48 protein-coding genes and 1 tRNA gene (1 of these 49 running past the window's edge) are annotated in these 57,671 nt (G+C 37.0%); 20 read left to right on the top strand and 29 right to left on the bottom strand.

Annotation, left to right across the window (positions count from 1 at the left end):
• The 3 genes from HMPREF9455_RS08655 to HMPREF9455_RS21025 form a co-directional block, all read right to left on the bottom strand.
• Positions 1 to 830 carry the 5' portion of an NAD(P)/FAD-dependent oxidoreductase gene (locus tag HMPREF9455_RS08655; RefSeq protein WP_006799272.1) on the bottom strand. The gene continues 385 nt to the left of window position 1, outside the view, so 830 of the gene's 1,215 nt are visible here — the first part of the coding sequence; it begins with the start codon at positions 828 to 830; the stop codon falls past the left edge of the window.
• A gap of 21 nt (positions 831 to 851) precedes the next feature.
• A complete protein-coding gene (locus HMPREF9455_RS08650; protein WP_006799271.1) occupies positions 852 to 1,109 on the bottom strand; it encodes a GlsB/YeaQ/YmgE family stress response membrane protein in 258 nt (85 codons plus the stop codon).
• Between the two features lie 148 nt (positions 1,110 to 1,257).
• On the bottom strand, positions 1,258 to 1,431 hold the full coding sequence (locus tag HMPREF9455_RS21025; RefSeq protein WP_006799270.1) for a DUF3008 family protein: 174 nt from the start codon (positions 1,429 to 1,431) through the stop codon (positions 1,258 to 1,260).
• Between the two features lie 1,546 nt (positions 1,432 to 2,977).
• Here HMPREF9455_RS21025 and HMPREF9455_RS08645 point away from each other — a divergent pair.
• Both HMPREF9455_RS08645 and rsgA read left to right on the top strand, forming a co-directional pair.
• Positions 2,978 to 3,787, top strand: coding sequence for a class I SAM-dependent methyltransferase (locus HMPREF9455_RS08645; protein ID WP_006799269.1), 810 nt, complete (start codon positions 2,978 to 2,980; stop codon positions 3,785 to 3,787).
• Between the two features lie 2 nt (positions 3,788 to 3,789).
• Positions 3,790 to 4,857: a ribosome small subunit-dependent GTPase A gene (rsgA, locus tag HMPREF9455_RS08640; protein WP_006799268.1), complete on the top strand. Its 1,068-nt coding sequence runs from the start codon at positions 3,790 to 3,792 to the stop codon at positions 4,855 to 4,857.
• A 126-nt stretch (positions 4,858 to 4,983) separates the two neighbouring features.
• Here the strand turns inward: rsgA and HMPREF9455_RS08635 are convergent, their stop codons facing one another.
• On the bottom strand, positions 4,984 to 6,093 hold the full coding sequence (locus HMPREF9455_RS08635) for a universal stress protein (protein ID WP_006799267.1): 1,110 nt from the start codon (positions 6,091 to 6,093) through the stop codon (positions 4,984 to 4,986).
• 455 nt (positions 6,094 to 6,548) lie between these two features.
• Here HMPREF9455_RS08635 and HMPREF9455_RS08630 point away from each other — a divergent pair, with 455 nt between their 5' ends.
• Entirely contained in the window at positions 6,549 to 7,661 is a 1,113-nt protein-coding gene (locus HMPREF9455_RS08630; RefSeq protein ID WP_006799266.1) for an NADH:flavin oxidoreductase/NADH oxidase, read from the top strand.
• Between the two features lie 45 nt (positions 7,662 to 7,706).
• Complete coding sequence (locus HMPREF9455_RS08625; protein ID WP_006799265.1) at positions 7,707 to 8,708, top strand: LLM class flavin-dependent oxidoreductase; 1,002 nt, start codon at positions 7,707 to 7,709, stop codon at positions 8,706 to 8,708.
• A gap of 339 nt (positions 8,709 to 9,047) precedes the next feature.
• Here the strand turns inward: HMPREF9455_RS08625 and HMPREF9455_RS08620 are convergent, their stop codons facing one another.
• From HMPREF9455_RS08620 to HMPREF9455_RS08610, 3 genes are all read right to left on the bottom strand, one after another.
• Positions 9,048 to 9,455 carry a hypothetical protein gene (locus tag HMPREF9455_RS08620; protein ID WP_006799264.1) on the bottom strand — a complete coding sequence of 136 codons (408 nt, stop codon included), beginning with the start codon at positions 9,453 to 9,455 and terminating at the stop codon, positions 9,048 to 9,050.
• Positions 9,456 to 9,682: 227 nt separating this feature from the next.
• Entirely contained in the window at positions 9,683 to 9,967 is a 285-nt protein-coding gene (locus HMPREF9455_RS08615; RefSeq protein ID WP_006799263.1) for a YtxH domain-containing protein, read from the bottom strand.
• A 24-nt stretch (positions 9,968 to 9,991) separates the two neighbouring features.
• Positions 9,992 to 10,519, bottom strand: coding sequence for an outer membrane protein (locus HMPREF9455_RS08610; RefSeq protein ID WP_006799262.1), 528 nt, complete (start codon positions 10,517 to 10,519; stop codon positions 9,992 to 9,994).
• A gap of 1,653 nt (positions 10,520 to 12,172) precedes the next feature.
• On the opposite strand from HMPREF9455_RS08610, the gene HMPREF9455_RS08605 reads away from it, so the two are divergent.
• The 4 genes from HMPREF9455_RS08605 (at position 12,173) to HMPREF9455_RS08590 (ending at position 15,873) form a co-directional block, all read left to right on the top strand.
• Complete coding sequence (locus HMPREF9455_RS08605) at positions 12,173 to 12,970, top strand: hypothetical protein (RefSeq protein WP_044215850.1); 798 nt, start codon at positions 12,173 to 12,175, stop codon at positions 12,968 to 12,970.
• An 8-nt stretch (positions 12,971 to 12,978) separates the two neighbouring features.
• Positions 12,979 to 13,782 (top strand): hypothetical protein, encoded by an 804-nt coding sequence (locus tag HMPREF9455_RS08600; RefSeq protein WP_006799260.1) that lies wholly within the window; start codon positions 12,979 to 12,981, stop codon positions 13,780 to 13,782.
• A gap of 8 nt (positions 13,783 to 13,790) precedes the next feature.
• Positions 13,791 to 14,696 (top strand): hypothetical protein, encoded by a 906-nt coding sequence (locus HMPREF9455_RS08595; protein WP_006799259.1) that lies wholly within the window; start codon positions 13,791 to 13,793, stop codon positions 14,694 to 14,696.
• Between the two features lie 181 nt (positions 14,697 to 14,877).
• Positions 14,878 to 15,873 (top strand): helix-turn-helix domain-containing protein, encoded by a 996-nt coding sequence (locus tag HMPREF9455_RS08590; RefSeq protein ID WP_006799258.1) that lies wholly within the window; start codon positions 14,878 to 14,880, stop codon positions 15,871 to 15,873.
• A 102-nt stretch (positions 15,874 to 15,975) separates the two neighbouring features.
• Here the strand turns inward: HMPREF9455_RS08590 and HMPREF9455_RS08585 are convergent, their stop codons facing one another.
• The 7 genes from HMPREF9455_RS08585 to HMPREF9455_RS08555 all read right to left on the bottom strand — a co-directional run bounded on the left by HMPREF9455_RS08585 (position 15,976) and on the right by HMPREF9455_RS08555 (position 25,973).
• A complete protein-coding gene (locus tag HMPREF9455_RS08585; RefSeq protein WP_006799257.1) occupies positions 15,976 to 17,130 on the bottom strand; it encodes a DUF1735 and LamG domain-containing protein in 1,155 nt (384 codons plus the stop codon).
• 16 nt (positions 17,131 to 17,146) lie between these two features.
• Positions 17,147 to 18,154 (bottom strand): BT_3987 domain-containing protein, encoded by a 1,008-nt coding sequence (locus HMPREF9455_RS08580; RefSeq protein ID WP_006799256.1) that lies wholly within the window; start codon positions 18,152 to 18,154, stop codon positions 17,147 to 17,149.
• A 34-nt stretch (positions 18,155 to 18,188) separates the two neighbouring features.
• Positions 18,189 to 19,190, bottom strand: coding sequence for a glycoside hydrolase family 18 (locus HMPREF9455_RS08575; protein WP_006799255.1), 1,002 nt, complete (start codon positions 19,188 to 19,190; stop codon positions 18,189 to 18,191).
• A gap of 25 nt (positions 19,191 to 19,215) precedes the next feature.
• Positions 19,216 to 20,832 carry a RagB/SusD family nutrient uptake outer membrane protein gene (locus tag HMPREF9455_RS08570; protein WP_006799254.1) on the bottom strand — a complete coding sequence of 539 codons (1,617 nt, stop codon included), beginning with the start codon at positions 20,830 to 20,832 and terminating at the stop codon, positions 19,216 to 19,218.
• A gap of 19 nt (positions 20,833 to 20,851) precedes the next feature.
• On the bottom strand, positions 20,852 to 24,040 hold the full coding sequence (locus HMPREF9455_RS08565) for a SusC/RagA family TonB-linked outer membrane protein (protein ID WP_245532178.1): 3,189 nt from the start codon (positions 24,038 to 24,040) through the stop codon (positions 20,852 to 20,854).
• Positions 24,041 to 24,386: 346 nt separating this feature from the next.
• Positions 24,387 to 25,355: a FecR family protein gene (locus HMPREF9455_RS08560; protein ID WP_006799252.1), complete on the bottom strand. Its 969-nt coding sequence runs from the start codon at positions 25,353 to 25,355 to the stop codon at positions 24,387 to 24,389.
• Between the two features lie 69 nt (positions 25,356 to 25,424).
• Complete coding sequence (locus HMPREF9455_RS08555; RefSeq protein WP_148401866.1) at positions 25,425 to 25,973, bottom strand: RNA polymerase sigma-70 factor; 549 nt, start codon at positions 25,971 to 25,973, stop codon at positions 25,425 to 25,427.
• Positions 25,974 to 26,356: 383 nt separating this feature from the next.
• On the opposite strand from HMPREF9455_RS08555, the gene HMPREF9455_RS08550 reads away from it, so the two are divergent.
• From HMPREF9455_RS08550 to HMPREF9455_RS08510, 9 genes are all read left to right on the top strand, one after another.
• Positions 26,357 to 26,779: a Fur family transcriptional regulator gene (locus tag HMPREF9455_RS08550; RefSeq protein WP_006799250.1), complete on the top strand. Its 423-nt coding sequence runs from the start codon at positions 26,357 to 26,359 to the stop codon at positions 26,777 to 26,779.
• 186 nt (positions 26,780 to 26,965) lie between these two features.
• Entirely contained in the window at positions 26,966 to 28,900 is a 1,935-nt protein-coding gene (locus HMPREF9455_RS08545) for a heavy metal translocating P-type ATPase (RefSeq protein ID WP_006799249.1), read from the top strand.
• A gap of 946 nt (positions 28,901 to 29,846) precedes the next feature.
• Positions 29,847 to 31,535 (top strand): potassium-transporting ATPase subunit KdpA, encoded by a 1,689-nt coding sequence (gene kdpA / locus HMPREF9455_RS08540; protein ID WP_006799248.1) that lies wholly within the window; start codon positions 29,847 to 29,849, stop codon positions 31,533 to 31,535.
• 20 nt (positions 31,536 to 31,555) lie between these two features.
• Positions 31,556 to 33,571, top strand: coding sequence for a potassium-transporting ATPase subunit KdpB (kdpB, locus tag HMPREF9455_RS08535; RefSeq protein WP_006799247.1), 2,016 nt, complete (start codon positions 31,556 to 31,558; stop codon positions 33,569 to 33,571).
• A gap of 14 nt (positions 33,572 to 33,585) precedes the next feature.
• The gene (locus HMPREF9455_RS08530) at positions 33,586 to 34,146 is read left to right on the top strand and encodes a K(+)-transporting ATPase subunit C (RefSeq protein ID WP_006799246.1); all 561 of its coding nucleotides are present in this window, start codon (positions 33,586 to 33,588) and stop codon (positions 34,144 to 34,146) included.
• Positions 34,147 to 34,172: 26 nt separating this feature from the next.
• Entirely contained in the window at positions 34,173 to 35,252 is a 1,080-nt protein-coding gene (locus tag HMPREF9455_RS08525; protein ID WP_006799245.1) for a porin, read from the top strand.
• A 140-nt stretch (positions 35,253 to 35,392) separates the two neighbouring features.
• Positions 35,393 to 36,517 (top strand): sensor protein KdpD, encoded by a 1,125-nt coding sequence (locus HMPREF9455_RS08520; RefSeq protein ID WP_006799244.1) that lies wholly within the window; start codon positions 35,393 to 35,395, stop codon positions 36,515 to 36,517.
• Positions 36,514 to 38,244 (top strand): ATP-binding protein, encoded by a 1,731-nt coding sequence (locus tag HMPREF9455_RS08515; RefSeq protein WP_006799243.1) that lies wholly within the window; start codon positions 36,514 to 36,516, stop codon positions 38,242 to 38,244. Before HMPREF9455_RS08520 ends, HMPREF9455_RS08515 begins: the two co-directional genes overlap by 4 nt.
• Positions 38,245 to 38,272: 28 nt before the next feature.
• Positions 38,273 to 39,610, top strand: a complete 1,338-nt coding sequence (locus HMPREF9455_RS08510; protein ID WP_006799242.1) for a sigma-54-dependent transcriptional regulator — start codon at positions 38,273 to 38,275, stop codon at positions 39,608 to 39,610.
• A gap of 586 nt (positions 39,611 to 40,196) precedes the next feature.
• On the opposite strand, the gene HMPREF9455_RS08500 is transcribed toward HMPREF9455_RS08510, so the two are convergent.
• From HMPREF9455_RS08500 to mgtA, 9 genes are all read right to left on the bottom strand, one after another.
• Entirely contained in the window at positions 40,197 to 40,616 is a 420-nt protein-coding gene (locus HMPREF9455_RS08500) for a virulence RhuM family protein (protein ID WP_044215844.1), read from the bottom strand.
• Positions 40,617 to 40,629: 13 nt separating this feature from the next.
• Positions 40,630 to 40,866 (bottom strand): tyrosine-type recombinase/integrase, encoded by a 237-nt coding sequence (locus HMPREF9455_RS21020; protein ID WP_395858102.1) that lies wholly within the window; start codon positions 40,864 to 40,866, stop codon positions 40,630 to 40,632.
• 219 nt (positions 40,867 to 41,085) lie between these two features.
• Positions 41,086 to 42,459 (bottom strand): sensor histidine kinase, encoded by a 1,374-nt coding sequence (locus tag HMPREF9455_RS08490; protein WP_006799237.1) that lies wholly within the window; start codon positions 42,457 to 42,459, stop codon positions 41,086 to 41,088.
• Positions 42,456 to 43,145 carry a response regulator transcription factor gene (locus HMPREF9455_RS08485; protein ID WP_006799236.1) on the bottom strand — a complete coding sequence of 230 codons (690 nt, stop codon included), beginning with the start codon at positions 43,143 to 43,145 and terminating at the stop codon, positions 42,456 to 42,458. The genes HMPREF9455_RS08490 and HMPREF9455_RS08485 overlap by 4 nt, the downstream gene beginning before the upstream one ends.
• Before the next feature lie 37 nt (positions 43,146 to 43,182).
• Positions 43,183 to 44,433, bottom strand: a complete 1,251-nt coding sequence (locus HMPREF9455_RS08480; protein ID WP_006799235.1) for a TolC family protein — start codon at positions 44,431 to 44,433, stop codon at positions 43,183 to 43,185.
• Positions 44,420 to 47,533, bottom strand: coding sequence for an efflux RND transporter permease subunit (locus HMPREF9455_RS08475; RefSeq protein ID WP_006799234.1), 3,114 nt, complete (start codon positions 47,531 to 47,533; stop codon positions 44,420 to 44,422). Before HMPREF9455_RS08475 ends, HMPREF9455_RS08480 begins: the two co-directional genes overlap by 14 nt.
• 6 nt (positions 47,534 to 47,539) lie before the next feature.
• Entirely contained in the window at positions 47,540 to 48,649 is a 1,110-nt protein-coding gene (locus HMPREF9455_RS08470; RefSeq protein ID WP_006799233.1) for an efflux RND transporter periplasmic adaptor subunit, read from the bottom strand.
• Positions 48,650 to 48,808: 159 nt separating this feature from the next.
• Entirely contained in the window at positions 48,809 to 49,510 is a 702-nt protein-coding gene (locus HMPREF9455_RS08465) for an MgtC/SapB family protein (protein ID WP_006799232.1), read from the bottom strand.
• 12 nt (positions 49,511 to 49,522) lie between these two features.
• A complete protein-coding gene (mgtA, locus tag HMPREF9455_RS08460; RefSeq protein WP_006799231.1) occupies positions 49,523 to 52,180 on the bottom strand; it encodes a magnesium-translocating P-type ATPase in 2,658 nt (885 codons plus the stop codon).
• Positions 52,181 to 52,965: 785 nt separating this feature from the next.
• Between mgtA and HMPREF9455_RS08455 the strand changes: the two genes are divergently transcribed.
• Together HMPREF9455_RS08455 and HMPREF9455_RS08450 are read left to right on the top strand one after the other, a co-directional pair.
• Positions 52,966 to 53,042, top strand: a tRNA-Asp gene (locus HMPREF9455_RS08455).
• A 239-nt stretch (positions 53,043 to 53,281) separates the two neighbouring features.
• Complete coding sequence (locus HMPREF9455_RS08450) at positions 53,282 to 54,502, top strand: site-specific integrase (RefSeq protein WP_006799230.1); 1,221 nt, start codon at positions 53,282 to 53,284, stop codon at positions 54,500 to 54,502.
• A gap of 62 nt (positions 54,503 to 54,564) precedes the next feature.
• Here HMPREF9455_RS08450 and HMPREF9455_RS08445 read toward each other — a convergent pair whose 3' ends face one another.
• The 6 genes from HMPREF9455_RS08445 to HMPREF9455_RS08420 all read right to left on the bottom strand — a co-directional run bounded on the left by HMPREF9455_RS08445 (position 54,565) and on the right by HMPREF9455_RS08420 (position 57,201).
• A complete protein-coding gene (locus tag HMPREF9455_RS08445) occupies positions 54,565 to 54,861 on the bottom strand; it encodes a helix-turn-helix domain-containing protein (RefSeq protein WP_006799229.1) in 297 nt (98 codons plus the stop codon).
• Positions 54,862 to 54,874: 13 nt separating this feature from the next.
• Positions 54,875 to 55,156, bottom strand: a complete 282-nt coding sequence (locus HMPREF9455_RS08440) for a DUF3876 domain-containing protein (protein ID WP_006799228.1) — start codon at positions 55,154 to 55,156, stop codon at positions 54,875 to 54,877.
• On the bottom strand, positions 55,153 to 55,440 hold the full coding sequence (locus HMPREF9455_RS08435; protein ID WP_006799227.1) for a helix-turn-helix domain-containing protein: 288 nt from the start codon (positions 55,438 to 55,440) through the stop codon (positions 55,153 to 55,155). The genes HMPREF9455_RS08440 and HMPREF9455_RS08435 overlap by 4 nt, the downstream gene beginning before the upstream one ends.
• Positions 55,441 to 55,575: 135 nt before the next feature.
• Positions 55,576 to 56,415 (bottom strand): DUF6602 domain-containing protein, encoded by an 840-nt coding sequence (locus HMPREF9455_RS08430; protein WP_006799226.1) that lies wholly within the window; start codon positions 56,413 to 56,415, stop codon positions 55,576 to 55,578.
• Positions 56,408 to 56,872, bottom strand: a complete 465-nt coding sequence (locus HMPREF9455_RS08425; protein WP_006799225.1) for a Mov34/MPN/PAD-1 family protein — start codon at positions 56,870 to 56,872, stop codon at positions 56,408 to 56,410. Before HMPREF9455_RS08425 ends, HMPREF9455_RS08430 begins: the two co-directional genes overlap by 8 nt.
• Positions 56,869 to 57,201: a hypothetical protein gene (locus HMPREF9455_RS08420; protein WP_006799224.1), complete on the bottom strand. Its 333-nt coding sequence runs from the start codon at positions 57,199 to 57,201 to the stop codon at positions 56,869 to 56,871. The genes HMPREF9455_RS08425 and HMPREF9455_RS08420 overlap by 4 nt, the downstream gene beginning before the upstream one ends.
• Before the next feature lie 170 nt (positions 57,202 to 57,371).
• On the opposite strand from HMPREF9455_RS08420, the gene HMPREF9455_RS08415 reads away from it, so the two are divergent.
• On the top strand, positions 57,372 to 57,599 hold the full coding sequence (locus tag HMPREF9455_RS08415; protein ID WP_006799223.1) for a helix-turn-helix domain-containing protein: 228 nt from the start codon (positions 57,372 to 57,374) through the stop codon (positions 57,597 to 57,599).
• Positions 57,600 to 57,671: the final 72 nt, after the last annotated feature.

Below are 57,671 nucleotides of genomic sequence, written 5' to 3'. Positions count from 1 at the left end.
TCCCATATAAGGCTCTTTTCATGCCATATATATTTTTCATCTACAGGTTCTGATACCAATGCATAAGTAGAAGTCAGTTTCATGACCTGTTTTGGCAGGAACCTACCTGCTTCAAATCCGGCTGCAATTATTACATACTTGGAGTTTATCTTATATCCGCTGGTTGTTTGTAATACATAACCGGCAGATTTTTTCTTAAATTTGGCAACTTCGGTATTTGTAAAAACCTTTAAGCCGCTTTTATGAATATGGAAATCGATTAAATGAGTAGCTGCCTTATAGGCATCTATCTGTGCAGACTCATTATTTTCAAGTGCACACGGTGCCTGAAAACCATATTTATCATACAATGCTTTTTTATCCAGAAGGGTTACCGGCAATTTATATTTTTTCCTTATTTCATATTCTCTTTCTATAAGTTTCACCCCCTTCCTGTCACTCGCATAAAAAACACTGGGTACCCTTTCAAAATCAGGATTAAAGCCAATACTTTTAAAAACGTTTTCTATGTCTGTTATCGATTGAAGGCAGGATCGGTAAGCCTGTACGGCAAGATACTCATCAATCATTTTCACCATGTCGCACAAAGGTGTATCTATTTCATACTGTAGCAGGGCGGTGCTGGCGGTGGAACTGCCCGTGGTTATGCTTCGTTTATCTACTATTGCGCATTTTATTCCGGCATTGCATAATTCATGAGCAACTAAGGCGCCGGTAATCCCGGCGCCTATAATTATAACATCAGTATTGAAATCCGATTCTAGAGGGTTATAATAGTTGTATAGTGGATTTTTAGCAATCCAATACGGTAAACCCGAATATAAGTCCATAAATATTTAAATTATAATGAGCTAATCTGCTGATCTTTTGAATAATGATATTATCCAGAGTAAAACAACAGCTCCTATGACAGACATTAATAGCACGCCTAATATTCCCCCGGTGGTTATACCTAACAACCCATAAATCCATCCGCCCAAGAAACTCCCGACTAATCCGACTATAAGGTTTATTATCAGGCCAAAGCCCCTGCCTTTCATTATCCATCCGGCTATTGCTCCGGCTGCGATACCAATAATAATGGTCCAAAGAATTCCTAATCCTTCCATAATATTTCAAATTTTAATTATACATCAACTGTTACTATTTTATTAGATCAGTATAAAATTATACCGTATAGTAAAGGTGTTTTTTACTTTTTGGATTCTATTCCGTTATGAAGCAAACAGATTCTCAGAAAATAAACTTATACTATCTCTACTTTTTTCCTTTCTTGTTCGATATTGGTTTAGAGGCAAAGTCTTCCAGTTCCTTTTCAGTCATACTATCTGCTATTTTCTTTATTTCATTACTCACATTTTTGGTTTCTCCCCTTTTATAGGCAAGGGCAGCACCCATCAATCGTCTTTGTTTTTCACTTTTTGCAGGCATAAAATATTTTTTTAATTAGATATTCTATGTATTATAAACAGTGAGTGAAAACTAATTGTTCGTGAGATAGTGTTGTGTATCTTTTCAATACCTTCTTTCGACTCCTTTTACATATTTTGAAAAAGTTTATCTATATAACTAAAGCTGATAGCCTTTAGCTGTTAGCTTATAGCTCTTTGAAATATTGGAATAAGTGAAAAACGAAAAGTGAAGAACGAAAAATTATACGAGATACAAGTTGTTAACTGATATATGTGTAACCTTTGTTACTTTTTGGAAAAACTGTAGGGGCGGTATATCTTGTAACAAAGTTGTCAGATGTGTCAGGTTTTAACTAAACATGGTTAATAAACGTAAACAATATAATAAATTACGAGTTTTGTCGCTTCGCACCGCTAACGACTAGAAGCTATCAGCTAATAGTTGAAATATCTGTTACTTTTGTTACCTTTTAACAAGTAATGCGAATCAGTAGTTGAGATTTAATGTTCAATTCTTTTCAGCTCCACTTCGTTGCGCTTAAACGTTCATTTTGGCATTGCCCAAAACGAACCAAAAGGCTAGCGCTTCGTTCCTCGGCGACCCAAAACCGTTTTGCCGTCTGAATCAAACACACGGGCTATCGCCCCGTTTGATTCTACGCCGCCTGCAACGGATTGGGTACCCCGCCTGCGTCACTAATGCGCAAGGGCTGACGCACGTGGAGCTAAAGCATGAAAAGACTCTGTTCTGTCGCCGCATCGCGATTCCGGCCTCATTCCGCAGGCGGGGCACCCAATCCGTAAAGCGGAGGTGTAGGGCAAAATAGGGTAGCTGCTATACACGGCTGATAATCCGGTAAAAGATGACTCCGTATTATTTTGCCCCACCGCAGCTGCGGTTTTGGGTCGCCAAAGGGATGCAGCCTTGATTTTTTGTTTCGTTTTGCATCAAGGCAAAATGAAAAACAAGACGATAGGCATGTTAAAAAAATTGAACAATTTTATCCTACAATAATTGCTTTAACTACTGATTGGCATAAGTAGTAAGTTTTAAGTAATAAGTCATTGGTATCTGTTTTTGGTAAAAGCTAATTTTTAATTATTCATTCTTAATTATCAATTGTTTTCCGTTACTTTTGTTACCTTTTAATTAGATATTGTTAATTAATGTAAATATTACAGGTGAAAAAGTAATGGAAAAGTGTCAGAAGTGTCAGGTTTTAACACTATATAGTTAATAGATATAAATATGGTTGTAAATTATAAGTAATGACCTGAATTTTGCGCCTTAGCATTTTTGTAAGAGGATACTGTTAACTGAACTGTTGCCGATTTTTAGTAGTTTACCTTAAAAAATTTCATAAATTCTCTCTGTAAATTATTTTTTCATACCTTTGCACAATGACATGTAATTTATTTAAAGCGGATTTGGTTTAGTAAACAATTTGTATTTCTTATACAAATTGTCCTTTCGTTTACTCTCGGATAACTTCTTTTGAGAGTAATTTTTCTATTAATTTATAATTATAGTTTTTAATCTTGCGTACAATGGCAAAAGCATTGTTATGCTTTTCGTGTATGCTATATACATTACGATAATGAGTAACGAAAATATTACTACTATTCACGAATTCGATTTTAATTTTATCTGTGAATTCTTTTTAAATATGAAACGTCAAGGGCCCGGTAGCCCTGAAATAACCCTGAAAGCATTGAACTTTATAGATAATCTTACTGACAAATCCCTAATCGCTGACATTGGTTGCGGAACAGGTGGTCAGACTATGGTGCTGGCTCAGCATATACCGGGACAGATTACAGGTTTCGATCTTTTTCCGCAATTCATAGAGCGTTTCAACAGTAATGCCGGAGATTTGAACCTTCAGAGCCGAGTGAAAGGTATTGTACGTTCAATGGATAATCTTCCTTTCCGGAATGAGGAGTTAGACCTGATCTGGTGTGAAGGAGCCATTTATAATATCGGCTTTGAACGGGGACTGAACGAGTGGCGTAAGTTTCTGAAACAGGGGGGATATATCGCTGTAACAGAAAGCTCCTGGTTTACAGAAAAGCGTCCGGCAGAAATTGAACATTATTGTATGCCGCATTTCCCTGAAATGAGTACGATTTCCAATAAAGTAGGCCAAATACAGACTGCCGGATATATGCCTGTTGCTACCTTTATTTTGCCCGAAACTTGCTGGACAGATCATTATTTTACGCCAATGATCAGAGCACAGAAGATGTTTCTTGATAAATATGCCGGAAATAAGACAGCAGAGGAATTCGTTGAACTTCAACGTTATGATGCCGAGATGTACCGCAAGTATAAGGAATTCTACGGCTATGTATTTTTTATCGCCAAAAAGATATAACAATGATTAATTTAAATACTTATGGTTGGAATGATAGATTATATCAACTAAAACAAGAATCCATACATAAAACCTTGCCTCACGGACGAGTGGCTATTGTACATCGTACCTGTTATGAAGTTATTTCCGAAAACGGACTGTTACAGTGTGAACTGACAGGAAACATGATGTACGGAAAATCTGATTTTGAATTGCCATGTGTAGGTGATTGGGTTATTTTTCAGCCATTTGATGAAAGCAAAGGAATTATTACTGATATGTTCCCCCGTGAACGAATCTTGTATCGCAAGAAAAGTGGGACGGTCGCCGACAAACAAGCTATTGCTTCTTATGTCGATAAGGCATTTATTGTACAAAGCCTCGATGATAATTTCAATGTTCGCAGAGCTGAACGTTTTGTGGCTCAGATATTGGAAGAAAATATCGAACCGGTCTTAGTCCTCAATAAAGCTGATTTAGGTTTCGACGAACAGGAAATAGAGAAATATGTTAAACATATTGCCCGGCAGATATCTGTATTTTTCACAAGTATCCATCACCCGGAAACGATTCTCAGGTTACGGGAATCTATAATAGAAGGTGAGACTGTGGTGTTTGTCGGTTCATCAGGTGTCGGAAAAAGTTCGCTGGTGAATGCACTCTGTGAAAAATCGGTATTGCTCACGTCCGATATAAGCCTGTCTACAGGAAAAGGACGGCATACATCGACTCGCCGGGAAATGCTATTGATGAACGGTTCGGGAGTTTTAATCGATACTCCGGGCGTCCGGGAATTTGGGTTAGCGATCGATGATACTGATTCTTTGGCCGAAATGTTGGATATTTCCGACTATGCAAAATCTTGTCGTTTCAAGGATTGCGAGCATACAGGTGAACCTGGTTGCGCTGTTTTAGAAGCAGTGGATAGCGGTGTGTTAGATCATAAAGTGTATGAGAGCTATCTGAAACTTCGACGGGAAGCATGGCATTTCTCTGCTTCGGAACATGAGAAAAGAAAAAGAAACAGATCTTTTCAAAAACTGATTCATGGTGTAAAGGAAGTGAAAAGACAGCAAGAAGAAAGTGAATGACTTTTTATCTCAACCTGAGATATTAGCTGGATAAAGGAATATCCCGAGCCTATAATCTCTATTTAAACAGTGCGGGTATTCTATTTAAGGAATACCCGCACTTTATGATTTTATATGAAAATCAAACTATCCCCTAAATATAAGAAGAGTAACTTCAAAATTAGTGAGAACTTTACGTGATATACTTGGCAAAAAGATACGCCCGAATAAATTTCTTCGTTTAGTATTAAGCACCACCATATTTACCTTTTCTCCTTTGACAAACTGATCCATAGCCTCTGTCATATCAGGATCATCAATCAATTTATAGCCTACATTCAATTCCGGATATTTCCTTACAAAGTAGTCTTTCATTCCTGCCAGTTCGTTCTCGGTCCATTTATCACCTTTTCTGTTCTTGGCATTTACATGGGTCAGGGTAATTTTTACAGTAGGATATGGTTTCAACATGTTAACAAAGTGATCAAAAGAATCCAGATCTCTTTTCTGTAAATTGGTCAGGAATGCGATATGTTTAACATCTTCAATATTCTTAAATTGAGAATTTTCCGGGATTGCCATTACCGGTACGTTTGTCATTTCGATAATATCGGCAGTGACATTTCCTAATATATTTTGTTTATTATTGCTTTTACCCTTTGTGCCCAAAACCAGTAGGATAGGTTTATATTCATCTATGAAATTATCTATTTCTTCCTCCACTATGCCTTCACGTAGCGAATAAGAATAATTTACAGATGGAAATTCCTTTTCTGAAATCTTTTTATCTATATCGTAGCAGAAATCAAGCATTTGTTTACGGGCGTTGTCTAACATATCATCCGCTTCCTCTGCATTTGCGGCATCAGCAAATGGGAATGTTATCGGATAACGTATTTTATATACGTGCAATATTTTTACCTTGGCATTTATTTTGTGGGCAATTGCGAATGCAGCCCTACATGCTTTTAGGGAATAGGTGGAAAAGTCGATAGCAACTAATATACGCTTTCTCCCGTCATCTATTTTGTATATTTTTTTATCGTCGTAGCGGAAAAGCTGTGTACTTTCTATTATTGTAAGCGCTTTGGTGAGGTCGGTTTCACTTATTCGCACAGCAATGGCGTTAGAACCATTTCCTCCCTTATCACTTAGGTCTACAAGTATAGAGTCTACTCCCATATCCTCAAGTGTATATTTTAATATACGGGCTTTTTCGGGTGTATGAATAGCTAATGTAATCAGTTTATCGTCCATATCTGTTTATTTTTAGTTCGACATCCAATAAAAAAGTTATACAGATGAGTGTTACTGAATTCCGTCCTGATCTGTCATTCCTTTCTAACAAATTTACTAAAAACAATTATGAATATGACTAAAGAAATAATATCTTTTTAACAAAAAGAAAGAAGGTTTTACTAACTTTTGCCATTGTAATGGAAAAGTAATGAGTTAGTATATCCAATAAATCCTCCAATATTATCTAATAGCTACAGCAAAGGGTTGTGTATCTTAGTAGTGAACAATTACAATATGTATACTTGAAAATACCTATTTTCCTCATATATTTGTTTTAAAACTGTTTTGCATTAAAAACTGTTATATACAAACAAAAAGGCTTTCGTATATGTCGCAAAAAGTAAAAACAGATAGAGGAAAAGCTAAAAAAATTGCAGGCTTTTATCAAAGCCTAACTAAATAATAGAAGAAGCATGAGTAAATTGTTTTCACAAATTAATATCGGACAACTAACATTGGATAATAGAATAGTCGTTCCACCAATGTGTCAATATTCAGCAGTAAACGGACAGGCAACCGAATGGCATCTGATGCATTATGGGAGTTTAGCCCTTTCAGGAGCAGGTCTTTTAATTGTAGAAGCTACAGGAGTTGTACCCGAAGGCCGGATTTCGTATGGAGATCTGGGACTTTGGGATGACAAAACAGCTTTTGCTTTGAAAAAAGTTGTTGATTTTATCCGTCTTCATTCTCAGATACCATTAGCTATACAGTTATCGCATGCCGGACGTAAAGCTTCAACAGACTTAGGATGGAAACCTAACCGGTATATTGCGCCCGATAATCCTAATGGTTGGCAAACCTATGCCCCATCGGCAGAGCCTTTGAAGGCAGGAGGTACAATACCCAAGGAATTGTCGAAAAATGAAATAAAAGCGATCATCCATCAATTTGCAGAAGCAGCCAGACGTGCTGTTGAAATCGGGTTCAATGCTATTGAGTTGCATGGGGCTCATGGTTATCTTATACATCAGTTTCTATCTCCCATAACCAATAAACGAGAAGATGAATATGGCGGAAGTTTGGAAAACAGGATACGTTTTGTTTTAGAAGTGTTTGATGCTGTAACGCTTGCCACACCAAAAGGTTTTCCTGTCTGCATCCGCATATCAGCAACCGATTGGATCGAGAATGGATGGGATTTGGCTCAAAGTATTGAGTTAGCAAGACAATTAGATGAGAGAGGTTGCGGATATATTCATGTTTCGACAGGAGGACTTGATGGGGAATTACAAAAATTATCGGCTTTATATCCGGGATATCAATTGCCATTTGCCGAGGCTATAAAGAAAGAAGTAAAGATGCCGGTGATAGGAGTGGGTTTGATTACACAATCACAGCAAGCCGAGAACGCAATAAAAGAAAGTAAAGCTGATTTAATAGCAGTGGGGCGCGGAATGTTATATGATACCAGATGGGCATGGCATGCTGCTGCCGAATTAGGAGCTAAAGTTGTTGGGGTAAAACAGTACATACGCTGTAAACCACATGAAGTAAAGGATCTTTTTAATGAAATAAATCCATGACAGGATAAGATTACAGGTTTATATAAAGATTTAATCGCTGAAAGAATGGACAATCGTATTAATATTTCTGTGTTAGATTTAGGTATAGTAGTAGAAGGGCAGGACATTCCGGATGCACTTAACGAAATTGTACATAATGCACAATATATTGAATCGCTGGGATATAAAAGAATCTGGATAGCTGAACATCATAATACGGCAAGTGCTTCTACTGCTGCCACAGCTGTATTAATAGGCCATATTGCTGAAAGAACAACTACACTAAGAGTTGGTTCCGGAGGCATTATGCTTCCTAATCATACACCTTTAGCTGTTGCTGAGCAGTTTGGTACACTGGATATTTTATATCCGGACAGGATTGATCTGGGTTTGGGGCGGGCACCGGGAACAGACCAGTTGACAGCCGCTGCTTTGAGGCGTAATAACTTATCTACGACATATCATTTTCCAGAAGATATTAGAGCTTTGCAACAATATTTCAGTAAAGAGAACAGCAGCTCAAAAGTCCGGGCCTTTCCGGGCGAAGGGCGGAATGTTCCCATTTGGATATTGGGGTCCAGTACAGACAGCGCTTACCTAGCTGCCGAACTAGGACTACCCTATGTATTTGCTTCACACTTTGCTCCGGCACTTTTATTGAAGGCAATAGATATTTATAAAAAGAATTTCAAACCCTCAGTATATCATGACAGGCCTTACCTGATGGTTGGCGCGAATGTAATTGTGGCCGACACAAACGAAGAAGCTACCTTTCTGGGGACGAGCCTGCAGCAACTTATGTTTGGACTCGTTACAGGAAACCCTACAAAGTTACCGCCACCTGTAAAAAAATTGCCTTTGCTCTTTTTCCGTCCTGATGTGAAACAGTCTTTATATAATATGATGGCCTGCACATTTTGTGGCGATAAAGAAAAAGTAAGGGCTCAGATAAGAGATTTTATGGAAAAGACTGGTGCTGATGAACTATTTATTACCAATTACATATATGATAAAGCAGCCCGTTTCAGATCATTTGAATTATTGGCGGATGCGATGGAGCTAAAATAGTTGACATAACGTAGGGCATGAAATAGTCAAGATTTAATCTCTCTACTCAACAGAATGATTTACCATAAATCTTTTAACTTGATATCTTTTCATTTGAATCATTTTTCCCTTTAAAATGTATTAAGTATAGTTCTTGTATAGAGATTTATGAAATTAAAAAGGATACCGGCATATTGGAAAACATCAATAATGACATTCAGATAACAGAGCCGTCTTATCTTAAATTCATTTAAATTAAAACTAATTTCAGATATAAAACAGTTCGAATAATTTTATATTATTTCAGCTAAAAGCTCTGGCATCTGCTACCAGAGCTTTCATCAAAACAAAGAGGTAATACTAAATTGGTATCGTCAGAGTAATTGCTTTCTCCTCATCTCTTTTCACTGTTACAGATTCATCCCCGGCCTTAAAGATAAGGTCATCACCAACTCTATAATAAACAGCAAAATAAAGGTTTGTTTTAGATTCAGTAATATTCAATTCTGTCAGATTAAGTTTGAAGTAAGCTACTCCATCCGCATTTGTGACCTCTTTCTTCGATGCAGAACCCGGATCTGTAGACTCTTCTGGTTTGAGTTCTTTAAACATATATACTTCCACATCTTCTTGTGCTACTCCTGCAATATTTTGTACAGTCACTTTTACATTTGCACCCAATATAGGAGCATCGTCATCATCCCCACATGAGATAAATCCCAGGGTTAAGCCTACTATCAATAAGCTATAAATCATCTTTTTTCTCATAAGTAAATAATTTAGTAAATAAGTATATTGTTTTAGTAATGAGGCTATTTCATCTTTTTATGATTTTAAAAGATTGAGCATTCCAGAGCACCTTCCGGATGTCTGTAATTGGACGTGATTTTATCAGCTTGTTCTCCAATGTGCGGCCTTTTATTCTTATCCATACTAAGGGCAACAAGAGGTATAGATATAACTATGTCTCTTCTCAAATCCTAATCGATGATCTGTTACTTAAGTTTTTTTTTAGTCGTATCAACAGCTTGTTTGACTTCCTTCTTTACTTTGTCGGCACCTTTCTCCACCTCATTTTTGGTGTCATCCCATACATCTTTAGCTTTATCGGCTCCCTCTTCTAATTTATCACCAGCCTTATCGGCTGCATCATTTACTTCCTTCTTTGCATCTTGATAAGTATCTTCTGCATCTTTTTTAGTCTTATTACTACAAGAGGCCGAGCCGAATAGTATTCCGGTAATAAGTACCAACAGGAATAAGAAATTTATCTTTTTCATAATTTATCAGTTTAATTTATAATTTTAAAATCTATATCCATACCCCAGCATAATAGCTGCATTATCATTATCCCCCAACATAAATTTCACCTCTGCATTAAGGAATCCTTGTGCACTGATCTGATAGCTTATACCACCTCCGAGGTTAAATGCAAAATCCGTTTTACTGTGAGAATCTGTTTTTGCTTCAGTACCGTCAATCATTACAGTTTGTTTGGCATAGAAATTATTCTGCATCCCAAAACCAGCTAATGGATAAACAGAAAATCGGTCTTGCGGAAAGTAGAATACATAGTGTGCGTTCAGCATTACATCCAAGCCAGTTACTTTATCGTTTGGAAAATAAAATGCAATATCGGGAGCGATTCGTATATTTTTCATTAAATTGTAACGTCCCTGAAGATCAATACCAAATCTCTCGTAGTTGGTTTGATACCCTACATGACCTACTACCGCAAAATCACTGGCTTGAGGTGATCTGATCTGTGATGTCTGAGCAGACATACTAAATGCAGCTGTGATAAAAGCTGCTACCAATAATAACTTTTTCATATGATCTCTTCTTTAAAATTTAATTAATACTCTAAAAATCAATAAATCGTATTTCATATTCAATTCTAAAGCACAAAAGACCCCTTATTGTAAGGATTTACTTACAAACAGACTTTAGTAGAATTAAATGGATATCTTTCTGAGGAAACTACACAATACCTTATGTAGATTCTAAATATAAATAATGGTCTAGTAAGGAGATATTCATATCAGATATTTTTTAGTAATTTGTAAATAGTCTTTATTAAATACCTTCATATAGATTCTAAACATTGATAATAAATTGATTGTTTGCAAAATGTATCATTTTAACTAAAAAAGAGCGTGTTTTTGATCATTATTAATTGAAAATATTATTGTTTGTTAATAAATGAACTTTAATTTATATAGATATCACAATGTGCTTATTTTTTCTTGACCAAAAAATCAATAAAATAATTTAATAACAAGGTATACAGAGTATTACATAAACATAAAATAAAATTTTGTTATGTACTATACTTTATATTGTTTTTTATAATCTAATCCAAATTTGTAAAACAGACTACTTTTATATTTTAGTTGTGTTATTTTTCCATACGTAAATACAGGTAGAGTAATTTATAGTTTATTTATTTTCAGTATTTAATGATAAACAAATCAAGTTGGATTATTTTTATCAAGTAGATTTATTGCAAAACAGGCTGAAGGAATTCGTTTATATCAGACATTATTGCACCAATATTTCATTCACAAAATTCTTTCCGAAATGAAAATCTTATTGGTGATTAAGACTCGAGAACTGTAAATGTAAACTCTTCTTCAGCATGCATCATTATCTTTATTATAATATTACTCTGACCAATATCAAATATTGTTCTGTTTGTAAGGATAGCTTTGTTTTCTAACAAAAAAAGGCTAATTCTAGCAGGTATATATTATGATAGTCAAAATTTGATGAATGTTATGGGATTAATCATCAGTAATATACTCTTTTTATAATATATTTTTCTTTTATTCCCATGTATCTTTGAAACGAAATAGGACTCTTTAATTAAGAGAGCTCTTTTATAATAATATGGAAGAGGTTAATCGGTTTTATTCTCAATAAATAGCTATAACCTCTGAATAGATAGACTTTACACAAACGATAAGACTATTATAATTATTGTTATTGTTGATTAATGTTCAGATAATCAAAATAATTTAATAGTCTTTATTAAAAAACTACCGTTTCAGAAAACTCCTGAAAATATAGAGTATCAAAACTTTTATATGAAATCATATTTATAAAAAATATAAGAAATTACAATAGACAATAAGCAAACAATTATTTTTCAGAACGAATAAACCATTATCAACTAAAAACTACATGAGACAAGTCAGTTTTAAACAAAAATACTACAGGCAGAAAATATTAAATTGTCTCTGCCGACTGTAATAATCTTTGGAGATTATTCTATTTTCATTAGTATCTACTCCATCTATATATGTTAAGGAAGCGCAAGGAGTTTCCTCGTAAGATGTTTTGTTAAAATTCGAAAATAGATTAACATCGAAGAAAATGTATAAATTTTGATCATCGAATGCTTTGACTTACTTAATAACCAATAACACAAATAAAAAATGAAATTTAAGATAACAATTTTACTGTTACTTTTATTAACAAATTGTATGGGTTCAAACTCAATATTTGCTCAAGTAACAATCGGTGTCCTGGAGGAGCCGAAAGCCACTTTAGACATCCGTTCAGCAAATCCGTCTATTCCAACGGCTATTGATGGTATATTGGTGCCCTGGGTTACAAATTTCCCCGAGGAGAACCCGCCTTCAAGTCCTACCGAAACAGGGAATCTGGTATTATTACGCAAAAATTCCGGAACGAAAGAAGAATTCCAGTCAAAAACTGATGGCTTTTATTATTGGAATGGTAATGAATGGGTACACTTGATAACAGCACCGTCTTCGGAAGTAATGGAGCAGATTTATTGTGTCTACGGACAAGATTTTAAATCTATAACAGGCTCTTCTTATAATAATGTTGATAGGCAAGTCCTTTTTAATAAATTGATATATAATGATGTAAATGTGTCAGTTGATAAAAGATTCAGTCTTAGCGACAGTAAGTTGACAATCGGAAAAACAGGGACATACCTTGTATCATTATCAATAACTTTTAAACGTACACCGGCTTCAAATGCCGGCTGTGATGCTCAAACAGATTTTACGGCGAAGGTATTGGTAGACAATAATACGACACCTATTGTACAAGGAATAACTAATACATCTTCAGAAACGACAAGTGGCTCGCAAATATTGGTAAACGTTATTGTTAAGCTGACAAAAGGGAATGTACTTACTGCGTATGTACGGCAGGTAAGCGCCGATAGCACATCAACAGGAGCTCCCTGTAATTATCCTTACAATGGACTTGGCGTCAATTCCCTTACTTTATATTACTTACATAAATAAGAAAAAGTATGAAAAAGATTATATTGGCATCTATAACCGCTCTTGTTTATGGACCGATAATTGCACAGGTTACAATAAATGCTGATGATGAACCGAGAGCAATACTTGATATTAGAGCGTGTAACACCAGCAATCCTGAAAAGAACGTGGGCTTGATAGTTCCATGTTTTCAGTCCTTTCCTGCAGTGAATCCAACAGGTGAACAGCACAGCATGATTGCTTTTTTGAGTAATACAGATACAAATAATTACTCAAAAAACAGTTTTTATTTTTGGGATAACAATAAGACCCTCTGGGATCAATTTTTAGATGAATATACAATAGAAGAGGATATTAACAAAGTTGTAGCTAGTGGCAGCGGATTGTACCTGAATTTAAACGGAACATCAACAAGTGCATCATTTATAAATCTTTCAAATTCTGCATGCTATGTCTATTTTACAGAAAAAGAAGCCTTAGATCCAAGCTATAAACTTTTAAATAATCATAGGTTGCAGATTGGGAAAAGTGGTCAATACCTGTTGATAATGAGTGCCGGTCTGTATAAGGATCAGGTTACCGGTATCATGACATACACTGCCGAAATATTAAAAAATGGTATATCATTTACTCCGGCTTTGACGACGTCGACTACCATAGCCTTTGCTAATGGGCGTTCGGGGATTCTAGCATTGAATGCCTTGGTTGATCTGAACGAAGGAGATGACCTTATAATAAAGATTAGCCGGGATTTTTCTACAGGTAATAATGTGAGAGCTACATTAAATACTCCTGCTACCATTTATTTACAACGAGTAAAAGATAATAATTAAATATTATAATGAAAAAACTATATTTCCTATTATTGTTTATACTGCCTTTCCAGGCCTTTTTGTGGTCCCAGGTTGCTATAAATTCCAATAACGCACCTAATGGCAATTTACTGGTAAGGCCAAGTAGTTATGCGAATCCGGATAATAAGTCCGGAGTACTTATACCCAGAGTTGAATCTTTGGAGTCAACTCTGGAAAAATCTGATGGAATGATTGTTTATTTAGCCAATCCCACCCCGCAGGATATGGCAGAACCAAATGGTTTTTACTATTGGGATGGATTACTTCATAAATGGACTCCGTTTATTACCCGCTATTCTTCCCTGTTGGCTCCTCCGCTGGTATTTTACGCATACGGAACATCCTTTATGGATGCTCCATCTGATCGTATTGCCGATCTGGAGGGTAAATCGGAGGATGAAGTTTATCTGACTGACAGAACGGCAAATAATGAAGACCTTTGCCAAATTACGAGCGATGGGCGGCTTGAAATTAAAAAGACAGGCTGGTATTATATTCAGTTATCTGTAACATTGATAAAAAATGCAAATCCGTGCGGTATCAGGGATGTATTGTATGTGGAGTTGCTACGGAAGAATTCTCTGGGTGCTTATGAAGCTGTTATTTTAGAAGATGGGATTACTCCGTTTAAAGCAGTAACTTCGTTTCCCGGTAGAGTGATTAATGCCAGTGGTGGCATAATTCAAAATCAATCGCAGACAATCGTAAGTCAGGCTCCTGTAAAACTAAATGCAGGCGATATCATAAGCCTTCACTGTGGGCTTGATTATATTGATCCTTCTGGGGAAGACGCAAACAATAATGCAACGAATAGAACTAAATCGGGAAATACAATAAAATATACTATTACTTCTGATGCTAGTATTGCAGGTCGGTATATGGGAAGTTTTTAACAGAAAATAGTTTAAAGATATATCTATGCCATTTGCTTAATCAGCGAATGATTCGATTTGATACTTAATATATTATGCTCATTTTTTAATTTTTATGGATAGCTGTTTATTACCCAAGGAGAAGTCCTGAAATATGATAAACAATATATAATGTCAGGTGTTTATTAATAAAAATAATTTTATGAAAAACAGGGAGGATATTTACTCAAAATTAGTGGAAACTATAAAAAAGAATGAATCGAATGATGTAAATATTATTTCGCGCCTGAAAAACATATTAAACATCAGCCAACAATCTATATCTCGGAGATTAAGAGGTGAGATCCCGTTTACTTTTGAAGAAGTCATGAAAATTTCTTTGGCTTTTGGATTTTCTCTGGACGAGATTATAGGAAAGCACCGTATTAAAGGTGCGTTCCTTAACATGGAATGGCTTCTTGAAGATGAGATGGGTATCGTAGATGTATATAATGATTTAATTGTTAGGTCTATCGATAAAATGGAGTGTATAGAGGACGCTCCGAATGCATTACTTATTTCCGCTAGAAACAGATTGCCTCTCAATCTTTTATTAAGATATGAAAATCTGACCAAATTTCAATATTTTATGGGAAGGCATCAGGTTGCAACAAAAGCTTTCAATATGAAATTTTCTGAGATTGATTTGAACTCGGAAAATAAGCAGATGATGAGGAATTATATAAATAATCATAGAAAAATAAAACGCATTGAATTAATTATAGATGATAATACACTATTATCTATGATAAAAGAAATAACCTATTTTTATAAAAGAAAACTTATAACCGATACAGATATAGCTATACTACAAACCGAACTCATCGATCTGGTCAGCTTTGTTGAAAAATTTATGATGGAAGGAAAAAATGATCTTGGCGCCGAAAATATCTGCTACTTATCAAAACTTGACATAGAAACAAATTATTCATATTTGCAATTTAATGACCAAAAGATTGTGGAATTATGTATATATAAAGAAATTCCGGCTATAATATCAGATTCTAAGGTTTGCGATATAATGAGAAAAAGGCTCGAATCTTTGAAAAAATACTCTACACTGATTACGGGTAGTAATGAATTGCAACGAACCTTGTATCTCGATAAGCAAAAAGAATATATAGAAAATATAGGAAAGGATCTACTACAAACATATTAACAATTTGGTATCTTATACCGGATGATTATGAATAAAAAGGCCGGAAGAATTTTCTTCCGGCCATAACTAAACATTCATGTATTCTTCTGATCCAATGCTTGTTTAAGGACACCTTACTCCTTCGACCCAGCTTACATTTCTTATCCCTTTTGCATGATAACCATTACCTGTAAGGTCAGGCACAACATTTAACTCAGTGTCACTTTTTGCAGAGTTAAATTTCCAGTATGCCAGTAACCCGTCAGATGTGGGAGATACAGCGCATATGCCATTTTGTATCTCTTCTTTAGTCAACGCTTTTGTCCAAACGCGTACTTCACTCACTTTTCCATACAAATACCTTCCATACAGAGCAGTTTGTCCTATATAGAATTTACGGTCACCATCCAGACCTGTGAGGTTGATAGGCCCTCTGGGCGCTTCAACATATGATTCCAGTTCTCCGTTGACATAAAGTTTTATCAGGCTTCCATCATATGTAACAGCTACATGAGTCCAGGCATTTGCGGATAATCCGTTTACTGATGTTACCGGATATCCTCCTCCTGCTAATTGCAACTGATTATTGTCTATAGTAACATCACCTATCCGGAGCAGGAAATTTTCCTCCAATCCCATTATGGTGCTAATAAACGGATTCGTTGTCTGGAACCTGTCCACATAAATTCTGGCTTCCATAGTCAATTCATTCACTGCCGACAGATCACCCTTACCCAGGTCTTTATTCTCGAAGTCTACCTTAAAGTAGTTTCCGCTTAGGTCGGCAGCTTTTGTTATAATCGTCTTGTTTATTACCAGGTATATAATCCTTGAAGCATCTAAAACAGGGAAGTCACCTCCCTGCACATTCTTTATTTCCATAGGGACACAATAAATATCTTCATCCGTAAATTCATTTAATGATTTAATGGATAATTTTAGAGGCTCAGAGATGTACTTTCCTGCCTTTATCTGAAGGTTTGTATTGCTGATACTATATATATCCGTAGATAAAGTTTTATAATTTGTTCCGTTCTCTTTATTGTATTTATCTACCAGTGCCTCATTTACAGCAACAGTAACGTTAATATCGTTTTTTGTTATGGCAGAGGCTCTGACACTTATACCTAAATCCGTCGGTTCTTCGATAGATATCTTCAGTACCGGGCTGTTTTCAGTACCTGTAAAATAAATTACGTTCTGAAATTCATCGGCGTCTTTGCACGAGTACAAAACACTCAGCAAAGCGGCTATAAATAGTATTATTCTTGTTTTCATATTTCACTCTTTTCTGTTATTCATAAAAGTAGATTTCGGCAATACTCGCCAGATTGTAACCGTTTGAAAATTTATCCGGAAGAATGCGTACATACCTGCTCTCTAAAGGCTCTGCAAATTGATAAATAGCATCTACCTTTTCGTTATTCTCAATAACAGGCTCTACGCTGCCTAAATCGGTCCAGTTCACACCATCGGCACTTACACCAATACTGAAGCCGGACAATACACAATTATAGTATCCGTATAAAATATATGAAGAAACCAAACTGAAACCTTTCACCTTATGCGCTTTACTCATATCATAATATATCCCATGAGATGAATTACTTGATTGAATAATCCATGAGGTAGAAAGGTCCCCGTCATATGAATTCTGCGCCGGGCCGTAAGTATAACTGTGCCTGGACTCGGATGTCCATACTGAACGGTCGATAGACGTGCCTGGTTTTACAGATGTTTCTGATACGAATCCGGTCAGGGAAAAATCTACAATAGCATACACTACATTTAAGTTTGTACTCACTCTTATATTTTTATCTCCTGTTTGGACAGAGGATATTTTTATCGGAAGTATGAATGTTGTATTTATAAATCCGGTAAAATGTTCTTCTATAAATGACTTATTAAAAGCAATTTGTACCGAATCGGCAGAAATGTTACTCCCTGAAGCAATACTTAAAGAATTCTTGCCTATAGAATAAGCTGAAGACGGAAGAACTTCATATTCTGTTCCTTTTGCATCATTGTAATTCTTCACTAAAGATTCATCCGTTTCAAGGATAACTTTTGTTTCCTGATTGACTCTTCCCGTAGCTTTTACAGGCAATAATATATAGTTCAGATCAGATGACTCTTTTAGCCGTTTATAATTGATATTCACGGCCACCTGAGAGTCACCCTGCTTGGTGTTCAGGTAAATAATCGGGTCTAATGTTTCCGTATCGTCGTCCGAGCTACAGCTTGTCCAAAACAGGCAAGCTATGAAGAGATAAATAAATGTATGTATTTTATATGTTTTCATATGTAATCAGTTATTAGAGAATATACAACAATATTCATTTTACTCCAGGATTCATTATTTGAATCGCCTGACGAAGATATTTATACTCCATCTCCGTATTCCTGTATTCATATTCCATATGATAAGTACCACATCCTCCTTTTACCCCCTGGACCGGGTTCCATTTAGCCATGCCTAAGATAGATGGTACTTTGTTCCCATTCGTTTCGGTATAGTTAACCCCGCCAGTCCTCCAGTGAGCTTCAAAGTCTTCCGTAACAATGAATTGTTCGGGTTTGAATATAGAACTGATTCTGTTATATCTGTTTTGCAGGTTACTGCTACTGGTTGTCGAGTATGCCTGGGCTATCGCATAATCGAAATAAGGGCCTGTCTCTTCGGGTAGTGCATCCAATTCTCCGTCGACAACTAATAATTTACCGGAATTGGACTTCGGCCCTAAATATTTTCCAAGCTCCTGAACAAAAACAATCATGTCCTCCCCTCTGGGGCAGTCTCTGACATCTGTCTGCCCTCCGACATTCGGTTCATAGTCGATATCCAGTCCGTCAAAACCGAGGTCGATAATTTCTTCAGCGAGTGCCTTTGCATATTTACGTAATCCTTCCTGGCGGTCGGTTCCCCAATTTTCTTCAGGTATGTTTGGCAACTCTTTTCCGGTCCAGCCTAAAAGGGTTGTCACCAGTATCTTCATTCCTTTTACTTCCCGGGTAAGTCGCAAATCATCAGTTTTTTCAGGAGTCATTTTATCCCTATGCCACATATTTCCCCATAAGCCTATCATATCTACACTATCGGGTATGGAGTAGAGACGGGTAACCATCGACGGGCCGGCAGCTGTCCAGCCTCCAAACCAACCAAACGCAATCTGATGGTCAGACTGTTTATAATCTCTCAGATTGGCAAAATAAGCGTCTGAGCCAACTTCAGGCTGATCCACATCTATTGTTTTCGGCTCCGTCCATTCATTGTCACACGAAGTGGCAAATGCAATTGCAGCAAATAAAAAGATAGATATGTATATATATTTTTTCATGCTTTTCGTATTTTGTTATTCTACATTATTTTTTATCCCACCAAACTTTGGTGCCGCCATTATCCGGCCCCCCGAGAAGAGTGCTTACAGCTTCTGTAACATTGGTCAGATTCGATGTATATTCAGTCTTAGGATAAGGGACTCTTCTTACCTGAATATCGGTATTTATTTTCCCGGAACTATTATTAGTTACTACGGGGAATATCTTAGGATAACCGGTTCTTCTGAATTCACTCCAGGCCTCTTGTCCTTCAGGATACATTGCCAGCCATTTCTGGGTAATAATACGCTCCAGTTTCTTTTCAAATGATGCCGAGTTATCCCATTTTATTGTAATCGTTGAAAGAGGATTGATACTATTGGAAGCTACTACATCACTAAACCGGGCAGGAACAGATGTGTTATTACCAACGTATGAAGTATATGAGGACGAGACTCCATGCTGAGCGAATGAGACTTCTATTCCCTTGTTATACAGGTCTTCAGCCGAAGATAAATTATCTGTGCCTGCCATGTTCCATCCCCGAAGCACTCCTTCTGCTCTAAGGAAATAGGTTTCGGCTGCACACATCCATTGTATAGGGCTTGACGCTTCTACATTCGGGTTTGAAAGATCCTCATATCTTGATTTATTCGATATCACTACCCCGTTGCGAACCCCGTTGTAAGATCCTGAAACAGCCGGCTTGAAGTATTTACTTAAACGAGGGTCCTCGTATCCTTTCAGGAAAGATTCTATACTTGCCCCCATCTTAGTATCTTTGTATGAACTCCATATGACTGTTAACGGATGGGATATTGTATAGCCTTTACCTGACTTCACGGTGACATTCTCCATATTGTCGGTAAGAACACCATAGCTGTTATTCACAGCTTTTTCCGCGTTTTCTTTAGCTAAATCCGGGTTTACATAAGCTACCCGTACAGCAAGACGAAGCCTTAATGTATTTGCAAATTTTATCCAATTGCGGATATTACCGTTATATACTAAGTCGTATTTTGCTAATGGTCCGGAATCGCTATTAGCCGTCACGAATTTATCCAATTCAGCAATAGCTTCGTCCAGTTCTTCAAAAAAAGATTTATAAATAGCCTCTTGGGAATCGTATGCTGCCCCCATAGCTCCTTTACCAAATTGAGAGTAGGGGATAGGCCCGTGATTATCAGTTATACGATGCATGCCGGCAATTTTGATTATCTGTGCCAGATAGAAAATGTAAGGCACCCCGTATTCTCCGGATTTTACCTTTATCTGACTCCACGGAGACATTACAGAGCGGTAAGCTACATTGAACCCGACATCATTCCAGTCGCTAAAGTCCATATTATAGGTGCTATTGTTGCTTGAGCCGTTCCACTGGCCGATAGCAGCCATGTATCCCGAAAAGATATCTCCTGTCAGGTTTTGGGCACGCTGGTATTCATTCGCACCCACGTCGCTCGTTGGAATTACATCTGTCTGCATTGTCGGAATAAATCCTCCGACACCCAATAAATCTTTTTTTATATCCTCCTCTAAGGCTCTGTTCGGATCGGTATTCTTGCGTTCAAAATCGTCAGTACAAGAAAAAAGAAAAACAGAACAGAGTAAGAATGCTAAACACAGATTATGTGTGATATTGTGGATTTTATAGAATCTCATAATGTTTTCATTTAAGTTATTAAAATTCTACTTTCACATTAAACCCGAAGCTACGAAGGCTTGGCTGCATAAAGTAATCGAATCCTTGATAGTATGTGCCTGTGGAAGCCGTGATTTCCGGATCGAACGGAGCTCTGTTATATATCATCCACAGATTGCGTCCGATCACGGACAGGGTCACATTCTTAACATATCCTTTGAAGAGATTTGCAGGAAGGGTATAGCTCAGACTGGCTTCCCGCAGCCTGACATTGGTCATACTATAGACATATTCGGACAGAATACCGGTCGTACCTCCCCCTACTACGGAATAATAATTTTCGGGGTTCAGCAGGCCGCCATTAACAGCAACCCCTCCGGCATCTCTGGCATTTGCTGAAGCTTTTGACACACCATAGCGGTCCATCAAAGCCTGAGTTGCCGATACTCCGACACCTCCGATACGGGCATCGAATAAAAAGCCCAGGGAAAAATCTTTATAGCTAAAGGTATTCTGGAATCCAAGGTTATATTTTGGAGCCGGATTTCCTGCTCTGACCCAGTTTTTGGTATCGGCGCTTACGGTTCCGTTAACCGGGTCTACATATACATTCCCATTTAAATCTTTTTTTAGTGTATATACATAGATATCTCCCATAGCGGCTCCTTCTTTTATTACCATCCGATATGCATCCTGTTCGCTGGCTATAATTTCATTCATGCCGTTTTCCATTGGCTGGTTAGTTGTCGGATCGATTGTTCCGGCTGCTACCATTTTCTTTACTTTGTTCCGGTTCAGGGTGTAAGTAAAGTTTGAGCTCCATTGGAAATTCCTCCATCTTTTATCCAGTCCTAATGAAATTTCGACGCCCTGGTTGTTTACTTTTCCGGCATTCAGATAATAGTAGGAAAAGCCCGAAGTCGTAGACGCATCGATTTTAAATAGCTGATTGTAAGTATTCGTATTGTAATATGTTATATCGAACCTTAGCATATTATTCAAAAACTTCGTGTTCAACCCAACTTCATAAGCTTTTGTCCTTTCCGGCTTCAGACCCCGGGCCGGATAAAACGGCAGCAGGTCGAGGCTGCCATTTTGTTTCAGTCCATAATTTATCATCGTGATATATCTGATAGGGGCATTTCCCACTTCACTATAAGACCCCCTTACTTTCAGAAATGAAACTACGGAACTTAAATCCGTCATTTCACTTATTATGCCTGATAAGCCGACAGAAGGATAGAAAAAAGCTGTTCCGTGGTCTGTATATGCCAGTGCGGAAGACCATTCATTACGTGCAGTCAGATCCAGATAAAGCATACTCTTGTAACCTAACTGGGCTGTCGCGAAAACAGATTGAGTCTGCTCGTTATAATCATTCTGCAGGAGTCTTGATTCGGGATGGGTAAGGTCTAAATTGCCTAAATAGAAAAAGTCAGGGATTATACTTAGGTGGCCTTCGGCTCCGCTCTGACGATATTTAAAGTCGAGAACAGAAGCTCCTAATACCCCGGTTAAGCTGAAATCATCATTAAACCGTTTGTCAACTGTGGCTAAGAAATCCGCGTATAACTGCTTATTGCTTGTTTGCCTGTGCATATAGTTTCCTTTTTCGGAGGCAAAGAGCAGATCAGCCGAGGCGGAAATTTTTCTTTCAAATGTGTTAGATGTAAATGTACTCAATGCCCGTCCGGTCAACGTCAGCCAGTTCACCGGTTTATAAATCAGAGCGCCATTGATGGAATACCTGTCTGTTTTGTTTTCAAATGCTTCCCGGTTAACTATCCAGTATGGGTTTTGCATTCCTAAGCCCTGATTACCATATGGCCAGTATTGCAGTGAGAAATTACGGCCTTCATCATATCTTTCATATACTTTATACTTGTTGATATCATCACCTCTCGGAAACAGGTAAAGAGGTACGAGGGGATTGTGATATTGCCCCTGAATCAACATGTTCTTATCCTTTTGGGTTGCATATGAAAAGCCGAGATCGAGCGTTAGTTTATCTTTAATTAAGCTGGTAGTATTGTTGACTGTCAGGTTGATACGTCTCAAGTCATTATTCGGGATAATCCCCCGGGCTAAAAGGGCTGATGCCGAAGCGTAAGTTTGGTTATACTGGTTTCCTGCCGATACACTTAATGAATTTGTTTCTGTATATCCTGTCTGGAAGAAGTCCATAGGATCGTATGATGTCGGTTTATCGAGTTTTGCCCCCCAACTATTAAATTCTGTACCCTTTGTTCCATAAGTATTTTGGAATTGAGGTTTAACGAATGGCGCCATAAACATGGTACTATTCGAGTAGTTAAGCCGTACCCGGCCTTCTTTACCTTTTTTTGTCGTTACCAAGATAACTCCGTTCGCTCCCTGGCTGCCATATAATGCGGCTGAAGCAGCCCCGGACAGGACAGATATGGACTCGATATCTTCAGGATTGAGAAATGACATGACATCTCCGTCTCCGCCATCGGGCGATTCGTAAGCGGCTTCGGGCTGATCGTTCTTTGTGTTATAAATGGGGATACCATCTATAACGTAGAGTGCATTATTATCACCAAGCAATGATTTGGTTCCACGCATTATTACACGGGAAGAACCTCCTATACCCGATGCGCTCTGATTGATTGTAATACCCGCAACTTTACCTGCAAGAGAATTGACAAAGTTGGCATCTTTTACGGTCGTTAATTCTTCAGCTTTGATTTCTTGTACGTTATAAGTAAGGGCCTTTTCTTCTCTTCTGATACCTAAGGCTGTGACTACGACTTCATCCATTGTCACGGTTGCATTTTTAAGAATAATATTGTAGTTGTTTTGTGCACCCACAGTAAATTCATATGTTACCATTCCGATGAAGGATACGACCAGTTTTGCAGTTCCGGCCGGGAGGGAAATTTCGAATCGCCCGTCAATATCTGAAAAGGTTCCTTTGGTTGTTCCCTCTATGGAAACCGAAGCACCTATTATTGCCTCTCCATTCTCGTCGCGAACTGTACCTGTTATAGTACGCTGTTGTTGAGGAGTGTCTTTCGATCCGCTTTTCTTTGTGCTAAGAACAATATTGGTTCCTTCTACAAAATAAGAAATATTGGTATATCTAAATAGATTTTCCAGAACATCAGCTAATGTTTGTTCTGTCTCCGTTACAGATACGATGCGGTCTTTGTTTATTGACTTGTCATAAACAAATAAATAATCCGTTTGAGATTCAATTTTGTTCAAAACTGTTTCTAACGTGACATTTTTTTGATTTAAGGTTACCTTTATGTTTTGTGAACTGAGATTCCCTGCATTTAGACAAAAAACAAAAACGATTAAAAAGAAAGAAGTAAGTTTCATCACTCTTAATAATTGTTTATGACAGACGTTTTTAGTAGCAAAAACATCTGTTTTTGTTATAATTTTCATATATTTACATTGTTAAAGGTTTTTATGGAAATAATGATAAAATCTTTTTCTCTTATCTGTCGGTGTGGTCGCATCGACAGATTTTTTAGATTCTAATGTTTTTCAGGTTTTTCATTTTTTCATAGGCGATTAGATTTTTAGGTTGATAATTAATGGTTCTCTACTTTATATATATAATATTGTTTTCATCACTGTCTCTCTGATATTTAAAGTTTGCATTTTTCTGAATAACTTTTAAAGCATGCTCTATTCCGTCATTGATTCGTATTTTTCCGGTAAGCTCTGTACTTGATAAATTCGTATTTTGGATATAGATTTTCACATCATAATATTTCTCAAAGGTTTTTATAAGTTCCGGAAACGGAATATCCTTAAATGCTATTATTCCCTCTTTCCACATCGAAGCAGAATAATTTTCCAGCATTTTTATGCTGTATTCATTATCTATACTTTCAAAATATTCGTTAGCACTCAATATAACAGGCTTTGGCAGCATTACACCGGAAAACTCAACTTTACCCTTAAATAATGATATAGCCATCTTCGGAGAATGAGAGTATGCATCCACATTAAATTCTGTACCTAATACTTTTACTTCTCCTTTCGGCGTTTCCACGATGAAAGGAAGTTTCTTATTATTTGTCACATCAAAGAAGGCTTCACCGTCCAAGAGTACCCGCCTCTCTTTATCTCCAAACAAGGCAGGATAAGTGAATTTTGATTTCGCATTCACCCATACTTTTGTCCCATCAGAAAGGGTTAGGCTAACTCTCTCTCCTGCCGGTAAAACAATCTCATTTGAAAGTGTTTGCAAATTATTATACTGATGCTTGTTAAAGAAATACGCACCGCCTAAGACCAACAGGATCACAGCGGATATTTTCAGCACTTCTTTTATCCACACCGGTATTCTTTTGACCTTGTTGTATTCTCCAGCGCTTGCTGAATCTACAAGATCTTTTTCTCCAATATTTAAAATCAACTGATTGTATATTTTCCTTTCGGATAAGAATATATCTCTATGATCTTCAGACTCATCTATCCAATCTAACAGTCTTTGTTCTTCACCGGCACTGATATCCCGGGAAAAGAACTTATACATTACGTTCTTGTCAAATTCTTGGTTCATATATATAAAGCATTTATAAAAGACGGATCCCTGTCAGGATTAATGTATTTAACTAATATTAACTTTTTCTTATTTGAAGAATGATAATAATATGAGAAGATGGAGATAATCTTTAAGATTTTCTTTTAGTATTTTTACCGCTTTAGTTAAGTGATACTCAATGCTTTTTTCTGAAATATTCAAATCATATCCAATCTCTTTATAAGTTTTATTGTTAAGTCTGCTCTTTATGAAAATAGTTCGGGTTGGTTCCGGCAATTGTTTAAGCGTATTCATTATTAAAGCCTTAAGTTCTCTTGCCAACAGCTCCTGAGGCTCACAGGCCTCCAGTGATGAGATATTTAATTCTGTTACCCTGCTTTGATGAGATTTAATTTCTGAGTGGGTCTTTTCTACATGCAACTTATGTTTCAGATAATTCAGGGATTTATGCTTTATTGTGGTGAGTATATATCCGGGTATATTTGATGTGTCGGCTAATTCTGTACGTTTCTCCCAGTAGTACATAAAACTATCCATAACAATATCTTCTGCAACTTCTTTGTTGTCGACATAGCTAATGGCAAAAAGAATGAAACGATTTCTATATAGGGAAAATAGTTCATTAAAGTTTTGCATAATTAACTCATCTTTCAACATGAATATCCGGGTTAGGTGGTTGTAGAACTCAAATATACAAAAATTGTAAGAAACCAAGACATTATCTGAAAAATAGAAAGGAAATGTTGAGAAAAGAGTTAATTATATACTTTCAAATATGCTTGATTGTGTGCTAATTATAGGGAATTTAGTGTATACACTCCACGGTGGATGATTGTGTAAACCTTTTGGGTGGGAACAGGTACAGATAAAGCGGTATTGGGTATAGAATGGGGCGATGATAAAAATTCCGCTGCTGAGTTAATATAGTTAAATAAAATATTAAAAGGAAACAATCAAAATAGGCATTTTAAAAGTTACTATCTTTGCATAGATGTTATTAAAACAGGGGGTAGATCAAGATGAATAGCTCTTACATAGATATACTGAACGAACGCACTATAAATCCAACAGCTAATCGGATACTAATCCTTAAAGCGATGCTTAAATATAATAAGGCATTCACTTTATCTGATTTGGAAATGGAGATGGATACCATTGATAAGTCAACTATATCACGTACAATCCATCTGTTTCACGAGAAACAGCTCATCCATAGCTTTGATGATGGATCAGGGTCAGTTAAATATTCTGTATGCAGTAGGGATTGCCACTGCAGTATAGATGATTTGCATGCACATTTCTATTGTAACTACTGTAACAACGCTTTTTGTCTCAAGAATATAGCTATCCCTGAGTTCGCATTATCCCCGGTTATGCAGGTGGAAAGTGTAAATCTTGTCATAAAGGGATATTGTGGACAGTGCAATAAATTAAAAAAATAAAAATCACGACAGCTTTTCTTTGAGTTTCACATTATGTATTTATTTATAGTACGATAATTTCCTGATCTATTCCAATATTTATTCTTAAAGGGTTATGTTAAATAAACGGTGGCTATTAAAGGCACCATAGCTTTGCAACCAGGTTGCATTGATTCGTCCGTATCTTTGTGTATAAACAACTAAGATATGGATAAAAATAAAGTATATACATGCACCTGTAGTGGCTCTTGTTCCACAGAATCGAAGGATGACAATACACAAAACTGGAAAATTTATATCCCTGTTAGTATAAGTCTTGTTATGCTTCTGGGAGGAATAGTAATGGATAATTCTCTCCGGCAGTATTTTAATTCTTATTACAGGCTTATTTGGTACATACTGGCATATATACCTGTTGCTTACTCCGTTTTCAGGGAGGCTATAGAAACAATCCGGCAAAAAGAGATTTTCACCGAATTTACCCTGATGATAGTGGCTACACTAGGTGCATTTTTTATTGGAGAATATCCCGAAGGGGTGGCTGTAATGCTTTTCTATTCTGTTGGTGAGTTACTTCAAAATTCGGCAGTAAACAAAGCTAAAAGGAATATCAAGTCCCTTCTTGATGTCCGGCCGGATAGGGCTTGCGTTGAAAGGAATGGTAAGCATGTAGATATTTTTCCTGGAGAAGTTAGAATTGGAGAAATAATACAAGTAAAAGCAGGAGAGAAAGTGTCGTTGGATGGAGTGATGGTTTCCGAATCCGGTAGTTTTAATACATCTGCTTTGACCGGAGAAAGTAAACCGAAAACCATACGGAAAGGAGAAAACGTCCTTGCAGGTATGCTTAATATAGATAAAGTAATTGAAATTAAAGTAACTAAGAAATACGAGGATAGTTCTTTGTCCCGAATATTGGAACTGGTACAGGAAGCTACTTCCCGCAAAGCCAAAACCGAACTGCTTATACGCAGGTTTGCTAAAGTATATACTCCCATTATATTTCTCTTGGCTGTATTGGTTACGGTGATACCATACTTCTTTGTCGCTGATTATGTGTTTCAGGATTGGCTGTATCGCGCTTTGGTTTTCCTTGTTATTTCTTGTCCGTGTGCATTGGTAATCTCCATACCTTTGGGCTATTTTGGTGGTATCGGAGCTGCCTCCAGAGCTGGCATACTTTTTAAAGGAGCGAATTACCTCGACCTGCTGGCAAAAATAAATATAGTAGTTATGGACAAAACAGGAACCTTGACTCAAGGTGTATTTCATGTTCGGGATATAGTCCCAAGTGAAGCATTTTGTGAAAAAGAGCTTCTAGACCCGGTCGTAGCATTGGAGAAAATGTCCAACCATCCGATAGCCAGAGCAATCGTAGCTTTCGCCGGAGATATAAACAGTAATTATTCTGTAACTGCTATAGAGGAAATATCGGGACAGGGATTGAAAGGTCTGGTAAATGAGAATGAGGTATTGGCAGGTAATTCAAAATTGATGCAAAGCAATCTGATAAACTATGATAAAACTGTTGATTCAATACCTGAAACAACTGTGCTGATAGCAATAAACAGAATATATGCAGGCTATATTACTATTGCAGATGAAGTGAAGGAAGATGCGGCTGAAGCTATAAAAAATATGCATGCAAAGGGTATTGATAAAATTGTGATGTTAAGCGGAGATAAATCATCCATTACTGAAAAAGTCGCATCATTTCTCGGAATAGACAATGCTTATGGTGACTTATTACCTAAGGGTAAGGTGAAGCATCTTGAACAACTGAAAGCAGACAAGAATAATGTTATTGCTTTTGTCGGTGATGGTATAAACGATGCTCCTTCACTTGCAATTAGTGATGTAGGTATTGCAATGGGAGGAATGGGAAGCGATGCGGCTATTGAAGTAGCAGATGTCGTAATACAGACAGACCAACCATCTAAAATAGGGACCGCTATACAAATTGCCAAATCGACAAAAGAGATCGTTTATCAGAATATAACTTTAGCATTTACCATTAAACTAATTGTCCTTGTTCTTGGAGGTTTCGGCGTGGCAAATATGTGGGAAGCAGTCTTCGCCGATGTAGGCGTATCGTTACTGGCTATACTGAATGCTGTCAGGATCTTGAAAATGAAATTCTGATTTCAATATTTCAGAATTTGTGGAACTAATAAGAATAGAAGACGGGCAGAGAAATCTGCCCGTCATTAGTTTACGATTTTCTGTATAGTGATATAGTCTGTTTTTCAGTATCTAAACTGTCAATTAGATTCATTGACTAAATTTATTGAGGTTGTAGGTTTAGATTTGGCTGTACTTATATACCCTCTCATATTTATAAGAGATATATTTTTGAATCCGATGTTTGAATAAAGATAAAATCAGATATAAAGAAGAAATATTTTAGCAACTAGCATTCTTAATAAAACATTAGTTTATGGCAGTGTTAGTCAACTTACTATTGTAACCTCCGGTGGAGATGTTTTCCGAATAATATCTCTTATTGCAAAAAATTGGGTATATATACATCAACTGTATATATCCTTTTTTGATTAAGCGAAATTTATAATTAAGCCTATCATTTTGATATACATTATCAAAATGATAGGCTTATAAAATTTTACAAAAACTTGTATATGTATGATTAATAGTTAGTTAATTTCAGTTGATTCTCTTTGGCATACAAATAGCATATATAAAAGAAACAATTAAAAATATCTTATATGTATAACTAAAAAAAAGAAGAATATGCTTACTGTGATATTAGTAATAGCAGGAGTTATCTGCTTCAGACTATTTTATAAAACAATAGAGTTTTTTGAAAAAATATAAAATCTACCATTATGATCCCATTATTTATTATAGCCATAGCTGTGTTTTGTTACATCTGCTATGTATTATTAAAGCCCGAAAAATTTTGACAGAAATGAAAAATGAAAATAATAAACGGGGATGTTCTCGTAAGCCCCTGTCTGTAAAACAATCGTTAAAATCAACACATGTATTGATTCTGACATCATTGGTTGCTGTCGGAATCGGACTCATCTTGAATTGCTCCTTCAATTGAAAATTACATAAATAAGAAAACATGAATACAGAAATTTTAGGCATAATTATAATGTTTGTTCTATCGGTAGTTTTGGCAATACCTTTCGGAAAATACATCGCAAAAGTTTACGGAGGGAAAAAGACATTTCTTGACCCCATCTTTAATCCTATAGACAGGCTATTATATAAATTAGGGGGAGTTAATCCTCTGACAGAGATGACCTGGAAGCAACATCTTGTGGCACTACTCGCCATTAACTTTGTTTGGTTTTTATTAGGGATGCTCATTTTAATGACACAGGGCATTCTCCCTTTAAACCCGGATAATAATCCAAGTATGTCTCCTGAACTGGCATTTAACACGACTATATCTTTTGTGGTAAATTGTAATTTGCAGCATTACTCGGGGGAAACAGGTTTGAGTTATTTAGGCCAAATATGGCTAATGTTCTTACAATTCGTGTCGGCTGGTACAGGTATGGCAGCGGCAGCAGTTGTATTCAGGGCATTCCGGGATAAAAGTACGACTCAGTTAGGCAATTTTTATGAGTATTTTATAAAATCATGTACCCGTATCTTACTGCCTGTATCTTTTATTATAGCCATCATTCTTGTGTTTGAAGGCACTCCTATGACATTCGAAGGAAAAGACAGTATCTCCACATTGCAAGGAAATACCGTAGAAGTATCCAGAGGACCCGCAGCTGCATTTATAGCAATCAAACATGTAGGAACAAACGGAGGCGGTTTCTTCGGAGCTAATTCCGCCCATCCATTTGAGAACCCTTCTTATCTGACGAATATGGCAGAAATGCTTGCCCAGTTTATTATCCCGATAGCCATGATTTTCGCTTTTGGCTATTTTACAGGAAGAAGAAGACTCGCGCGAATGATACTTGGTGTAATGACAGTCGGATTCTTACTACTTGTTATTCCCAATGTCGTAATGGAAATAAATGGTAATCCCGCCATATCGGCGATGGGCATAGACAATTCATTAGGAGCTATGGAAGGAAAAGAAACCCGCATAGGAGCTGCTGCTTCCGGATTCTGGAGTATTGTCTCGACCGTTATTTCTACAGGATCAGTCAATGCTATGCACGACAGTACGATGCCGTTGTCCGGTATGAATCAGTTATTAGCAATGATGGTCAACTGTTTTTATGGTGGCGTTGGTGTAGGCATACTAAACTTCTTGATATTTATAATTCTCGCTGTATTTATCAGTGGTTTGATGGTTGGACGTACACCTGAATTCTTAGGGAAAAAGATAGAGGCTCGGGAAATGAAGATAGCAATGATTATTGCATTGATACACCCGTTCCTTATTCTGGCAGGAACAGCACTTGCCACTGCCTTTCCTGATCAGGGAGCATCCACCCTTAATAATCCCGGATTCCATGGTTTCAGTGAAATACTTTATGAATATACTTCATCCTCAGCAAACAATGGTAGTGGATTTGAAGGATTGGGAGATAACACTCTGTGGTGGAATATAAGTACAGGTATCGTGTTGATATTATCCCGTTTCCTTCCGATAATAGGCCCGGTAGCCATTGCCGGACTTCTGGCTGAAAAGAAATTTATCCCCGAAGGTGACGGTACGTTAAGAACCGATACGGCGACGTTTGGCACAATGGTATTTGCCGTTATACTGATTATCGCATTGTTGTCCTTTTTACCTGCTCTTGCCTTAGGTCCTGTTGCTGAATACTTCATCTTGTATTAAATATAATTATTAAAGAGAATATGAATAAGAATCAATCTTTGTTTCAGAAAGACTTAGTGCAGGAAGCACTTAAACAATCTTTTGTGAAACTGAATTCCAAAATAATGTTCCGTAATCCGATTATGTTTACTGTGGAGATCGGAACAATAGTTATGTTTTTCGTGTGCCTTTGGACTTTATCCGGAGAAACTTCCCAGGGAAGTTTCGGATACAATTTCATTGTCTTTCTTGTACTTCTGATAACTGTGTTATTTGCCAATTTTGCCGAAGCCATTGCCGAAGCACGTGGTAAAGCTCAGGCTGACAGTTTACGCAAAACGAGAGAAGAAACACCTGCAAAACTTCAAGACGGCAGTGTTGTATCTTCTGCCCTGTTAAAAAAAGGAGATGTATTTATTTGTGAAACAGGAGATATTATCCCTGCCGATGGTGAAATTATTGAAGGGCTGGCAACAATAGATGAGAGTGCCATCACCGGAGAATCAGCTCCCGTAATCAGAGAAGCCGGAGGAGATAAAAGCTCAGTTACAGGAGGAACAAAAGTCCTATCTGATAAAATAGCTGTACAGGTCACAACCCAGCCCGGAGAAAGTTTTCTGGATAAAATGATTGCTTTGGTAGAAGGAGCAAGCCGCCAGAAAACACCTAATGAAATAGCTTTAACTATTCTGCTTGCAGGGTTCACGCTTGTCTTTATTATTGTATGTGTTACATTAAAACCTTTTGCTGATTATGCGAATGTATCAATTACAATTGCAGCCTTTATTTCCCTATTTGTGTGCCTGATTCCTACAACTATTGGCGGATTGCTATCTGCAATTGGTATTGCAGGTATGGACAGGGCATTACGTGCTAATGTGATTACCAAGAGCGGAAAGGCCGTAGAAACCGCCGGAGATATCGATGTCCTGCTTTTGGATAAGACAGGTACCATTACAATCGGTAACCGTAAAGCAACGCATTTTTATCCTGCCGATGGAGTAAACAATGATGAGTTTGTCCGGGTTGCTGTTCTCAGCTCATTAGCAGATCAGACACCCGAAGGCAAATCAATAGTTGAACTGGCTCAGGTGAATCCGTCAAATTACGATATGCCTGCATCCCGTTTTAAGTTTATTGAATTTACAGCAGAGACACGTTGCTCAGGTGTGGATGTCGGAGATATGCAAATCCGAAAAGGGGCTGCCGATGCCATCCGGGCATTAGCTGAAAGAAACGGGAACCCATATCCGAAAGATGTTGCTAATATGGTGAAGATAATCTCAGAAAACGGAGGAACGCCTTTAGTTGTCTCGGTTAATAATAAAATTGTCGGCACGATTGAGCTACAAGATATTATTAAACCGGGCATCAAGGAACGCTTTGAGCGCTTGCGTAAGATGGGAATAAAAACAGTAATGGTAACCGGAGACAATCCTCTGACTGCAAAATATATTTCGGAAAAAGCCGGAGTTGATGACTTTATTGCCGAAGCCAAACCGGAAGATAAGATGAACTATATTAAAAAAGAGCAGAATGAAGGACGGCTGGTTGCAATGATGGGAGACGGTACAAACGATGCTCCTGCTCTCGCTCAAGCCAATGTGGGGGTAGCTATGAACAGCGGAACTCAAGCAGCTAAAGAAGCCGGAAATATGGTGGATCTAGATAATGATCCGACCAAACTGATTGAGGTGGTAGAAATCGGCAAGCAATTGTTAATGACTAGAGGTACGCTTACTACGTTCAGTATTGCAAATGATGTCGCTAAATACTTTGCTATTATTCCAGCTTTGTTCATAACTGCGATACCTGCTTTGCAGAACCTTAATATCATGAGGTTGAGCAGTCCCGAAAGTGCTATCCTTTCAGCCATTATCTTCAATGCAATCATTATTCCCATTCTGATACCGTTGGCATTAAAAGGAGTTGCCTATAAACCGATAGGAGCATCGGCTCTTTTAAGACGAAATCTTCTTATTTACGGTTTAGGAGGAATTCTTGTTCCATTCGTAGGAATTAAATTAATAGATATAATCGTATCATTATTCATCTGATAAAAATAAAGAAAATGAAACAGCATATTATTCCGGCCATCAGGCTGACAGTAGCTACATTATTACTCTTTGCGGTTGTTTATCCGGTTACACTATGGGGGATTGCACAGCTGTCGCCAAACTCAGGCAAAGGAGAAGTAATAGAACACAACGGAAAAACGTATTATTCAAATATTGGGCAATCATTTACCGACGATAAATATTTTTGGTCACGTCCATCGGCTGTCGATTACAATGCGGCAGGCTCTGGCGGAAGTAATAACGGGCCATCCAACGAAGAATATCTGGCACAGGTTCAGGCACGTATTGACAGCTTTCTTGGGCATAATCCGGAGGTAAATAAATCCGAAATCCCGGTCGATCTGATAACAGCCAGCGGTAGCGGTCTTGATCCTGATTTTTCGGCACAGGCAGCAAAAGTACAGGTCAAGAGAATCGCAAAGATCCGTAATATAGAAGAAGCTAAATTACTTGAGCTGATTGACTCCCAAACAGAAAAACCTTTGCTAGGTTTATTCGGCCCTGAAAAGATCAATGTATTAAGGCTGAATATAGCATTGGATAATTTGAAATAATAAAGTCAATATTTAAAATATAAAAGATGGAAAAGAGTTTAGTTCTTCTGGTGATATTGCTGGGAGCCGGACAAATAGTGTCCGCACAAGAAAAAAGTAATCCGCTCACAATCAATGGATATGCTGAAGTGTATTATCAATACGATTTTAGCAATCCTCTAAATAACAAAAGACCCGGATTCGTTTACAGCTATGATAGGAACAATGAATTCAATCTGAATTTAGGCTTTATCAAAGCTGCATATAATACTGAAATGCTGAGAGCTAATTTAGCTATTGCGGCAGGTACATACATGAATGCGAATTATACGGCAGAACCCGGAGTTTTGAAAAATATATATGAAGCCAACATTGGAATCAAACTTTCCAAAACTCATAATTTATGGTTGGATGCCGGAATTTTACCCTCACACATCGGTAGTGAAAGCGCTGTCGGAAAAGATAACTGGACACTTACCCGAAGTCTTGCTGCTGAAAATTCGCCTTATTTTGAAACAGGAGCAAAATTAACTTATTCAACGTCCAATGGGAAATGGACAGCCAGTTTACTCGTGCTTAATGGCTGGCAGCGAATACAGAAAGTAGAAGGAAATAGCGTCCCGTCTTTCGGTCATCAGTTGGTCTACAAGCCAAATGATAAACTAACGCTTAACAGCAGCTCCTTTATCGGAAATGAAAAGGCTGATAGTATCCGTCAGATGCGCTATTTCCATAATCTTTATGCAATCTATCAGGTGAATGGTCAATGGGGCATTACTGCCGGCTTTGATATTGGTATAGAGCAAAAAGAAAAAGCAAGCAGCAAATATAACAGCTGGTATACTCCTGTATTAATTGTTAGATATAAGCCTTCTGATAAGCTCGTATTTGCAGCCAGAGGTGAATATTATTCCGACAAGAATGGAGTCATCATATCATCTGATACGCCTAATGGATTTCGGACGTTTGGTTATTCCCTGAATGCGGATTACTATATCTTGCCTAATCTGGTTTGGCGGACAGAAGTCAAAAATCTGAATAGTAAAGATACTATCTTTTTAGACAGGGATAATAAGATGAACAAAAATAATGTTTCTGCAATATCAAGTATTGCCGTTAATTTCTAAATACCCTTATTAATTTTCAAAACTCTTGCCGGTTTATGGACAAGAGTTTTGTACTTTTATTTTATACAAAAAAACTACTTTTAAAACAGATTGTTTTTATATCAAGGATGTAAGAACTAATTTGAAAATCGTACTAAACGATGGATGAGGATAGAAAAAGTGCTGAATATTTTCTCAGTTTGATCAAACAATCGAAAAGAGGTAAATTTAAACTATATATCGGGATGATTGCCGGTGTAGGTAAAACTTACAGGATGTTGCAGGAGGCGCACATTCTTTTGGAGGGAGGTGTAGATATTAAAATCGGCTATATCGAGACCCACAACAGGCAGGAAACTGTAGCATTATTGGATGGAATACCAGTGATTCCCAGAAGGAAAATCTTTTATAAAGGCAAAGAGCTGGAAGAGTTGGATGTACAGGCTGTTATAAATTTACGTCCCGAAGCTGTAATTGTGGATGAACTGGCTCATACAAATATAGAGGGTAGTAAGAACGAAAAACGTTGGCAGGACGTCCTTGAAATACTCGAAGCCGGGATCAATGTTATTAGTGCAGTAAACGTTCAGCACATAGAGGGACTGAATGAGGAAGTAAGAAAAATTACAGGCATAGAAGTAAGTGAACGCATTCCTGATCGAGTTATAGCTATGGCGGATGAAGTTGTGAACATCGATCTGTCTGCCGATGATCTGGTAACCCGGCTTAAAGACGGAAAAATATATCCATCCGATAAGATACAGGCTGCTTTAGCTAATTTCTTTAAGACCGAACACATCCTTCGCTTACGCGAGTTAGCTTTAAAAGAGGTAGCAAGCCATGTATTGAAAAAAGCTGATGATGAAACATTTTCATCCCAGCCTGGACTACATAAAAACTTTATGGCATGTATAGGGAGTAATGGTAAGAAAGCTAACAACATTATCCGAAAGACAGCACGTTTGGCCAGTTATTACAGTGGCGAATGGTATGTCCTGTATGTACAGACTCCAAAGGAAGGAGCCGATAAGATAGCCTTAGACAGCCAGCGAAAACTGATAAACAGTTTCAAAATGGCTATTGAATTGGGTGGGCAGGTTATACAATTAAAGCATAAGAATATACCGGAAGCAATTCTTGAGCAAGCTATTAAGAAAGATGTATCGACTGTTTGTATCGGGATGCCCTACATCAACAGATGGCGCATGCTATTATATGTCTCCACATACAAGAAAATATTAAGAGAATTAAAAAAAGAAGGTATAGACCTAATTATACTGTCATGAAAATAAAGACCAAATTAACATCCGGAGTAGGACTGCTTTTCTGCCTGATTATATTATTGGCAGGTGTTAGTATCTGGTATATCAACGATCTCAGGAGAGATACCCGAAATATACTCATGGCCAATTACAATACACTGGAATACTCCCGTAATATGTTGCTTGCCTTAGATGAGATGAAAACAGATTCGCAAGCCATATCTTCATTTGAAATAAATCTAAAAAAGCAACTGACAAATGAAACAGAAATAGGAGAATCTGACATAACATTGCAGATATCCAATCTTTTCTCTAATTTGAAACACAATACAGAGAATGACAGCCTCAAAATCATAATAAGAAAAGATATTGCAACTCTGATGAAACTCAATATGGATGCGATTGTCCAAAAGAGCCATATAGCAAATAATACCGCAGAGAATGCCATTATCTGGATCATTATAACAGGTGCCTTGTGCTTTCTTATTGCTTTCGCTTTGCTAGTCAAACTACCCGGAAACATTGCAAACCCGATTCTTCAATTAACAGAAAGTATAAAAGAGATCGCAAATCAGAATTACCGGCAACGGTTAAACTATGAAAGTCATAACGAATATGGAGATTTGGCTAAATCTTTCAATACAATGGCTGAAAAATTGGAAGAGTATTCAAACAGCAGGCTAGAAAAAATACTGAGAGAAAAGAAACGGGTGGAAACCCTTATCAATAATATGCATGATCCTGTTATCGGGCTTGATGAGAGTAAATTTATTATTTTCATCAACGATGAAGCCTTGAAAATAACAGGTTTATCCCGCAATGAAATTTTAAATAAACCGGTTCAAGATATTGCCGTTACAAATGATCTGATTCGTACACTTATTGTTGAGCTCATTGATCCTTTAGCAAAAAGAGACGAAGGACCGTTAAAGATCTTTTCTGATGACAAACAATCTTATTTTGAGAAAGAAATTATCCATATAGAAATCAATAAAACAGGAGAAAATATAACAGAACTGATCGGTTATGTTATCCTGTTAAAGAATATCACTATTTTTAAAGAACTAGACTCGGCTAAGACCAACTTTATCGCTACTATATCTCACGAGTTGAAGACTCCGATATCTTCGATAAAGATGAGCACACAATTACTCGAACATAATGAAACAGGAATATTGAACGATGAACAGAAACAGTTAGTGGACGGCATAAAAGAAGACAGTACACGACTTTTACAAATCACTGGAGAACTACTGAATATGTCTCAGGTAGAGACAGGAAATATTCAATTGAATATTCAATCGACAGATCCCGGACTGATAGTCAGATATGCAATTGACACCGTAAAGTTACAAGCAGAGCACAAGAGAATAAAGCTTCAGGTGGATATGGAACCCGATATTCCATTGATTGTGGCTGACGCCGAAAAAACAGCATGGGTTCTTATTAATTTTCTGACTAATGCCATCCGTTATTCAATGGAAGATAGCGACATTGAGGTTTCTTTAAGAAGAGAAAATAAAGGAGCATTATTCTCCGTTAAGGATTTTGGGAAAGGAATTGATTCCAGATATAAGAAAAAAATATTTGAGCGTTATTTCCAAATACCGGGAAGCCTAAAATCGGGATCAGGACTGGGATTGGCCATTAGTAAAGAATTTATTGAAACTCAAGGAGGCACAATAGGTGTAAATAGCAATCCCGGTATGGGAAGTACATTCTTTTTCATTATTCCTTACAGTAAAATCTAAGCTCTCTGTCCCATAAAAAATAATAAAAATGAAAAAGATATTATTAATAGACGATGAAGAAAAACTTCGCAAACTGATGGCCCGTATCATCGAGCTTGAACAGATAGAAGTATTTCAGGCTGAGAATGCAACATCAGGATTGAAGCTATTAGAGAAACAGTATTTTGATGTTATCATTTGTGATGTTAAGCTACCTGATGCTAATGGCGTTGATCTGATCCCTCAAATAAAAAAAATACAGCCGTTGGCTGAAATCATACTTCTGACTGCGTATGGGAACATTCCTGATGGGGTTCAGGCTATAAAGAACGGAGCTTTTGATTATATCACAAAGGGTGACGACAACAATCGCATAATACCTTTGGTGTACAGGGCATTGGAAAAAGTAGAATTATCTAAACGAGTGACCCGACTAGAACAAAAAATAGAGCAAAAATATTCTTTTGATAATATTATAGGGAAATCTATTTCTATTCTTTCTGCTATAGAGATGGGACGTAAAGTAGCACAAACAGATGCTACTGTATTGTTGACAGGAGAAACTGGAACGGGTAAGGAAGTTTTTGCCCAATCGATACATTACGGAAGCTTGCGAAAGAATAAGCCTTTTGTCGCAATTAATTGTTCTGCGTTTAGTAAAGAGCTATTGGAGAGCGAACTGTTCGGGCACAAAGCGGGAGCATTTACAGGAGCTTTAAAAGATAAAAAAGGCCTTTTTGAAGAAGCCCATGAAGGGACTATTTTTCTGGACGAAATCGGAGAAATGGCAATTGATCTTCAAGCCAAAATCCTAAGGGTACTCGAAACCAAAGAGTTTATAAAAATAGGAGAAACCAAATCGCAAAAGATTGATGTAAGGATTATTGCCGCTACAAATCGAATTTTGGAGAAAGAAATTGAGACGGAACATTTCCGCCGCGATTTATTTTATCGTTTGTCTGTTTTTCAGATACATTTACCTCCTCTAAGAGAACGTATTTCTGACATAAAATTGTTTGTTGATGAATTTGTAAATCTGTTTGCAACTAAATCGAATAACAGGATCAATACAATTTCTCCCGATTATTTAAAGTTATTGGAACAAAATAGCTGGAAAGGAAATATAAGGGAATTAAGGAATGTTATTGAGCGTAGTGTGATTCTATCCGATGATGAAACTTTAGGTATCGAAACATTGCCTTTGGAAATACAATATCCAGATACTGATTCACCTGAATTTATAACAACTCTGGCTTTATCAGATATTGAAAGGTTGCATATCAAAAAGATTTTAGATTATACGAAAGGAAATAAAGCAGAGACTGCCCGAATACTCAAAATAGGAATTGCGACGCTATATCGGAAATTAGAAGAATATAAACTATAAGTAGCTTACCTTCTCATATTGAGCTTAAAGCCTATCTTTTTGATAGGCTTTTTTTATTTCTAAAGTTTGAGACATAACACTATTTATCTGATTACTAATATATTGATTTGCTGTTTAAATTCTTGGTATACTGTATGAGTAATTATCATCAAAAGAGTAGTTACATCAAAAGTGCCAATATGAAAAAGAATCATTATAATTTCAATATTTGGGATATTGTAATAGCAATTGTAATATATTTCTGGCTAATGGCTACAATATATATTATTTATTGTAGACTGACAGAGAATAAAGAAATAAGTGAACAGGTGTCAAATTATCGAACAAAATAAGAATATGAATTCTAAGAAAAGAATAGATATAAAGAAACTAAGAAAAGTTATCAAAAGAATTAATCTAGTAAAGTCTACACCTGTCTGGTTGGGTTTTCTGATTATAGTTATAATCATAGGTTTGATTGAGACATTCTAAGATTAAGTAATTTTATAGTGTTGTCAAATTTATATTTCTACCTTTTTATCAATAAAATAGCATCCCCAAGATATTTTACAACTTAGGGATGATAAGGATAATTTATATGGAATATTCAATTCAAATTTTTAAAAGATGATTTTCCTGTGTTAGCATTGAATATTATGAGCATTTCAGATTTAGCCTTTGCTCTACCGTATTCACAAAGATTATTGAATACCCATTCCCGAAAAGCTTTAGTATATATGGATTGAATACGAAAGCTCAAGAAAATAATAGCTTCTAAATTATAGTAAATGCGAATATATTCTTCTTTCTCCTTTCGGATGTATCTGTATTCTTTTGTCACATCTACTTCTTTCAATAAACTATCCCTAAAAATAGCCTTTAGATTCTTGCTGATTGTCGGGGTATAAACCCCAAACAGATCAGTGATTTCATTTACTGTCATCCAAACTGTACCATCTACAATTTTTACTTCAATGATTGGTCTGTCGGTACCTATATTTGTAAACTTTATATATCCTGTTTTCATAAACTCAACTAGGTTAAACAATAGCACTTTTTGATTCGTAAGTTTTTAGTTTTCCCGCAATAGCATTCATTTCATTGGCTATCTTGTTATTAGTTATCCGGGCATATATTTGCGTTGTCTGGATTTTTGTATACTCCAGCATTTTCGATACAGGCTTGATCGGAATACCCAACGATAAAAACGTCGTTACAAATGTATGACGGCCGCAATGATAGGTGAGGTGCTTCTCAATACCGCACAAATCGGAAATTTCCTTCAGATAGCAGCATTCTTAATGTTCCTGTCTCTTTATCAGTGGATTACAAAGGGTGAATTTAGGAGAGGTAACAATTTGGTAATGGTTCTTTTGATTAGCATTTGCGTAAATTTTCATACCCAAAATAACTTCTTACAAACTTACTCAAAAAAGTAATCATTTGTGAATTTTTCTTGTGAAATAAAATGTCCCATGAGTGAGATTTAATCTCTCTTATCTCTCTATAGGTATCTCAATCTTAAATATAGTCCCCATATTTATAACAGAATCTACTTTTATTTTGCCTTTATGAATTTTAACAACCTTCTCCACGAGAGCCAGCCCAATACCATTACCATCTACAAATTCTTTGTTTTTCCCTCTGTAGAAAGGCTTAAAAATATTTTTTAATTCTTCCCGATTGATGCCAACTCCTGTATCAGTAAAATTGATATCAATAACTTCATTTTCAAAAAACATTGATACAATAGAAGTTTTGTTTTCAGAAAACTTACAATTATTTTCCATCAAATTTATAAATGCAGTTTTTAGTAAATATGCATTTCCCAGAATAATTAATTCAGTGTCGTCTTCGCCCGACTGCATAAATTGAATATCAATCCTATATTCTGGGTTTGCTTTCAAAACATCTGTGCGGGCATCCAATACTATTTCATCAATGCGCACTTTACTCATTGAAATTTTATTTTCATTGTAACCCGTTTTCGCTAAGTCCAAGAGGCCATTTACAAGTTTTATCAAACGAATTGCATCGTGTTTCGAATTCCGAAGTGTGTCAATATATTCTTCTATGGTACGTTCTTTTAGCAATGCAAAGTCAATTTCTCCGACCAAAGTTGCCAACGGTGTACGTAATTCATGAGAAGTGTTACTAACAAACATTTTTTGCGATTCGAAAGAAGATTCTATTATATCCAAAGCTTTGTTAAATGAGGCGGCTAATTCTCCAAACTCATCATGATCGCTATATCCTAAGATACGTAAATTTAGGTTGTTGGCTGTGATATTTTTCATCTTCCCCGAAATATCAGATACAGGTTTCAAGGCTCTTCGGGCTAGAAAATAACCAAGAATAAACGATATCAATATGGATACAATAGTAAGAGTAACGAGATTGATAATCAGTTTATGTAGTTTATTATAACCATAACCATCATAAGCTGCTGCTGTGACCACATAATGAGAGTTGTTATGATTAAATAGAAAACCTACTGCCTGATATTTTCCAACATAGAATTTAGTATTCTTTTTATTTTCGACAATATTCTGAATCAGTTCGGGAGTTTCTTTTACAATGTCAATATCTTTTGCGTCATGATAGAGCAGGTCTGCTGCAATGTCATAAATGGCAACCTCTACCTCATCAATATATTCGATATTATTTTTATAAATAGAATGCATCGCTTCAGGGCTGGCTTTGGCTTCGAAAAATAAGTTGGCTTTGGACACACCCTCCCGATAGAGATTGTCATAAAACTCGACCTCCCTGTCATGTACAGTTACCAGATAGATGACGGTTGCAAAAATAGCCATCAGTATGGCTGTTACAATCGAGTAACGGAGTGCTATTTTGGTCTTTATTTTCATTTCTCTATTTTAAGTATAAATCCAACTCCTGGATTTGTATGAATAAGTTTGTTGTCGAACTCTTTATCTATTTTTCGTCTTAAATAATTGATGTAAACGTCTATAAAATTAGTTCCGGTATCGAAGTGTGTATCCCAAACTATTTCGGCTATTTCGGCTCGCGGTAATACTCTTTCCGGATTTTCCATCAGGTACTTCAGTAAGCTAAATTCTTTAGGGGTGAGTCTTATCTCTTTGCCCGACCGGGATACTGTGCGGGTATTGACGTGCATACATAAATCATGGTACTTTAGTTCGTCGGGTACTTTATTTTCAGGATGATTGCTGTTTCTCTTTAATAAGACATTAATGCGTGCATTCAGTTCTCTTAAATCGAATGGCTTGACCATATAATCATCTGCTCCCGCATCAAAACCATCCAGTTTGTCATCGGTAGCTCCTAAAGCTGTGAGCATAATTATTGGTACATGGAGGTACTTCTCTTTCACAAACCTTGTAATTTCAAATCCATTGTGATGTGGAAGAATAATATCCGTAATAATCAGATCATACAGGTTAGAGCTGATAAGACGTTTTCCAGTATCACCATCAAATGCAAGGGTAACCTCAAAGCCGAACTCGGATAAACCCTTACCCAAGAGCTCGGCTATTCTTTTTTCATCTTCAATAACAAGTATTTTTTTCATATCTCGCTGATTCTGTTGGAACAAAGATACCTAAAATTTAAAAATCAATATCCCATATGCCACACGCTTTTTGAAGTGCAACTAACGATGATGCATATCCTTTCATCGTTTCCAAATACAGTTCCTGTACTTCATTATATGTGCGCTGAGCTATAAGAACATCAGTGATGTTACTCTCGCCCCTCTTATATTTATAAACCATGCCGTCAAGAACTTTTTTAGCATCTTCCAATAATCCTGTCTGGTATTGTTCTGATTTCTTCCGGGACGCCTCAAATTGGAAAAAAGCCTGAGATATTTCTGTTTGAATCTGTAATTCTATGTTTTGTTTCTGCACTTTGGTCTGTTCTATGCCATAATCAGCCACCTTTAGAGTTCCTTTATTCAAATTAGAAAACTGGAGAGGAATCGACACTCCTGCCGTTACCGATCTGGATGGCGGAAAAAATCCATGCCAGTCTCTTTCATAGCTGACAGAAAGTCCCAGATCCATTCTTCGCTCGGCTCTAACCAATTTGTACTGGTTAACTGCTACATCTATATTTTTTTTTGCGGCATATAAATCAACGCGGCTAGTCAATCCGATTGTAATTAATTCCGGCAATAAATAATTTCTATCGATATTTTCCCACTTGCCGGAAAGATTCATTAAAGAGAGCGTTGTTTGCCCCATATACTGATTAAGTGTTGCCAATGCCGATTGATATACAGCCTCCTGTTCAAATACTTCATTCAAGAGGGTTGCAGCTTCGAGTTTCGATTGCCGGGCATCAATCTCGGTTATTTCACCCAACTTGAAACGAATACTATCCGACTGGCTCAATTGCAGCATATAATCATAAGAACTCTTTTTTATGTCTAAAAGTTCGCGTTGCTGTATGGCATCCAGATATAAATCTGCCGCCTCGGCTCGCAATTCCTGATAGTAATATTCCAGAGCCAGTTTTTCCAGTTCAGCCTGGCTTTTAGCCAGACGCACCCGAGTACCTCTTTTATTGCCTAACTCAAGGGTATAGCTAAGTCCCATCGAGAAATTTTCATCTGTCCCTTCGAATGTAAGTTCCGGGTCAGGTAAGACTTTTTGAGCAATCACTTCCGCATCGGCAATATTGACATTGTATTTTTCCGTCAGATAGTTCAGGTTATTTTTTCCTACCTGATTCAGATATTCCTGAAAAGATAGGCTTATTATATTTTTTTTCGTTGAATCCTGTGCCCTTGTATAGGACACAAAATTCATTAGGGAAAATAGAACCAGTATGGTTGTATATATTTTATTTGTCTTCATAATTTTTCTCTGTTTTTGATTCTTCGTACTTCTCGGCTTTTCTTTCTATCAGATAATAGAAAGCTGGAAGAGCAAATAGTGTGATGATAGTAGAGAACATAAGCCCGTAGACAATAACTGTAGCAAGAGGGCGTTGAACATCCGAGCCGATGCCGGTGGCTAACGATGCCGGAAGTAATCCCAATATGGCTACCGTTGCGGTCATCAGGATAGGGCGGAATCGGTGACGTGCTCCGTCTTTGACGGCGTTAATCAGGCTGAAACCGTCCCGGCGTAATCCGTTCATGTGCGAAATCATAAGGACTCCGTTTTGGATAGCTACACCGAATAAAGCAATAAATCCTACAGCAGAAGAGACATTAAGTGTCATTCCTCGCACATTGAGAGCCAGCATACCGCCGAATAAGGCTAAAGGAACGATCATCAGCACCAATCCTGCCTGGCGGAATTTACCGAATGCAGCATACAGCAGCATGAACATGATAGCCAGTGCCAATGGCACAATAACACCCAGACGGGAATATGCCCTGTTTTGATTCTCGAATTGCCCTCCCCATTTGATATGATATTTGTCGTGATCATAGCTTACATTTTTCTCGATAGCGATTTGTGCATCCTGCAAGAAAGAAGATAAGTCACGTCCTCGCAGATTAAGCTTCACTGTCAGGTGCCTTTTATTCATTTCGCGGGTAATAGTACTTTCGCCCGTGCTTAGTCTTACATCTGCGACTTGTGACAAAGGAATCTTAGCTCCTGTGGAAGATGTTAGTGTCAGATTTTTGATCTTCTCAGGTGTATCACGGGCACTCTCTATATACTTACAAGTGATGTCGTATACCCGATCGTTTTGATAAAGTTGTGAGATGGCTTTTCCGCCGATGGCTACTTCTATCAGATTGCTTACATCAGCTATGTTTAGTCCATATCGGGCTATTGCATTCCTGTCCATATGTACCTGCAATTGTGGCAGAGGTGGTTCCTGATCAATATCCAGGTCTACTGCTCCATCAACACCTTTGAGTGTTTCGAGAACATCCTCGGCTATCCGTCGGGTTTCTCTGAAATCGTTTCCATACACTTTTACAACTAATTCACTGTGTGCTCCAGCAATTTTATCCATCACTCCGTCTATCATGGGCTGACTAAATCCTACTTTAAAGCCGGGCATACTTTCGTATTCTTCCGCTAATTCCTGTATTAAATCGTCTTTTGTCTTACCTCTTGGCCATTCACTATATGGTTTTATCCCTACCGATACCTCAAAATGCGAAGGAGTAAACGGGTCAGTTCCGTCATCATTCCGTCCGGCCTGTACAGCCACATAAGTAACTTCCGGGTATTTCATCGTACGCTGACGAAGAATATCCGACAGTTCTTTCGATTTTTCCACAGATATTCCCGGCGGTAAGTTTACTTGCAGCCAAATAGACCCTTCATCGAGGGTAGGAAGAAAATCTTTTCCAACATAGGCAGTAAGACCAACGGCAACTACAAATATTGCTACAATCGATACGATTACTTTTTTAGGCTTAGCCAGAATTGAATTGACAGTTTCAGAGTATTTCAGCGTGAGTTTTTCGAGCCATTTGTTGTGATAAATTTTTCTTGGCTTCCGATACAATGCATAACCGATACCCGGAATAAGAAATAATGCAACCAACAGTGCACCTAACAAAGCATATCCGACTGTAAATGCCATAGGGGTAAACAGCTTTCGTTCTACTCTTTCGAATGCAAATAAGGGCAAATAGGCTGTGATAATGATAATTGTAGCAAAAGCGATTGGTTTAGCAACTTCCTTTACTCGTTTGACTATATTATCTTCTTCCAGTTGCAGCTTAGGATGGTCTTCTCGTTTCTTTAAAATTGTTTCCATCATCACGATGGCACCATCAACAATAATCCCAAAATCGATGGCTCCCAGCGAAAGCAGATTTGCAGGAATATCAGTAAAGTGCATCAGAATAAAAGCAATAAGCAGTGAAATAGGAATAGTAAGTGCTACAAGTAGTGCTCCACGCCAGTTTCCCAGAAAAATGATCAGTACAACTACTACAAGGAGCATTCCTTCGAGGAGTGTTCGAGAAACAGTGTGTAGGGTGGTATCTACCAATTCGGTTCTGTCCAGATAGGTGTGTATATGTACATCTTCGGGCAATATTTCATTGTTCAGTTCTTCAACAGCTTCACTGATTCCTTCAAGTACGATAGACGGGTTTTCATGTTTTAAGAGTAAAACGATGCCTGCTACAGTTTCCGAATATTCGCGACTACGGTCTGAGTATCCCTGAATACCCTTTCTTTCCAAGTTTCCGTATTTAACTTTCCCCAAATCATTCAGAAATATTGGAACACCTTTCTCTGAACTGACTACGATATTACCTAAATCTTCAAGGCTCGTAATTTGTCCGATCCCTCGTACAACATATCCTAAATCTCCTCGGTTCAGCACACTGCCCCCCACATTGGAGTTGTTGTTTTCAATAGCGTCCATTACCTCATCGAGGGACAAACTGTATTGCTCTAATTTGTGCGGGTCTATTTCTATTTGGTATTGTGTGGTGATACCGCCAAAATTACTCACATCGGCTACACCCGGAACTTCCTTTATTCGGGGTATAATTACCCAGTTTTGGAGGTCGGTGAGTTCACGCAACGAGTGGTGATCACTTTCTATGATGTAGCGGTAAATCTCGCCTGTGGGAGAAGTCAGCGGATCTAGTCCCGGTAATGCTCCGTATGGTAATTCTACTTCATTAAGACACTCTTGTACACGCTGGCGGCTCCAATAATCTTCGATTCCATCTTCAAAAACAATGGTAATCATCGACAGCCCGAATGTACTCTTGCTACGCATTACATGCATGCCGGGCATGCCGTTCAAGGCTCTTTCGAGGGGTATGGTTATTTGCTGTTCGACCTCTTCGGCAGCCAATCCGGGTACTTGAGTTACTACTTGCGATGTGACATCGGCAATATCGGGATAAGCCTCTACCGATAGTTGTTTCCAGGAATAATATCCGAATACGCATAGTAATACAAACAGGCACAATACTACCCATCTTTTTTGTATTACAGTTAGCATTAAATCTTTTTTCATGATTCGTTATTTTAAATAATATCCGCCTTCGCTGATTATAATATCTTTATTTGACAGCCCTTTGGAAATAATAGCCCTTCCGTTGCGGGTTGCTTCTACTTCTACCGGAATCTTCAAAAATAAATCGGGAGTTTTTTTAACAAATACATAACTGTCTTTTTCTCCTTGTAAAAGTGCGGTCTCGGGTATTTGTATAAAATCCGATGGTTTATTCAAGAAGTAAACTGTTGTGTACATGCCTATCTTCAACAGTCCGTCTTTATTATCGACAAACGACAGCACTTTTATAGCCCGGGTGTCTTCATCCACAGCTTCTTCTACGTGAAAGACTTTTCCTTTAAGGGATTTTTCAGGGTAAGCTGCAATATAAATATCCATATCGTCATCTGCATGGATGAATCGGATATCTTTTTCTTTTACCTGTGCACTTATCCAGACTTGCGACAAATCAGCAATAACGGCAATAGGATCAGAGTCATCTTTTATATATTGTCCCGTTACAATGTTATTTTTTATCACTTCTCCTACTATCGGTGAACGTATGATAAGCGGCTGGCCTAAAGTCATATTTTCGGCATTTACATGGTAGACCTGTAACGCGGAATAAGCATTCTCGTATTCTTTCTCCGCTATTTGTAAAGTACTTAATGCTTCCTCCATTTCTTTCTGCGAGCCGACTCCATTCTTCAGTAGGTCTTCTTTTCGTTTTAATTCATTTTGGGCTAAGTCTTTTTCAGATTTTGCTTGAAAAAATTCTTTTTGTGCAGTTGTGAAATCCGGAGATACGATTTTAAACAAAGGAGTACTAGCCTGCACTTTTTGCCCTATTTTGATGTATGATTTAACAACCCTTCCAGCAAATGGCGGTGCTATATATGCAAACTGTGTGGGGATTGGCTGGACTATTCCTGCGGTTATCACTTCCTTAGAATAAGGAGCAGTTCCTACTTCGGATAGTTTAATCTGTGAAAGTACGGCATCTTCATTTTTAATAAAAACGCTGTCTCCTTTTACCACGAATGAACTATTATCATATTGAGTTTCATTATTTTTGCAGCCTGCAAAATAGATAACAGATACGAATAGTAGTAATTGAAAAGTTTTTCTCTTCATCATGTTTATTTTTAGGATTAATATCGAATGCAAAAGTAAATAGACCTTAATACTTGGTGCTGTTAGACGATTATCAGAAGAAAGGGATTAAGTAACATTAAAGCTATAACCGGTAGTTAATAATTACAGATGTCATAGGTTTCTTAATCCCTGACTATTTTTCTATGTATGGGTGTCTATATTATCTATTTTCCATTTTATAGAGTATATACCGCTTTCCAGTGTAAGGAAAGAGGCTATTTTTTCGATGGTAGCATCTTGCTTACTGAAACTAATAATATCGGCTTCTATGATTGCAGAAGATGAGCTGTCAGCATCGAGGCTACTCAACGATCTCAACATTAAATCGTTGTTATTGCCTATATATTGGACAAACAGCACCCGAATATGGTTTTCCACATCTTCTTTGCAGCAGGCTACAAATTTATAATGATACTCGACCGACTCTTTATCTGCAAACGTCCAGATTCTCATGATCTTATTCGAAACAGGGCGTAAAAAGATATGTACTCCAATAATGAAAGCTGTCCCTATCAATGGTTCATAGATGTATCCAAGTCCGCAAAAAGCACCGATAGCCGCTGTACACCACAAAGTGGCTGCTGTATTAAGCCCTCTGACCGAAGCTCCGTCTTTGAGGATGACACCCGCACCCAAAAAAACTATACCGCTGATAATGTAAGAGGCAATACGCCCCGGAGCATCTCCGCCGATGCGGGAAGCTATCAGCATAAATATGGCAGCACCCAAAGCTACAAGTGTATTGGTGCGAAGGCCGGTTGCACGTTGGCGAAATTGCCGTTCCAGACCGATGCATATTCCTAAAAATAGTGCCAGTGTAATATGAATGATAAATGAGAACATAATTTCTATCTTTTACAACCATTTATGGAATTTATTTATATACCAGTTCTTTACAAACTGTGTCAGGAAGCAGTAGCCTAACAGTATGCCGATCAACCATGGGAAATATGACCAGGGTAAAGGAGTCAGCTTTATAGATGCCCCCAAGGCTGTAAATGGTATGGCAATGCCGATAGCCATAATGGTAAATGTGGTTATCATGACAGGCCAGGAAGCCCGACTTTGTATAAATGGAATCTTGCGGGTACGTATCATGTGAACAATGAGTGTCTGGGAAAGAAGCCCCTCAATGAACCATCCTGACTGGAATAAAGATTGGTCTTCAGGAAGCGTACATTTAAAGACATACCACATCACCAGATATGTCACAATATCAAATATAGAACTGATCGGGCCTATGCATATCATAAAACGTTTCAGGTCGGACGCATTCCATTTCCGTGGTTTTTGCAGATACTCTTTATCGACACTATCAAAAGGAATTGTAACCTGTGAAATATCATATAAAAGGTTTTGTGTCAGGATATGTATAGGTAGCATAGGTAGGAACGGAAAGAATGCACAGGCTCCAAGCACACTGAACATATTTCCAAAGTTGGAGCTTGCCGTCATTTTGATATATTTGGTAATGTTGCCAAAGATTTTACGTCCTTCGATAACCCCTTCTTCAAGTACCATTAAATCTTTCTCCAATAAAATGATATCTGCCGACTCCTTGGCAATATCTACAGCTGTATCGACCGAGATGCCGATATCAGCCTGACGCAATGCAGGTGCATCGTTTATTCCATCGCCCAAAAAGCCTACAGTATTGTTTGTAGCTTGAAGTGCTTCTATTATCCTTGATTTTTGTAAGGGTGTCAGTTTGGCAAAAACATTCGTTTTGATGGCTGCTTTTTCGAGTTCCTCGCTACTCATTTCTTCTATATGGTTTCCCAAAAGAATATTTTCGATGCTGAGTCCCACCTGCTGGCATACATTTTTGTTGATAAGTTCATTGTCTCCCGAAAGAACTTTCACTTCCACTCCATGCTCGTGTAATGCTTTAATAGCTGTCGATGCCGAAGGTTTGGGCGGATCTAAAAAAGCAAGGTAACCTATAAGCACCATCTCCGACTCGTCTTCAACTGCAAAGGAGTTTGATTTACTGACCCAACTTTTCTGTGCCACCCCCAGCACTCTCATTCCTTGTTTGTTGAGGTTAGTCCTGATTTCGAGAAGCTCTTTTCTTATCTTATTGGATACAGGAACCGGAACGCCATCTATTTCAGCAAACATACAAACCGATAAAATTTCTTCAATGGCTCCCTTTGTTATTATCTGCCTTTTTCCTTGCGCATCCTCTACCACTACAGACATTCTGCGACGGTTGAAGTCGAAAGGTATTTCATCTACTTTTTTATATTGTTCGCCCAAATTTCCAAATTTCAATTCATGGCAATGGGCCAAGATTGCTTTATCCATAAGGTTCTTTAATCCGGTCTGAAAGAAGCTATTAAAATAAGCATGCCGTAAAACCCGTTCACTATCTTTCCCGTCTACATCCAGATACCTCTCAAGAACAATCTTATCTTGTGTCAATGTACCTGTCTTATCTGTACAAAGTATGTTCATCGCTCCGAAATTTTGTATCGAGTTCAGATTTTTCACAATCGTTTTATGCTTCGACATCTTTACTGCACCTTTTGCAAGATTGGAGGTAACTATCATCGGAAGCATTTCGGGAGTAAGCCCTACGGCTACCGATAGTGCGAACAAAAAAGCCTCGAACCAGTCACCCTTTGTAAATCCATTGATAAAGAAAACAAAAGGAACCATAACAAGCATAAACCGGATCAGAAGTAAACTGACATTGTTAATGCCTTTGTCAAAACTTGTTTGAGCACGTTTACCCACTATATTTTTAGCAATAGTTCCCATATATGTGGCACTTCCTGTGCTTACCACAATAGCTCGGGCTGATCCGCTTATAACATTAGAACCCATAAAGGCTATATTATTCAACTCAATAACACTTCCTGTTTTAGCCGGATGTTCCCCTAAGGTGTTAGATGTTTTTTCCACAGCATCAGATTCTCCTGTCAACGAAGACTGGCTTACAAATAAGTCTTTTGCAGAAACAATACGCACATCAGCCGGAATCATATCTCCTGCGGAAAGAAAAATGACATCACCCGGAACCAGGTCTACAATGTTTATATTTAAAATGGAATCTGAGCCTTTACGAAAAACAGAAACCTTGTTATTGACCATTTTTTTCAGAGCTTCACTCGCTTTATTGGCTTTCCTCTCCTGATAAAATCGGAGCAATCCGCTTAAAGTGACCATCGTAGTGATAATTATAACAGTCATCCACTCTCTTTCATAAGGATCTGCCAGAATGACATCTATAATAATAGAAATCAGAGCCAGAAACATCAGTATCCCGATAAAAGGATTGATAAAGGCCTTTAGTAAAAGGACAAACCATTTATTATTGGCCTCTACTATAATTTCGTTCGAACCAAACTCTTTTAATCGGTTAACTGCTTCTGCCGAATAGAGTCCTTCCTGGCGCGAGTTAAGAAACGAATAAACTTGATCTTTGGATTGTGATGCAGCAAGAAATAATTTTTCGCTATTGAAAGCGAATTCTGTATTTTTCTTTTTTAGTTTTCCCAAAAATTTCATCGCTATAGTATTTTATAGATCTTTAATTTTCGGACAAAGGTATCTCTACCAAATACGAAAGGCTATTAGAAAATTATTAGAAAATGGTAAGAAGCTATTAGAAAACTATTATAAAAGAGAGGTGAGAGATTTCTATGAGAATGAATAATTTGTAAATTGAAAAAAATACTTTATCTGAAATAGTCACGATTTAATCTGACAGTTACCAATAAAAACAGTAACATTATAAAAAGATTAAATTGTGACTACTTCAAATTAAGATCTCTTTTAGCATATCTCCTTTCTATAGCTTTATTTTATATACTCCGCAATATTCTAGAAAATAGATTCATATAATTTTCTTTACTGTCTTTCTGCCGAAGAAATGTCTAACCGCCTAATAGAAGTTCTCTATCGAGATCTAAAAATGGTATATACAGTTTATTCTAAGGCCTTCAAGCGTACTTAATGTACTCTTAAATCAACTCTTATAGCAGATAATTTCATTTCTGTATAATTCATTATGGGACTCATGCACTATTTTGAGTTTCTGTTTTACTTTGGGTTTAATCAAAATAAGTGGAGTAAATTCCTCTTCTTCTGATTTTAATCCTAGTATTTTCTTCTCTAAACACTCTTCCGCTAATAACTTTTCAATTTTATCATATTTTTAATCCTCTGAAATCCAATGATATTAAATTTTATTCTAAAAAAACTGCTCAAAGCTATTGCAGGATTCAAATCCTTGTCATATCTTTGCATCGCATTTGAGAGGGAATGCTGCTAATAAAAAAGCAAAACAAAATGGTGTGGTAGTTCAGCTGGTTAGAATACCTGCCTGTCACGCAGGGGGTCGCGGGTTCGAGTCCCGTCCATACCGCCAATAAGATTTACAAATCGACGAAAAGTCCTGAAATTCAGCAGAATTCAGGACTTTTTTGTTTTCAGACCCTAGCAGAAAATCCCATTAAGAAGCAGTCAAAAAAGGCTTAGCCGTGGGACTTAAAAAACGAAAGAAAATATCCCACTTTCACAGTAGCTTATTCTTTATAATTCAATATTTTACATATCAACAAAATGGGATTTTAGTAGTAATTTTGTTAATGTAAAAATGAATGAATCATGGGATTTAAGAAAAGTACATTCAATGTGAACTTTCTACTCAGGAAGCACAAGTTATTAAGAAATGGGGAAGCTCCTATCTGTATGCGTATCACTGTCAACAATCGGGCAGTAGATATCTCTATCAAAAGAAGTGTATCTGTTGACCATTGGAATCAGCCAAGAGAATCTTGTACATCTTCGGGAAAAGTCGGAACGGAAATCAATCGTTATATCGATACGATGCGAGCAAAAATTCTGAAAATACATCGGGAATTAGAAATTGATGGTAAACGAGTAACAGCAGATGCTATCCGAGATAAGCTATATGGTCGGGATGAATCACAGAAAACACTTATTGAAATCTATTCGGAGCATAATAAGCGATGTCGTGCGTTAGTTGGAAAGGATTTCTCTATATCTACTGTCGAAAAGTTTGAGACGTCTTTAAAAGCTCTCAAAGCCTATATTAAACACACCTATAAGAAAGATGATATATTGTTGAGAGAGGTTGATCGCATATTCATTCAAAATTTAGAATTCTACCTGAAGACTGAGAGAAATATGCAACACAACTCAGCTTTAAAGCATTTAAAGAGTCTGAAAAAGGTTATCCGAATTGCTCTAGCCAACGAATGGATAAAGAAAGATCCTTTTGTGGGAATTCAATTTAAGCATGACCAAGTTAGTGTTGAGTTTTTATCACAAGAAGAATTAGACATACTGATAAAAAAAGAATTCACTATCAAAAGGCTAGAAGTTGTTAGAGATATCTTCATCTTCTGTGCATTTACAGGATTGGCTTTTGTTGATGTAAAGCATCTTAGACCAGAACATCTGTTGAAAGATAATAATGATGCCCTATGGATTCGCAAGCCTCGTGAGAAAACAGGTAATATGTGTAATGTGCCTGTTCTGAGTTCAGCTAAAGTAATCATTGATAGATATAAAGATCATCCTTTGTGCTTAAAAAATGGAGTTTTATTACCTGTTCTGACAAATCAAAAGATGAATTCTTACTTGAAAGAAATCGCTGATCTGTGCGGTATTACGAAGAGACTTACGACTCACGTAGCCCGCCATACGGCGGCTACGGTAGTGTTTTTAGCCAATAATGTATCGTTGGAAAATGTGTCTAAAATACTGGGACATTCTAGCACGAAGATGACCCAACACTATGCTAAAGTCTTGGATAGTTCTATATTAAGAGACATGCAACAAGTGGAAGCGAAGTTTGGTTAAACATATTTGTATTAGCTAGATACAAGAAAAGCGAGTTTTTAAGCTCGCTTTTCTATTTTCATTTAGTCTTCTCTCCACGACTTTTCGTAATTATCCTCTAACAATTTGAGAATATCCGACTGTCGATAAAGAATCTTGCCCGAGATCTGAATATAACCGACAGTCCCATTATCTCGCCAATCTTGAAGAGATCGGATACTGATATTCAGAAGTTTGCTAACATCGTTATTGGTCAAATACTTCTCTCCATTCAAATGTGGAGTTCTGTTTGTTAATGCGACTTTGATAGAATCTAGGGATTCATCCAACACGCTAAGAAAAGAAACAATCTCGTCCGACTTTTTATTTAATATTTCCATAGACCTTTATTTATTAGTTTCGCATATAGTCTCCTAAAGAAGATAATGTTAGCAAATCAGTCTTTCTGTCATATGTAACATTCACTCTTTTGAGATCATAAAAGATATAATAACCAATCTCATCAGCTAGAATTTCATAAGTGGCAGGCTGTGCTTGTTGGGTCGTTTCATTTATATGAATTATACTCAACAAATAGCCTTTATCATTTTTATAAATCATCACAGTTGGATGTAGATTTACACTCTCCCAATTACCAATAAAAACATCCAAATTGAACAGCATTTCTTCTTTCATGGCTTACTCGGTTTTTGGATTAATGAATCTTTCAAAAGTTTCTGAACATCAGATACTTTGTAGTAGCATTTATTGTTGATTTGAGAGAATGATAGTTTACCACAGTTACGATAATATTGTAAACTACGCTTCGAAATACTCAGTAGTTCGCATACATCTTGGTTGTCGAGCCATTTATCTTTTGGCTGTTCATTTGTACAAAGCTTTTTGATCTGCTTGGCAAAAAGTATGAGCCGATCTTTTATAAGCTCAAAAGTTTGTCTTTCTATTGCTATAATTTCCATATCAAATATTCTTTTAATTTTTACTTAAACTATTATCATTGCAATGATTTACCTGCAAATAAATAAAGAATATTGACTGGTTTGGAGAAATGAGGTGTAAAGGCAGTAGGTGGTAGAGAATGTCCTTTTTATTGTTTAAATATATTCATCTAGTTTAAAATCAATAGAATGAGCATAAGCATTCAGATCTATCGCAGGAATAGTCCCTATTGCTTGTTGTAAATAACGAGTCAATTGTAAGAAAAAAGAAACAAGAGCATATTGAGAACTGCTAAATATTATTTTCTGAACTTTTCGTTCAGAGTAATATCTGCGAAATTCATCCATTTGACCAAAATCGTTTTCATCTCCAACAGCTTTAGGATTTAGATAATCTATAATAAAACAGCCATAATCTACAATACACCCCATTTCCATACTTTCTAGAGCCTTTAGATTTTTAAGATGTTTTTCTAGTGTTTCATTGTTTTCCGTTGTAAAACTATTAGATATAGTTAATATTCCGCCTAAAATCTTTATAAATCCTCTCGGAGAACATTTTCGTCCACCATTGATAAATGTAGTAGCGGTTCTATGCAACGCTCTAACACTGGCTATTTTCTCTCCTGCATACTCAATATAACCTTTATTAATTTCTGGCTTTACTTCAAAAACAGCATAAATTCCTTCAGCTGGAACATATTTTATACCATTCTGATTAAATACGAAAGGAGTAAATTGTTCGTCATAAATAACTAAATCCATTTGGTGACTAATATTACCAAGTGAATCTATTACTATTGCTTTATCAACGGAATATTTATTAGGTAGATATTTTCTAAGCCATTCTATCCAAACATTTTCAATAGAATCTCCTTTTGTACCAGGATGATCTATAAACAAACGATTAGTACTTAGTTCGGCTAACATTTGTTTTTGCAGGCTTTCAAAAAGGAGCATTAATCTTTCTTTATTTTCAGTAGGAGTCTCATTCATATTTATATAATTTATTATTTACAGAAACATAAAAAGCAAAAGATGTTATTTTAATATTATACCCTATTATAAGCATTATTGGATTTTCTATTGGTGTTGATTTATCTTCTGCTATCTTATTCAGTGCTATTTTATCTGATATGCTTGGATAAGGTAGTCCATTTGGATGTGTATGCCACTCTCCAATATAATATTGTGAAGGCTCTTTTTTATATAGCTCTATAAAAACATTCTCTAAACCATCAGGCTTTCTTTCAAAACTGGTAGACGTGTTTTTATATTTTATAGGTAAAACATAATCTGTGATATAAACAGTCTTGAAAGTATCATTATAGTATCCAACAAGAAAACCTCCATATTCTTTAGGTAAATATTTCTCTCCAGTCTTGCTTAATTCATCTATCAAAGTTTCCTCCACTTCAATAAAAACATCTAATTCATGATTATGTAGTCTCAATATTCTTTCAGTTTGATTTCAATATTATTACTCTCATCTATTTCTAATGTGAAATTATTGAGGGGGAATCCTTTTTCCATCTTATAATTCAGCTGCTTAACAGCATATTGAACAAGTGTTTGAATGTCGTTATAAGAAGCCTTAAATGTTGGACTCCAACAACCTGTTGGGTTATACATATCAGAAGTATCATTATCAAGAATACTTTGATATTGATTCATTACCCATCTATAGCTTTTAGGAGTACAAGCACATACTAACGCTTTCGATTTATTTGTAATTGAAATAGTTATTATATTGGGAAGTTCTAATTTATCTAAAATATGCATTAGTCCTGTATAATATAATTGAAAAGTAGTCCACTAAAATAATTTAAAAGTATACCACCAGTTAAGTAAAATGTGTGAGAGCATCTAATAAAGCTCTACATTTTACTAACAAATATTAACATTATAAATTCCTTTGTGTATTAACCAACACAGAGGCTAAAATGATAACAATGGTGGAAAAACAAACAATTATTCACATGTACCGCACGGTTGGGTACAGTAAACGGGCTATAGCCAGGGAGTTGGATGTCAGCCGTAAGACCGTTCATAAAGTCATAGCCGAGTATGAAGCCGCATTAAACTGTGATGATCCTGAATCCTCTCTGGAATCGGTATTAACAATCCCCCCCATTATAACAGTTCCCGGCGAGGCCGCCGTGTTATTGTCGGTAGCCTGAAAGATTTAATAGACGACTGTTTAGAGAAGAACGCTCGTAAACGTGCTATGGGCCTGAAGAAGCAGTGTATGC

It is taken from the genome of Dysgonomonas gadei ATCC BAA-286, assembly GCF_000213555.1.
GTDB lineage: Bacteria > Bacteroidota > Bacteroidia > Bacteroidales > Dysgonomonadaceae > Dysgonomonas > Dysgonomonas gadei.
This window is presented reverse-complemented; position numbering and strand designations above follow the sequence as displayed.

Excerpts from the sequence above, each read along its gene's own strand:
- HMPREF9455_RS08650 (WP_006799271.1), bottom strand. The coding sequence starts at position 1,109 with ATGGAAGGATTAGGAATTCTTTGGACCATTATTATTGGTATCGCAGCC.
- HMPREF9455_RS21025 (WP_006799270.1), bottom strand. The coding sequence starts at position 1,431 with ATGCCTGCAAAAAGTGAAAAACAAAGACGATTGATGGGTGCTGCCCTT.
- HMPREF9455_RS08645 (WP_006799269.1), top strand. The coding sequence starts at position 2,978 with ATGCTTTTCGTGTATGCTATATACATTACGATAATGAGTAACGAAAAT.
- rsgA (WP_006799268.1), top strand. The coding sequence starts at position 3,790 with ATGATTAATTTAAATACTTATGGTTGGAATGATAGATTATATCAACTA.
- HMPREF9455_RS08635 (WP_006799267.1), bottom strand. The coding sequence starts at position 6,093 with ATGGACGATAAACTGATTACATTAGCTATTCATACACCCGAAAAAGCC.
- HMPREF9455_RS08630 (WP_006799266.1), top strand. The coding sequence starts at position 6,549 with ATGAGTAAATTGTTTTCACAAATTAATATCGGACAACTAACATTGGAT.
- HMPREF9455_RS08625 (WP_006799265.1), top strand. The coding sequence starts at position 7,707 with ATGGACAATCGTATTAATATTTCTGTGTTAGATTTAGGTATAGTAGTA.
- HMPREF9455_RS08620 (WP_006799264.1), bottom strand. The coding sequence starts at position 9,455 with ATGAGAAAAAAGATGATTTATAGCTTATTGATAGTAGGCTTAACCCTG.
- HMPREF9455_RS08615 (WP_006799263.1), bottom strand. The coding sequence starts at position 9,967 with ATGAAAAAGATAAATTTCTTATTCCTGTTGGTACTTATTACCGGAATA.
- HMPREF9455_RS08610 (WP_006799262.1), bottom strand. The coding sequence starts at position 10,519 with ATGAAAAAGTTATTATTGGTAGCAGCTTTTATCACAGCTGCATTTAGT.
- HMPREF9455_RS08605 (WP_044215850.1), top strand. The coding sequence starts at position 12,173 with ATGGGTTCAAACTCAATATTTGCTCAAGTAACAATCGGTGTCCTGGAG.
- HMPREF9455_RS08600 (WP_006799260.1), top strand. The coding sequence starts at position 12,979 with ATGAAAAAGATTATATTGGCATCTATAACCGCTCTTGTTTATGGACCG.
- HMPREF9455_RS08595 (WP_006799259.1), top strand. The coding sequence starts at position 13,791 with ATGAAAAAACTATATTTCCTATTATTGTTTATACTGCCTTTCCAGGCC.
- HMPREF9455_RS08590 (WP_006799258.1), top strand. The coding sequence starts at position 14,878 with ATGAAAAACAGGGAGGATATTTACTCAAAATTAGTGGAAACTATAAAA.
- HMPREF9455_RS08585 (WP_006799257.1), bottom strand. The coding sequence starts at position 17,130 with ATGAAAACAAGAATAATACTATTTATAGCCGCTTTGCTGAGTGTTTTG.
- HMPREF9455_RS08580 (WP_006799256.1), bottom strand. The coding sequence starts at position 18,154 with ATGAAAACATATAAAATACATACATTTATTTATCTCTTCATAGCTTGC.
- HMPREF9455_RS08575 (WP_006799255.1), bottom strand. The coding sequence starts at position 19,190 with ATGAAAAAATATATATACATATCTATCTTTTTATTTGCTGCAATTGCA.
- HMPREF9455_RS08570 (WP_006799254.1), bottom strand. The coding sequence starts at position 20,832 with ATGAGATTCTATAAAATCCACAATATCACACATAATCTGTGTTTAGCA.
- HMPREF9455_RS08560 (WP_006799252.1), bottom strand. The coding sequence starts at position 25,355 with ATGAACCAAGAATTTGACAAGAACGTAATGTATAAGTTCTTTTCCCGG.
- HMPREF9455_RS08555 (WP_148401866.1), bottom strand. The coding sequence starts at position 25,973 with ATGCAAAACTTTAATGAACTATTTTCCCTATATAGAAATCGTTTCATT.
- HMPREF9455_RS08550 (WP_006799250.1), top strand. The coding sequence starts at position 26,357 with ATGAATAGCTCTTACATAGATATACTGAACGAACGCACTATAAATCCA.
- HMPREF9455_RS08545 (WP_006799249.1), top strand. The coding sequence starts at position 26,966 with ATGGATAAAAATAAAGTATATACATGCACCTGTAGTGGCTCTTGTTCC.
- kdpA (WP_006799248.1), top strand. The coding sequence starts at position 29,847 with ATGAATACAGAAATTTTAGGCATAATTATAATGTTTGTTCTATCGGTA.
- kdpB (WP_006799247.1), top strand. The coding sequence starts at position 31,556 with ATGAATAAGAATCAATCTTTGTTTCAGAAAGACTTAGTGCAGGAAGCA.
- HMPREF9455_RS08530 (WP_006799246.1), top strand. The coding sequence starts at position 33,586 with ATGAAACAGCATATTATTCCGGCCATCAGGCTGACAGTAGCTACATTA.
- HMPREF9455_RS08525 (WP_006799245.1), top strand. The coding sequence starts at position 34,173 with ATGGAAAAGAGTTTAGTTCTTCTGGTGATATTGCTGGGAGCCGGACAA.
- HMPREF9455_RS08520 (WP_006799244.1), top strand. The coding sequence starts at position 35,393 with ATGGATGAGGATAGAAAAAGTGCTGAATATTTTCTCAGTTTGATCAAA.
- HMPREF9455_RS08515 (WP_006799243.1), top strand. The coding sequence starts at position 36,514 with ATGAAAATAAAGACCAAATTAACATCCGGAGTAGGACTGCTTTTCTGC.
- HMPREF9455_RS08510 (WP_006799242.1), top strand. The coding sequence starts at position 38,273 with ATGAAAAAGATATTATTAATAGACGATGAAGAAAAACTTCGCAAACTG.
- HMPREF9455_RS08500 (WP_044215844.1), bottom strand. The coding sequence starts at position 40,616 with ATGAAAACAGGATATATAAAGTTTACAAATATAGGTACCGACAGACCA.
- HMPREF9455_RS08490 (WP_006799237.1), bottom strand. The coding sequence starts at position 42,459 with ATGAAAATAAAGACCAAAATAGCACTCCGTTACTCGATTGTAACAGCC.
- HMPREF9455_RS08485 (WP_006799236.1), bottom strand. The coding sequence starts at position 43,145 with ATGAAAAAAATACTTGTTATTGAAGATGAAAAAAGAATAGCCGAGCTC.
- HMPREF9455_RS08480 (WP_006799235.1), bottom strand. The coding sequence starts at position 44,433 with ATGAAGACAAATAAAATATATACAACCATACTGGTTCTATTTTCCCTA.
- HMPREF9455_RS08475 (WP_006799234.1), bottom strand. The coding sequence starts at position 47,533 with ATGAAAAAAGATTTAATGCTAACTGTAATACAAAAAAGATGGGTAGTA.
- HMPREF9455_RS08470 (WP_006799233.1), bottom strand. The coding sequence starts at position 48,649 with ATGATGAAGAGAAAAACTTTTCAATTACTACTATTCGTATCTGTTATC.
- HMPREF9455_RS08465 (WP_006799232.1), bottom strand. The coding sequence starts at position 49,510 with ATGTTCTCATTTATCATTCATATTACACTGGCACTATTTTTAGGAATA.
- mgtA (WP_006799231.1), bottom strand. The coding sequence starts at position 52,180 with ATGAAATTTTTGGGAAAACTAAAAAAGAAAAATACAGAATTCGCTTTC.
- HMPREF9455_RS08450 (WP_006799230.1), top strand. The coding sequence starts at position 53,282 with ATGGGATTTAAGAAAAGTACATTCAATGTGAACTTTCTACTCAGGAAG.
- HMPREF9455_RS08445 (WP_006799229.1), bottom strand. The coding sequence starts at position 54,861 with ATGGAAATATTAAATAAAAAGTCGGACGAGATTGTTTCTTTTCTTAGC.
- HMPREF9455_RS08440 (WP_006799228.1), bottom strand. The coding sequence starts at position 55,156 with ATGAAAGAAGAAATGCTGTTCAATTTGGATGTTTTTATTGGTAATTGG.
- HMPREF9455_RS08435 (WP_006799227.1), bottom strand. The coding sequence starts at position 55,440 with ATGGAAATTATAGCAATAGAAAGACAAACTTTTGAGCTTATAAAAGAT.
- HMPREF9455_RS08430 (WP_006799226.1), bottom strand. The coding sequence starts at position 56,415 with ATGAATGAGACTCCTACTGAAAATAAAGAAAGATTAATGCTCCTTTTT.
- HMPREF9455_RS08420 (WP_006799224.1), bottom strand. The coding sequence starts at position 57,201 with ATGCATATTTTAGATAAATTAGAACTTCCCAATATAATAACTATTTCA.
- HMPREF9455_RS08415 (WP_006799223.1), top strand. The coding sequence starts at position 57,372 with ATGGTGGAAAAACAAACAATTATTCACATGTACCGCACGGTTGGGTAC.